This is a genomic window from Staphylococcus sp. HMSC034C12 (genome assembly GCF_001835895.1).
GTDB lineage: Bacteria > Bacillota > Bacilli > Staphylococcales > Staphylococcaceae > Staphylococcus > Staphylococcus hominis.
The window spans coordinates 1-57,671 of sequence record NZ_KV826305.1; the positions used below are offsets into that span (position 1 = coordinate 1).

General features: G+C 32.1%; 54 protein-coding genes, 2 pseudogenes and 1 riboswitch (1 of these 57 running past the window's edge). Of the genes and pseudogenes, 36 read left to right on the plus strand and 20 right to left on the minus strand.

The features are described from left to right. Window positions 1-207: 207 nt before the first annotated feature. Window positions 208-1,545, plus strand: a complete 1,338-nt coding sequence (locus tag HMPREF2629_RS00635; protein WP_054105905.1) for an aspartate aminotransferase family protein — start codon at window positions 208-210, stop codon at window positions 1,543-1,545. A gap of 128 nt (window positions 1,546-1,673) precedes the next feature. Here the strand turns inward: HMPREF2629_RS00635 and HMPREF2629_RS00640 are convergent, their stop codons facing one another. Continuing rightward, window positions 1,674-3,125 (minus strand): APC family permease, encoded by a 1,452-nt coding sequence (locus HMPREF2629_RS00640; RefSeq protein ID WP_049416411.1) that lies wholly within the window; start codon window positions 3,123-3,125, stop codon window positions 1,674-1,676. Window positions 3,126-3,864: 739 nt separating this feature from the next. Between HMPREF2629_RS00640 and alsS the strand changes: the two genes are divergently transcribed. The 4 genes from alsS (at window position 3,865) to HMPREF2629_RS00660 (ending at window position 8,295) form a co-directional block, all read left to right on the plus strand. Beyond that, on the plus strand, window positions 3,865-5,529 hold the full coding sequence (alsS, locus tag HMPREF2629_RS00645) for an acetolactate synthase AlsS (RefSeq protein WP_017175103.1): 1,665 nt from the start codon (window positions 3,865-3,867) through the stop codon (window positions 5,527-5,529). A gap of 28 nt (window positions 5,530-5,557) precedes the next feature. Next, window positions 5,558-6,262, plus strand: a complete 705-nt coding sequence (gene budA / locus HMPREF2629_RS00650) for an acetolactate decarboxylase (protein WP_002449310.1) — start codon at window positions 5,558-5,560, stop codon at window positions 6,260-6,262. Window positions 6,263-6,387: 125 nt separating this feature from the next. Continuing rightward, the gene (locus HMPREF2629_RS00655; protein ID WP_019835162.1) at window positions 6,388-7,320 is read left to right on the plus strand and encodes a zinc ribbon domain-containing protein; all 933 of its coding nucleotides are present in this window, start codon (window positions 6,388-6,390) and stop codon (window positions 7,318-7,320) included. A gap of 258 nt (window positions 7,321-7,578) precedes the next feature. Beyond that, window positions 7,579-8,295 (plus strand): epoxyqueuosine reductase QueH, encoded by a 717-nt coding sequence (locus HMPREF2629_RS00660; RefSeq protein ID WP_049420463.1) that lies wholly within the window; start codon window positions 7,579-7,581, stop codon window positions 8,293-8,295. 52 nt (window positions 8,296-8,347) lie between these two features. On the opposite strand, the gene HMPREF2629_RS00665 is transcribed toward HMPREF2629_RS00660, so the two are convergent. Further along, entirely contained in the window at window positions 8,348-8,623 is a 276-nt protein-coding gene (locus HMPREF2629_RS00665; RefSeq protein ID WP_017175100.1) for a hypothetical protein, read from the minus strand. Window positions 8,624-8,694: 71 nt separating this feature from the next. After that, a complete protein-coding gene (locus tag HMPREF2629_RS00670) occupies window positions 8,695-9,765 on the minus strand; it encodes a quinone-dependent dihydroorotate dehydrogenase (protein ID WP_017175099.1) in 1,071 nt (356 codons plus the stop codon). A 225-nt stretch (window positions 9,766-9,990) separates the two neighbouring features. Here HMPREF2629_RS00670 and HMPREF2629_RS00675 point away from each other — a divergent pair, with 225 nt between their 5' ends. Together HMPREF2629_RS00675 and HMPREF2629_RS00680 are read left to right on the plus strand one after the other, a co-directional pair. Then, window positions 9,991-10,845 carry a fructosamine kinase family protein gene (locus tag HMPREF2629_RS00675; RefSeq protein ID WP_054105904.1) on the plus strand — a complete coding sequence of 285 codons (855 nt, stop codon included), beginning with the start codon at window positions 9,991-9,993 and terminating at the stop codon, window positions 10,843-10,845. A 52-nt stretch (window positions 10,846-10,897) separates the two neighbouring features. Then, window positions 10,898-11,071 (plus strand): annotated as a pseudogene (locus HMPREF2629_RS00680) (VOC family protein); the annotation flags it as partial. A 91-nt stretch (window positions 11,072-11,162) separates the two neighbouring features. Here the strand turns inward: HMPREF2629_RS00680 and HMPREF2629_RS00685 are convergent. From HMPREF2629_RS00685 to HMPREF2629_RS00710, 6 genes are all read right to left on the minus strand, one after another. After that, entirely contained in the window at window positions 11,163-12,032 is an 870-nt protein-coding gene (locus HMPREF2629_RS00685; protein ID WP_049416418.1) for a DMT family transporter, read from the minus strand. Next, window positions 12,025-12,450: an NUDIX hydrolase gene (locus HMPREF2629_RS00690; protein ID WP_002449463.1), complete on the minus strand. Its 426-nt coding sequence runs from the start codon at window positions 12,448-12,450 to the stop codon at window positions 12,025-12,027. The genes HMPREF2629_RS00685 and HMPREF2629_RS00690 overlap by 8 nt, the downstream gene beginning before the upstream one ends. Further along, complete coding sequence (locus HMPREF2629_RS00695) at window positions 12,419-13,120, minus strand: class I SAM-dependent methyltransferase (RefSeq protein WP_054105903.1); 702 nt, start codon at window positions 13,118-13,120, stop codon at window positions 12,419-12,421. Before HMPREF2629_RS00695 ends, HMPREF2629_RS00690 begins: the two co-directional genes overlap by 32 nt. Before the next feature lie 381 nt (window positions 13,121-13,501). Next, window positions 13,502-13,738 carry a DUF896 domain-containing protein gene (locus HMPREF2629_RS00700; protein ID WP_054105902.1) on the minus strand — a complete coding sequence of 79 codons (237 nt, stop codon included), beginning with the start codon at window positions 13,736-13,738 and terminating at the stop codon, window positions 13,502-13,504. 12 nt (window positions 13,739-13,750) lie between these two features. Further along, window positions 13,751-14,695 carry an LLM class oxidoreductase gene (locus tag HMPREF2629_RS00705; RefSeq protein ID WP_054105901.1) on the minus strand — a complete coding sequence of 315 codons (945 nt, stop codon included), beginning with the start codon at window positions 14,693-14,695 and terminating at the stop codon, window positions 13,751-13,753. A 157-nt stretch (window positions 14,696-14,852) separates the two neighbouring features. Further along, on the minus strand, window positions 14,853-15,419 hold the full coding sequence (locus tag HMPREF2629_RS00710; protein WP_019835157.1) for a TetR/AcrR family transcriptional regulator: 567 nt from the start codon (window positions 15,417-15,419) through the stop codon (window positions 14,853-14,855). Window positions 15,420-15,708: 289 nt separating this feature from the next. Here HMPREF2629_RS00710 and HMPREF2629_RS00715 point away from each other — a divergent pair, with 289 nt between their 5' ends. The 6 genes and pseudogenes from HMPREF2629_RS00715 (at window position 15,709) to HMPREF2629_RS00740 (ending at window position 22,626) form a co-directional block, all read left to right on the plus strand. Beyond that, the gene (locus HMPREF2629_RS00715) at window positions 15,709-16,767 is read left to right on the plus strand and encodes a PTS sugar transporter subunit IIC (RefSeq protein ID WP_019835156.1); all 1,059 of its coding nucleotides are present in this window, start codon (window positions 15,709-15,711) and stop codon (window positions 16,765-16,767) included. A 110-nt stretch (window positions 16,768-16,877) separates the two neighbouring features. Beyond that, window positions 16,878-18,302, plus strand: a complete 1,425-nt coding sequence (locus HMPREF2629_RS00720) for a phosphate--AMP phosphotransferase (protein WP_049416426.1) — start codon at window positions 16,878-16,880, stop codon at window positions 18,300-18,302. Between the two features lie 426 nt (window positions 18,303-18,728). Continuing rightward, a complete protein-coding gene (locus HMPREF2629_RS00725; protein WP_054105900.1) occupies window positions 18,729-19,457 on the plus strand; it encodes an aggregation-promoting factor C-terminal-like domain-containing protein in 729 nt (242 codons plus the stop codon). A gap of 115 nt (window positions 19,458-19,572) precedes the next feature. Next, window positions 19,573-20,184 (plus strand): annotated as a pseudogene (locus tag HMPREF2629_RS00730) (phytoene desaturase family protein); the annotation flags it as partial. Window positions 20,185-20,247: 63 nt separating this feature from the next. Continuing rightward, window positions 20,248-20,362: riboswitch (SAM riboswitch) on the plus strand. Window positions 20,363-20,430: 68 nt separating this feature from the next. Next, entirely contained in the window at window positions 20,431-21,600 is a 1,170-nt protein-coding gene (locus HMPREF2629_RS00735) for an aminotransferase class I/II-fold pyridoxal phosphate-dependent enzyme (protein WP_017175090.1), read from the plus strand. A gap of 27 nt (window positions 21,601-21,627) precedes the next feature. Further along, window positions 21,628-22,626, plus strand: a complete 999-nt coding sequence (locus HMPREF2629_RS00740) for a D-lactate dehydrogenase (RefSeq protein ID WP_017175089.1) — start codon at window positions 21,628-21,630, stop codon at window positions 22,624-22,626. A 37-nt stretch (window positions 22,627-22,663) separates the two neighbouring features. On the opposite strand, the gene copZ is transcribed toward HMPREF2629_RS00740, so the two are convergent. The 3 genes from copZ to HMPREF2629_RS00755 all read right to left on the minus strand — a co-directional run bounded on the left by copZ (window position 22,664) and on the right by HMPREF2629_RS00755 (window position 25,690). Further along, window positions 22,664-22,873 carry a copper chaperone CopZ gene (copZ, locus tag HMPREF2629_RS00745; protein WP_049419633.1) on the minus strand — a complete coding sequence of 70 codons (210 nt, stop codon included), beginning with the start codon at window positions 22,871-22,873 and terminating at the stop codon, window positions 22,664-22,666. 88 nt (window positions 22,874-22,961) lie between these two features. Beyond that, window positions 22,962-25,349, minus strand: coding sequence for a heavy metal translocating P-type ATPase (locus tag HMPREF2629_RS00750; protein WP_049416435.1), 2,388 nt, complete (start codon window positions 25,347-25,349; stop codon window positions 22,962-22,964). Between the two features lie 134 nt (window positions 25,350-25,483). Next, window positions 25,484-25,690, minus strand: a complete 207-nt coding sequence (locus tag HMPREF2629_RS00755) for a hypothetical protein (protein WP_070813029.1) — start codon at window positions 25,688-25,690, stop codon at window positions 25,484-25,486. A 190-nt stretch (window positions 25,691-25,880) separates the two neighbouring features. Between HMPREF2629_RS00755 and HMPREF2629_RS00760 the strand changes: the two genes are divergently transcribed. The 3 genes from HMPREF2629_RS00760 to HMPREF2629_RS00770 all read left to right on the plus strand — a co-directional run bounded on the left by HMPREF2629_RS00760 (window position 25,881) and on the right by HMPREF2629_RS00770 (window position 30,173). Then, entirely contained in the window at window positions 25,881-26,750 is an 870-nt protein-coding gene (locus HMPREF2629_RS00760; RefSeq protein ID WP_019835151.1) for an SDR family oxidoreductase, read from the plus strand. A 95-nt stretch (window positions 26,751-26,845) separates the two neighbouring features. Next, window positions 26,846-27,439, plus strand: coding sequence for a sugar O-acetyltransferase (locus HMPREF2629_RS00765; protein WP_049416438.1), 594 nt, complete (start codon window positions 26,846-26,848; stop codon window positions 27,437-27,439). Window positions 27,440-27,665: 226 nt separating this feature from the next. Next, entirely contained in the window at window positions 27,666-30,173 is a 2,508-nt protein-coding gene (locus HMPREF2629_RS00770; protein ID WP_049416439.1) for a glycosyltransferase, read from the plus strand. Window positions 30,174-30,216: 43 nt separating this feature from the next. Here HMPREF2629_RS00770 and HMPREF2629_RS00775 read toward each other — a convergent pair whose 3' ends face one another. After that, entirely contained in the window at window positions 30,217-31,167 is a 951-nt protein-coding gene (locus HMPREF2629_RS00775) for an NAD-dependent epimerase/dehydratase family protein (protein ID WP_048681963.1), read from the minus strand. A gap of 270 nt (window positions 31,168-31,437) precedes the next feature. Between HMPREF2629_RS00775 and pruA the strand changes: the two genes are divergently transcribed. The 4 genes from pruA (at window position 31,438) to HMPREF2629_RS00795 (ending at window position 35,627) form a co-directional block, all read left to right on the plus strand. Next, a complete protein-coding gene (gene pruA / locus HMPREF2629_RS00780; RefSeq protein WP_070517349.1) occupies window positions 31,438-32,982 on the plus strand; it encodes an L-glutamate gamma-semialdehyde dehydrogenase in 1,545 nt (514 codons plus the stop codon). A gap of 218 nt (window positions 32,983-33,200) precedes the next feature. After that, on the plus strand, window positions 33,201-33,428 hold the full coding sequence (locus HMPREF2629_RS00785; RefSeq protein ID WP_061544241.1) for a FeoA family protein: 228 nt from the start codon (window positions 33,201-33,203) through the stop codon (window positions 33,426-33,428). Between the two features lie 4 nt (window positions 33,429-33,432). Next, the gene (feoB, locus tag HMPREF2629_RS00790; protein ID WP_070517346.1) at window positions 33,433-35,427 is read left to right on the plus strand and encodes a ferrous iron transport protein B; all 1,995 of its coding nucleotides are present in this window, start codon (window positions 33,433-33,435) and stop codon (window positions 35,425-35,427) included. 11 nt (window positions 35,428-35,438) lie between these two features. Continuing rightward, the gene (locus HMPREF2629_RS00795) at window positions 35,439-35,627 is read left to right on the plus strand and encodes a FeoB-associated Cys-rich membrane protein (RefSeq protein WP_070813030.1); all 189 of its coding nucleotides are present in this window, start codon (window positions 35,439-35,441) and stop codon (window positions 35,625-35,627) included. 68 nt (window positions 35,628-35,695) lie between these two features. Here HMPREF2629_RS00795 and HMPREF2629_RS00800 read toward each other — a convergent pair whose 3' ends face one another. Continuing rightward, window positions 35,696-36,244 carry a TetR/AcrR family transcriptional regulator gene (locus HMPREF2629_RS00800; protein ID WP_070813031.1) on the minus strand — a complete coding sequence of 183 codons (549 nt, stop codon included), beginning with the start codon at window positions 36,242-36,244 and terminating at the stop codon, window positions 35,696-35,698. 326 nt (window positions 36,245-36,570) lie between these two features. On the opposite strand from HMPREF2629_RS00800, the gene HMPREF2629_RS00805 reads away from it, so the two are divergent. Both HMPREF2629_RS00805 and HMPREF2629_RS00810 read left to right on the plus strand, forming a co-directional pair. Next, on the plus strand, window positions 36,571-37,035 hold the full coding sequence (locus tag HMPREF2629_RS00805) for a hypothetical protein (protein WP_017175077.1): 465 nt from the start codon (window positions 36,571-36,573) through the stop codon (window positions 37,033-37,035). A gap of 151 nt (window positions 37,036-37,186) precedes the next feature. Next, complete coding sequence (locus HMPREF2629_RS00810; RefSeq protein ID WP_070517342.1) at window positions 37,187-37,708, plus strand: methylated-DNA--[protein]-cysteine S-methyltransferase; 522 nt, start codon at window positions 37,187-37,189, stop codon at window positions 37,706-37,708. Between the two features lie 120 nt (window positions 37,709-37,828). Here HMPREF2629_RS00810 and HMPREF2629_RS00815 read toward each other — a convergent pair whose 3' ends face one another. Then, on the minus strand, window positions 37,829-38,995 hold the full coding sequence (locus HMPREF2629_RS00815; protein ID WP_070517339.1) for a hydroxymethylglutaryl-CoA synthase: 1,167 nt from the start codon (window positions 38,993-38,995) through the stop codon (window positions 37,829-37,831). A gap of 112 nt (window positions 38,996-39,107) precedes the next feature. Between HMPREF2629_RS00815 and HMPREF2629_RS00820 the strand changes: the two genes are divergently transcribed. Next, window positions 39,108-40,262 (plus strand): thiolase family protein, encoded by a 1,155-nt coding sequence (locus tag HMPREF2629_RS00820; RefSeq protein WP_070813032.1) that lies wholly within the window; start codon window positions 39,108-39,110, stop codon window positions 40,260-40,262. 1 nt (window position 40,263) lies between these two features. Next, window positions 40,264-41,541, plus strand: coding sequence for a hydroxymethylglutaryl-CoA reductase, degradative (locus HMPREF2629_RS00825; protein ID WP_070813033.1), 1,278 nt, complete (start codon window positions 40,264-40,266; stop codon window positions 41,539-41,541). Between the two features lie 73 nt (window positions 41,542-41,614). On the opposite strand, the gene HMPREF2629_RS00830 is transcribed toward HMPREF2629_RS00825, so the two are convergent. Continuing rightward, a complete protein-coding gene (locus HMPREF2629_RS00830; protein WP_048762252.1) occupies window positions 41,615-42,049 on the minus strand; it encodes a CHAP domain-containing protein in 435 nt (144 codons plus the stop codon). Window positions 42,050-42,265: 216 nt separating this feature from the next. Next, window positions 42,266-42,481, minus strand: coding sequence for a sterile alpha motif-like domain-containing protein (locus HMPREF2629_RS00835; protein WP_002454831.1), 216 nt, complete (start codon window positions 42,479-42,481; stop codon window positions 42,266-42,268). A gap of 224 nt (window positions 42,482-42,705) precedes the next feature. Here HMPREF2629_RS00835 and HMPREF2629_RS00840 point away from each other — a divergent pair, with 224 nt between their 5' ends. From HMPREF2629_RS00840 to ptsG, 5 genes are all read left to right on the plus strand, one after another. Continuing rightward, on the plus strand, window positions 42,706-43,590 hold the full coding sequence (locus HMPREF2629_RS00840) for a cidABC operon transcriptional activator CidR (protein ID WP_070813034.1): 885 nt from the start codon (window positions 42,706-42,708) through the stop codon (window positions 43,588-43,590). A gap of 203 nt (window positions 43,591-43,793) precedes the next feature. Continuing rightward, window positions 43,794-44,183, plus strand: a complete 390-nt coding sequence (locus HMPREF2629_RS00845; RefSeq protein ID WP_017175070.1) for a CidA/LrgA family protein — start codon at window positions 43,794-43,796, stop codon at window positions 44,181-44,183. A 2-nt stretch (window positions 44,184-44,185) separates the two neighbouring features. Then, the gene (locus HMPREF2629_RS00850; protein WP_002449420.1) at window positions 44,186-44,872 is read left to right on the plus strand and encodes an LrgB family protein; all 687 of its coding nucleotides are present in this window, start codon (window positions 44,186-44,188) and stop codon (window positions 44,870-44,872) included. 49 nt (window positions 44,873-44,921) lie between these two features. Continuing rightward, window positions 44,922-46,661, plus strand: coding sequence for a pyruvate oxidase (locus tag HMPREF2629_RS00855; protein WP_054105889.1), 1,740 nt, complete (start codon window positions 44,922-44,924; stop codon window positions 46,659-46,661). Window positions 46,662-46,932: 271 nt separating this feature from the next. Further along, the gene (gene ptsG, locus HMPREF2629_RS00860; protein ID WP_070443796.1) at window positions 46,933-48,960 is read left to right on the plus strand and encodes a glucose-specific PTS transporter subunit IIBC; all 2,028 of its coding nucleotides are present in this window, start codon (window positions 46,933-46,935) and stop codon (window positions 48,958-48,960) included. Window positions 48,961-49,136: 176 nt separating this feature from the next. Here ptsG and HMPREF2629_RS00865 read toward each other — a convergent pair whose 3' ends face one another. Beyond that, window positions 49,137-50,189, minus strand: a complete 1,053-nt coding sequence (locus HMPREF2629_RS00865) for a zinc-dependent alcohol dehydrogenase family protein (protein ID WP_070813035.1) — start codon at window positions 50,187-50,189, stop codon at window positions 49,137-49,139. A 206-nt stretch (window positions 50,190-50,395) separates the two neighbouring features. Between HMPREF2629_RS00865 and HMPREF2629_RS00870 the strand changes: the two genes are divergently transcribed. Next, entirely contained in the window at window positions 50,396-50,722 is a 327-nt protein-coding gene (locus HMPREF2629_RS00870) for a thioredoxin family protein (protein WP_017175066.1), read from the plus strand. Window positions 50,723-50,776: 54 nt separating this feature from the next. Here the strand turns inward: HMPREF2629_RS00870 and HMPREF2629_RS00875 are convergent, their stop codons facing one another. Then, complete coding sequence (locus tag HMPREF2629_RS00875) at window positions 50,777-51,739, minus strand: L-lactate dehydrogenase (RefSeq protein ID WP_017175065.1); 963 nt, start codon at window positions 51,737-51,739, stop codon at window positions 50,777-50,779. A 161-nt stretch (window positions 51,740-51,900) separates the two neighbouring features. Between HMPREF2629_RS00875 and HMPREF2629_RS00880 the strand changes: the two genes are divergently transcribed. Next, window positions 51,901-52,878 (plus strand): alpha/beta hydrolase fold domain-containing protein, encoded by a 978-nt coding sequence (locus HMPREF2629_RS00880; RefSeq protein ID WP_048682925.1) that lies wholly within the window; start codon window positions 51,901-51,903, stop codon window positions 52,876-52,878. A gap of 282 nt (window positions 52,879-53,160) precedes the next feature. On the opposite strand, the gene HMPREF2629_RS00885 is transcribed toward HMPREF2629_RS00880, so the two are convergent. Further along, entirely contained in the window at window positions 53,161-53,466 is a 306-nt protein-coding gene (locus tag HMPREF2629_RS00885; protein ID WP_048762467.1) for a hypothetical protein, read from the minus strand. Window positions 53,467-53,816: 350 nt separating this feature from the next. Here HMPREF2629_RS00885 and pgsB point away from each other — a divergent pair, with 350 nt between their 5' ends. The 5 genes in view from pgsB to HMPREF2629_RS00905 are tightly spaced (at most 23 nt apart) and all read left to right on the plus strand, a layout consistent with a single transcriptional unit that may run on beyond the window. Next, window positions 53,817-54,974, plus strand: coding sequence for a poly-gamma-glutamate synthase PgsB (pgsB, locus tag HMPREF2629_RS00890; RefSeq protein ID WP_017175062.1), 1,158 nt, complete (start codon window positions 53,817-53,819; stop codon window positions 54,972-54,974). Window position 54,975: 1 nt separating this feature from the next. Then, a complete protein-coding gene (gene pgsC, locus HMPREF2629_RS00895; protein WP_017175061.1) occupies window positions 54,976-55,428 on the plus strand; it encodes a poly-gamma-glutamate biosynthesis protein PgsC in 453 nt (150 codons plus the stop codon). Window positions 55,429-55,451: 23 nt separating this feature from the next. Then, window positions 55,452-56,522, plus strand: a complete 1,071-nt coding sequence (locus HMPREF2629_RS00900) for a CapA family protein (RefSeq protein ID WP_070443811.1) — start codon at window positions 55,452-55,454, stop codon at window positions 56,520-56,522. Continuing rightward, window positions 56,512-56,673, plus strand: a complete 162-nt coding sequence (locus tag HMPREF2629_RS11105; protein ID WP_176743884.1) for a hypothetical protein — start codon at window positions 56,512-56,514, stop codon at window positions 56,671-56,673. Before HMPREF2629_RS00900 ends, HMPREF2629_RS11105 begins: the two co-directional genes overlap by 11 nt. Before the next feature lies 1 nt (window position 56,674). Further along, window positions 56,675-57,671, plus strand: partial view of a gamma-glutamyltransferase gene (locus HMPREF2629_RS00905; RefSeq protein ID WP_070443814.1) — the 5' portion only. Its footprint extends 602 nt past the window's final position; only the first 997 of its 1,599 coding nucleotides appear in the window; it begins with the start codon at window positions 56,675-56,677; the stop codon falls past the right edge of the window.

Here is a 57,671-nt window from a genome sequence, read left to right on the forward strand (position 1 = left end):
CTAATTTGTTAGAAATTATGTCCCAGCCTCTTTTGTGATTTATTTTTATAATTGTTTAAAAGATAGAAACAATATATTTTAATTTTTCTGAAAATATTTACAAATCTGACAATTATTAGTAAGATATTGATTATTATCATAAGAATTGAAGTCAATAAAGAAAGTTAGATATAAGTTATTGACAACTTTGGGAGAGGATGAGTCAGCTTGAGTAAAGCAGAGGACATGATAAAAGAAGATAGTAAGTATTTTGCTACATCAGGACGTATAAAATATTATCCACTAGTGATTGATCATGGGTATGGGGCAACTTTAGTAGATATAGATGGAAAAGAATACATCGATTTGTTAGCTAGTGCAAGCTCACAAAATGTGGGTCATGCACCAAAACAGGTCACAGAGGCGATTAAAAAGCAAGCAGATAAATTTATTCATTATACCCCCGCATATATGTATCACGAGCCTTTAGTGAAACTGTCTAAAAAGTTATGCGATATTGCGCCAGGCGATTATGAAAAACGTGTCACATTTGGTTTGAGTGGTTCGGATGCGAATGATGGTATTATCAAATTTGCACGTGCTTATACAGGACGACCATATATTATCAGCTTTACAAATGCTTATCATGGCTCTACATTTGGAGCGTTATCAATGTCGGCTATCAGTTTAAATATGCGTAAACATTATGGCCCATTATTAAATGGATTTTATCATATTCCATTTCCAGATAAATACAGAGGGATGTTTGAACAATCTAAATCAAATACTGTTGAAGAATATTTAGCGCCATTAAAAGAGATGTTTGCTAAATATGTTCCAGCTGAGGAAGTAGCTTGTATCGTGTTAGAAACGATTCAAGGAGATGGCGGACTATTAGAACCAGTAGAGGGCTATTTTGAAGCACTTGAAACGTTATGTCGCGAATACGGCATTTTAATTGCCGTTGATGATATCCAACAAGGATTAGGTCGTACAGGTTCTTGGAGCTCTGTGGACCATTTTAACTTTACACCAGATCTCATTACATTTGGTAAATCATTAGCAGGTGGATTACCAATGTCAGCGATTGTGGGTCGAAAAGAAATTATTGAAAGTCTTGAAGCACCAGCACATCTATTTACGACAGGGGCAAATCCAGTAAGTTGTGAAGCGGCTCTTGCTACGATTGAAATGATAGAAAACGACGACTTACTAACAGCTAGTTCTGTAAAAGGAAACTACGTGCGTCAACGTATGAATCAATGGGTAGATCAATACGATTACGTAGGAGATGTGCGCGGTATTGGGTTATCGATTGGAATTGATATTGTTAAAGACAAACAGTCAAAAGAAAGAGCTGCTGAAGAAGCATTGAAAATTTGTAATTACTGTTTTGAACATGGTGTAGTGATTATTGCAGTTGCTGGGAACGTCTTACGTTTTCAACCACCACTCGTTATTACTTATGAACAGTTAGATAAAGCGTTAGATGTTATTGAAGAAGCGCTTCAAGCACTACAAGATGGTGATTTAAATCAATATAGTATAGAAGGACAAGGTTGGTAAAATATATTAAAAGAGCAAGAAAAGACGTGAAGTGAATGTCTTTTCTTGCTCTTTTTCAGTATACTCCCCTTAAAAAACAATTGAATGTTTCTTAAGGGGAGATGAGAAATATAAGTTAGTTCATTATCTTAATCTTTTGGTACGACATAATCATCTTCATCATTCTTTTTAGAATGTTTAATACCATAGAATACATAAATAACAATACCAACTAAGAACCAGATTAATGTATAAAGTTTAGCTTCAAAACTTAATCCCCAGAATACAAGCAAGACTAATAAAAAGGTAATGACAGGTAATACAGGGAAGAACGGTACTTTAAATGCTGGAACTGGTAAATCTTTGCCTTCACGTTTTCTTAAACTATACATTGCAATAGATACAAACATAAATGCAATTAATGTACCTGCTGAAATTAATTGAGCTAAGAAAGCAAATGGGAACATTGAACCAATTAAAACACCGATAACAGTCAGAATAACAAGCGCTCTATTAGGTAAATGTTTATCATTTAATTTGGCTAACCAAGAAGGTAATAATCCGTCACGACCAAATGAATAAAGTAAACGTGAACCAGCTAACATCATACCGATTAATGCTGTAAACATACCGATGACTGAAATAGCTTGAACTACTGCTGCTACTACACCATGTCCACTTTGACGAAGTGCCCAACCTACAGGTTCAGCATTCCCAGCATATTTTGAATAATGGAACATACCAACTAATACTAAAGCTACAGCTACGAATAAAACAATCGCAATGATTAATGATCCCAAAATACCACGTGGCATCGTTTTTTGCGGATTAATAGCTTCAGCTGAGTTGGCAGCAATTGAATCAAATCCTATGTATGCCAAGAAAATCATTGATACACCCGCATAAATACCTTGCCATCCACCAAAATCACCAGTTTCAGTGACTTTATGCTCAGGAATAAATGGAACATAGTTACTTGCTTGAATTGCTGTTAATCCAACAATAACGAATAAAACAATCGCTAGAACTTTTAAAATAACAAGAATATTTTCGATACGAGCAGCTTCACTCATACCACGAGATAATAATAATGCAGTTAAAATAATAACAATTGCTGCAACTAAGTCTATAATTCCTCCATTTGCACCAAAAGGGTTAGATAAAGACTTAGGTAACGCAATACCTAAAGGAGACACAAGTCCTCTTAAATTGGCTGAAAAACCAGAAGCTACAAAGGCAACGGCAATAAAGTATTCGGCAAGTAATGCCCAACCAGCTACCCATCCAAAGAATTCACCAAATAAAACGTTAATCCAAGAATATGCAGAACCAGCAAAAGGCATGGCTGCAGCCATTTCAGCATATGAAAATGCAACTAAACCAGCAACAATTGCAGCTAATAAGAAAGATAAAGCTACGGCTGGACCAGCATGCTCTGCTGCTACTACACCAGGTAGTGTGAAAATCGATGTTGATACAATAGTACCTACACCTAATGCAAGAAAATCTTTAACACGTAACGTACGTTTTAAATGTCCATCTTTACTTTGATAGATAGTGGGATCTTCTTTTCTAGTAAAATTTTTGAAAAAACTGGCCATAATTATGAACCTCCACTAATAAGTTTAAAATTTAATGAATTAGCTTGTTAGCTATATAACATTTATTATCATAGCATAAAAGAACGGTATTTTGTCTAAAATTTCTGAAAATTTCAAGTTTTCTTACTTTTAATCAAACAAGAATACATAACTAGAAAATTTAAATGATAGATTTGATTATATCAGATAAATCTAAAATAAAAACAACAAAAAAGAGTATATTTACTCCAAAAATATAAAAAGTAGTAATTATATCAATATTGGCACTATAATTATAGAAGACAAGTCAAGTCATTAGACCTTTTTAATTGTGTCATTTTACAATGGTTAAAGTATATTGACCTATTCCAATATGGAATGGTTACTATCGAAAATATGTATTTTATTAATGTTTCGATGCGTACTATAATAAGAAACGTAATAAAGTTACAACGTATTCAAATGTTCTAATAAGTATGTCTTACTATCATTCCCTTAAACATGACATATATAATAGAAAACTCCCATCTCATATTTGAATATGTCTAATTAACTGAGGTTACACTTCAACTTTAAAAATTGAAGTTATTTAAATATAAAGAAGCCGCAATTAACATGTGACTAAGTCTTTCCCTCTTTTTCCCTAAAAAAATAGACATGTGTGTGGCTTCTTTTTAATTGGGTATAAAAAAATAGAAAAGTAATTTTGAAATAAAAACTTTAAATTACAAATGTAAACTTGAAAGGATATGAATATAAAATGGCTAAAGAAAACTATTCTGCTGCAGATATGGTCATTGATACTTTAAAAAATAATAATGTGGATTATGTATTTGGTATTCCAGGTGCAAAAATCGACTATTTATTCGATGCATTAGAAGATGATGGTCCAGAACTTATCGTTACACGTCATGAACAAAATGCTGCAATGATGGCACAAGGCATTGGACGTTTAACAGGTAAACCTGGTGTTGCATTAGTAACAAGTGGTCCAGGGGTAAGTAACTTAACAACTGGATTATTAACAGCTACTTCAGAAGGTGACCCTGTATTAGCAATCGGTGGTCAAGTTAAACGAAATGATTTATTACGTCTTACTCACCAAGCTGTAGATAATGCTGCGTTACTAAAATCATCAACTAAATATAGTGCAGAGGTTCAAGATCCTGAATCATTATCTGAAGTTATGACAAATGCAATCCGCACTGCAACTTCTGGTAAAAATGGTGCAAGTTTCATTAGTATTCCACAAGACGTTATTTCATCTCAAGTGCAAAGTAAAGCAATCGACTTACCAGAAAAACCTCATTTAGGCGTACCAACAGATGAAGAAGTGAATGAAGTGCTTCAAGCAATTAAAGATGCTAAATTCCCTGTATTACTTGCAGGTATGAGAAGTTCTAGTGAAAAAGAAACAGAAGCAATTCGTAAATTTGTTGAAAAAACAAGCTTACCTGTTGTAGAAACTTTCCAAGGTGCTGGTGTAATTAGTCGTGAATTAGAAGACCATTTCTTTGGTCGTGTTGGTTTATTCCGTAACCAAGTGGGTGACGAATTACTAAGAAAAGCTGATTTAGTAGTTGCAATCGGTTATGATCCAATTGAATACGAAGCAAGTAACTGGAATAAAGAATTAGATACTGAAATTATCTCAATTGACGAAGTACATGCTGAAATTACAAATTACTTACGTCCTAAAAAAGAATTAGTAGGTAATATTGCAGGTACAATTCAAATGATGTCAGAAAAAGTGTCTGAACCAATTATTGATCAAAAACATTTAGATGACTTAGAAGAATTAAGAGCAAATATTATCGAAGCTACTGGTATTAAATATGAACATGAAGATGGTATTTTACATCCAGTAGAAATTATTAATACAATGCAAAAAACGTTAACTGATGATACAACTGTTACAGTAGACGTAGGTAGTCATTATATTTGGATGGCTCGTAAATTTAGAAGTTACAATCCAAGACACTTATTATTCAGTAACGGTATGCAAACTTTAGGTGTTGCGTTACCATGGGCTATAGCAGCTGCATTAGTACGTCCAAACACACAAGTTGTGTCAGTTGCTGGTGATGGTGGTTTCTTATTCTCAGGTCAAGATTTAGAAACTGCTGTACGTAAAAAATTAAATATCATTCAATTAATTTGGAATGATGGTAAATACAACATGGTTGAATTCCAAGAAGAAATGAAATATAAACGTGCAGCTGGCGTAGCATTTGGTCCAGTAGATTATGTTAAATATGCAGAGTCATTTGGTGCGAAAGGTATCCGAGTAACAAGCCCAGAAGAACTTGAAGCTGCAATTAAAGAAGGTTACGAAACAGAAGGACCTGTTTTAATTGATATTCCAGTAAATTATAAAGATAATATTAAATTATCAACAAATATGTTACCAGATTCTTTAAATTAATTTTCTAAAAATAGGAGTGAATATTAATATGGGTCATGTATTATATCAACATGGTACATTAGGTACATTGATGGCAGGTTTATTAGAAGGAACTGCCACAATCGATGAATTATTAAAACATGGTGATTCAGGACTAGCAACACTTACAGGTTCAGACGGTGAAGTTATCTTCATTAATGGAGAAGCTTACCATGCAAATGAAAAAAAAGAATTCGTTAAACTTAAAGGTGATGAATTAACACCTTTTGCAACAATTACTAAATTTGAAGCAGATGAATCTTATGAAACTTCTAATAAAGATTCTGAAACAGTATTAAATGAAGTAAAAGAACATATGTTAAGTGATAATTTATTCTCAGCAGTAAAAATCACTGGTAAATTTAAAAAAATGCATGTTCGTATGATGCCAAAACAAGAACCACCATATACAAGATTAATTGATTCAGCACGTAGACAACCTGAAGAAACTCAGGAAGATGTTAACGGTACAGTGATTGGCTTCTTTACACCTGAATTATTCCATGGTATTGGTTCTGGTGGTTTCCATATTCATTTCGCCAACGATGATCGTAATTTCGGCGGACACATTTTAGATTTTGAAGTAGATGATGTAAAAGTTGAAATTCAAAACTTTGAAACATTTGAACAACACTTCCCAATCGATAATAAAACATTCACTAATACTGAAATTGATTATGCAGATATCGATGCAGAAATTAGAGAAGCTGAATAATATATCATCATTAGAGTTCGAATCTTTTAAGATTCGAACTTTTTTATTTCATCAAAATAATATTTTAAGCAATTCAATTTAATGGTATAATGATTTCGAATTTTATGTTTATGGAGGTATATAGGATGCAATGTCCAAATTGTGGTCAGTCATATCAACAAGGAGATTTATTTTGTGGAGAATGTGGAACGAAATTAGATCAGATTACACCATCTACAACAACACCAGAATCATTAAACTTGGATAGTCATATAAACAAAAGTGTAAATCACTCTACTTCAAGTTCTGTTACTTCGCCAAATGCTATATCAAAAGAACAGCCTACAGTGAATCAATACAACAATATTGAGTCATCTCAAACGCAAGATGCACCTGATTATACATCTTATCAACAACGTTATGGTAATCCTGGTGCTTCAAGTCAAAAAGTTAAATCTGTTGTCGAAGAAAGTAAAAAATTCTTTAAACAAGTGTTTAAACGGCATGATACAATCATTGAGAGTCATCATTCATTTAGTTACTCATTATTAGCTTCATTAGTGATAGTGGGCTTATTAATTTTAGGATTTTTTATTCATTTTATGATTGAAGATAGTTTTGGTTATATCATTTCAGGAGTATTTACTATTGTTCTAAGAGTAATACTAGGCATCGCTATTGCTATAGCTATTCTTTTCTTTATTACTTATGGAGTGATACGTTTAACTGTACTTCAACCTTTTCAAATTAAAAAAGTTTTGTCAGACTTTATTTTAACGAATACATTATCAGTGCTTATACTTTTGTTAGGATTTATTTCACTATTTTTAAAACTTTATATTTTAAGTGGGGTATTAGGAGTATTTTCGATTATCTTATTATTCACATCATGTATATATTTAATTGCTAAATATAGTGTAAATAGAAAATTACGTATCCCTAGTTTTTACGGTGTTATCATATTTTTCGTTATTATTGGATTTGCATTACATTTATTTGGATCATCGTTAATTAGTCAATTCGATGATTTCGGAGTACTACGTAGATTATTTGGAAGAGGTTTTAGTGGCTTATTGTAAGCATTATGGAAGTAAACTTGTTCCAATTTAAAATGTATGTACTCAATGTGATACGCGTGTCATTAATGAATTTAAGTAATCACCATCTTTAAGAAATAATATAAAAAATACATAGGGCAATAAAAATTTTCAAAGAAATAGAAGATGAGGCTATTAAAAAAGTTCAAGATATAGTAAGTCGATAATATCTGATATATTTTTATTGTATAAGTCTCAAACTAAAAATAATATATAATATTTTATAAGGAGAATTGAGAAATGTTAAATGCTGAACCTATGATTAAGAAGATGAAAAATCAAAAAATCAATTATGATAGGGTGTTGAAAAAACTGATTAATCAATGGGAGCGTGAAGGCGTTCGCCCTAAAATTTTATTACATAGTTGTTGTGCACCTTGTAGCACATATACATTAGAATATCTATCTCAGTATGCAGATATTGCTATTTATTTTGCTAATCCTAACATTCATCCTAAAAATGAATACTTAAGACGTGCCAAAGTCCAAGCACAATTTGTAAAAGATTTTAATGAGAAGACTGGACATTCGGTAAAATATATTGAAGCTGATTATCAGCCATATGAATTTATGAAGATGGCGAAATCGCGTGGTCTTACTGAAGAACCTGAAGGTGGAAAACGTTGTACAGCGTGTTTTGAGATGCGTTTAGAGCTTGTCGCAGAAGCAGCAGTGAAGTATGGATATGATTATTTCGGTAGTGCATTAACATTATCTCCTAAAAAGAATGCTCAATTAATTAACGAACTCGGTATGGAAGTTCAACGATTATACAATACATATTATTTACCTAGTGATTTTAAGAAAAATAAAGGTTACGAACGGTCTATAGAAATGTGTAATGATTATAATATATTTAGACAATGTTATTGCGGATGTGTATTTGCAGCGATGGAACAAGGTATTGATTTTAAAAAAATTAATCGAGAAGCTAAAGCATTTTTAGAACAATTTTAAAAGGAGTAAGAGAGAATGAGTTAACCATTCTTTCTTACTCCTTCGCTTTTAGTTATAACGTACGATGGATAAAACGCACAATAGCTAAAATAGCAATAACAAGGGCAGATAGTAGTCCAGCAATTTTTATACCTTTCTTCTCTTTTTCAGGTTCAGGATCTTTATTTTCCATCATTTCTAATAGTTCACGTTCAATTTCAAGATCCAAAGCTGTTTTCTTTTCACCATTGTAACCGATACTATTATCGTATTCTTGAGAAGATTTGGCATCTTCAATGTTATTCTTATCTTTAGTTTGTGACTTTGTTTGTTTATCTTCTATAGTCATCAACATACCCTCCGATAGTACGTGCTACGTGTAATATTAGTATAGTACACTTTATCGTTTAGTGAAATATTTTAACGTCTAGCATCTAGTCCAATAATCTCACTAATATGACTATAATGGTTTGCTTTTAAATATTTAGCAATATCTCGATTAATCTTTTTAGTTAAACCAGGGCCTTCTATCACGAGGGATGAGTAGATTTGTACAAGTGACGCACCATTTCGCATCATTTGAATAGTATCTTGTGCACTAAAAATACCACCTGTACCAATGATTAAAAATTCGCCATTCGTTTGTTGATAAGCCCATTTTACAAGTTCTAAATTACGTTTAAATAAAGGTCGACCACTTAATCCTCCGTCTTCTACTTTATTTGGAGAAGATAATCCATCACGTTGACGTGTGGTATTGGCTAAAATCATACCATCAAAGGTTTCTGTAATTTGAGGTAAAATAGTTTTAAAACCTTCAAGTTCTAAATCTGAAGTTAGCTTTAAAAAGATTGGGACATTCACTTCGTGTTGTGCTTTATAATCTATTAAAGCATGACATAACATTGAAAATTCATCTTTATCATGGAAACTTTGTAAGTTTTCAGTATTAGGTGAGCTAATATTCACAGTGAAAAATGATACATCTGCTTTAAACGCATCGATGACTTTAATATAATCTTGATAACGCTCTTCGTAAGGTGTCGTTTTATTAACGCCCACATTTAAACCTACAGGAATAGTGTAAGCATGACGTCTTAAATTCCATAAAGCTTTATTCATCCCCATATTATTAAAGCCCATACGATTGATTAAGGCATCATCTTCAAGTAAGCGATACATACGCGGTTTAGGATTGCCATCTTGTGGTTTAGGTGTAATGCCACCAAGTTCAAGAGCACCGAAACCAGCATTTTCAAGTGCTTTAGGCACTTCACATGATTTATCAAAACCAGCAGCTAAACCAACTGGATTTTTAAATGTTATCCCTTTAATGTTTTGTGAAAGAGAGGGGTGTTCATATGTAAATAATTTATTTACAAAAGGTAGTAAAAAAGCGTTTTTCTGAGTGAATTTTAAGGCATCTACTGTTAATCCATGTGCCTTTTCAGGTTCGATTTTGAATAAAAGAGGTTTAATTAATTTGTACATAATAATGCTCCATTTCATTGTATTTGAGGCTTACGATCCTCATTTAATATCATTGAAAAAACATTCCTTTAATAGACTAGCACGTTCGATTAAAAATGAATAGTCAAATTTGAAAGTGTTTGAAAAATTGCCTAACTTTAAATCATTTTGGAATGACAAAGGTTAAAGCACATCCATTTAGGTAATAGAATAGTAGATAAAGAATTGGACTAAGGAGGATAATTAATGAAATCAGATTGGAAAAATCAATTACCTTTAGAGGGTATTCAAGATATTTCACCAGTAAGCGGTGGAGATGTAAATGAAGCATTTAAAATTACAACAAACGATGATATATATTTTTTATTAGTTCAAAGAAATCGTAAACCCTCTTTCTACGCTGCCGAAATGGCTGGACTAGAAGCATTTGAAAAAGCAGATATTACAGCACCAAGAGTGATTGAAAATGGCGAAATTAATGGCGATGCGTATCTATTACTCAGTTATTTAGAAGAAGGCGGTAAAGGAAGTCAAAAAGAATTAGGACAACTTGTAGCCAAAATGCATAGTCATCAACAGTCAGAAGGTAAGTTTGGATTCGAGTTACCTTATGAAGGGGCTGATGTCTCATTTGATAATACATGGTCAGAGTCTTGGAGTGAAATTTTTGTAGAACGGCGTATGGATCATTTAAGAGATGAACTATTACGTAAAAATTTATGGAATGAAGAAGATAATAAAGTATACGAACAAGCACGTTCTGTTATGATTAATGAATTAGAAAATCATAATAGCAAACCGTCTCTTTTACACGGTGATTTATGGGGCGGTAATTATATGTTTTTAAAAGATGGGCGTCCCGCTTTATTTGATCCAGCCCCGTTATATGGAGATAGAGAATTTGATCTAGGTATCACTACTGTCTTCGGTGGATTTACACAAGAGTTTTATAATGAATATGAAAAGCATTATCCTTTAGGAAAAGGAGCAGAAAAACGCTTAGAGTTCTATAGATTATATTTATTCATGGTGCATTTAGTTAAATTTGGTGGTATGTATGCAAGTAGTGTGAATCGTTCAATGGATCACATATTGGCCTAATAAAATACTTCGGGTTAAGTCGTCTTAATCCGAAGTTGTTTCTTTCGTCTTTAATGAAGTGATTATATCATTAGGTGTTAAAACTAATAATGAAGTGGATGAATTAATGCATAAAGTGGAAGCATTAGGTGGTAAGGTGATTGATGAACCTAAGACTTCTCAAGGTTATTACGGTGCAACATTTGCTGATCCAGATGGACATAAATATAATTTCTTAGTTTGTTAGTTCAATTAATTTTATAAAATACGCCAATTAATATACGCCCCAAAGTTAGAATGAGATCTAATGGTAGGGCGCATTTTTAATGAAAAAGTTATCATGAAGACGTTTTTTTATCTTTATATAGATTCATATAAATAATAGAAATAATGATTAAAATCGCGCCGGTTATGAATTTAGACGTTAATGGTAAAGGGAAAAACGGGAAAGAAAATATAAACACAAATATAGGATTGAGGGTTCTTATAATATTCGCTTCACGAAACGAAATGTATTTCAAACCTTCATAAAATAATAAAAGTCCTATTACGCCACTACACAAAGCAGAAAGTAAAATAGAGAACAAGCCTATGCTTATATGTATGGTATGTAAATGATTAGTCACAATTAATATGATACCTAGCAACAAAGTAGAAGTCGCTTGATTGTATAGTAAGATGGTTTTAGAATCAATGTCTTTGACGGTCTTTTTAGCTAACATATTCGTTAGCGCAAAAAAGAATGTATAAGATAGGGTGACAATCACACCTAATATACTGTTAAAATCACCTGAAAAATGAGTAATCAAGAATGAACCTATAACAGCAAAAATTATAGGAAGGGTATCGTTTTTGCACAACGTTTCATTTAGAAAGAGCACTGAAAGAAACAACGCAAATATAATATAAAATCTTCCTAATAATCCAACACTAACTGGATCTAACAAACTTAAACTTACATATTGGAGTAAAATACCTATTGTATTAGTAATACCTAAGAGCCATATAAATTTGTTATGATAGATTTTTATTTTACTTTTATCGAGTAATACAGTTATTAATAATATTAAAGTTGAAAACAAAGCATTAAAAAAACTTGCTTGAATAGGTGATAAATCAGTGAGTGAAAGTTTGTTTAATATTGGGGTTAAAGACATGATTGCTACGGAAATAATATTAAATAAATACCCTTTTTTAACCTTATTCATGGTATGCCCCTAAATATTTAAAAATTTCTTCATATAACCCATCTTGAAATGATAATAAATTTTTGTCTAATGGTTCTTTCGTAAGTATTCTTTCAGTAGTTTCTGAATATTTCGGTATATCTTTAAAATAGCTTACTTCAGCTTTTGTAATTGTAGTGGTATGGCCATTTGGTAGTATATAGTAACCTAAATAGTCTATATCACTTTCATTGATGACAGCGCCAGACTCTTCATAAGCCTCTCTGATAGCTGTCTCATTCATCGTTTCATTATGGTTTACCTTACCTCCTGTTAATTCCCATGCTCTTTTTTTATTTTTAACAAAAACAAGATGTCCTTGATAGGTTAAAACAATTAAAACAGAATCATATTTTGTAACTGTCTCATTAAATTGAAGTTTGATATGATTTATAATCATTTTTATCTACCTCCTTTATGAGGTAGATATAACTGTAGAATCCCAAATTTTTATTAAAAACATTTAATATTTGATCAATTGATGAAATCAGTTTAAAACTGATTGAGTCGTTCTTAAAAGTCTTTCGTGAGACTACTTTAAAACCATATTTATTAGCTATCTTTTCTAAATCATTTACGCTATATTCCGTTTGATAACCAAATTTCCAAACTTTTAATAAAATTTTTATTTTCTTATCTAAAATACCAAACGAATATTTATTTGGTGTCATTAATATAAGGTGTCCATTAGTTTTCAATACTCTATACATTTCCTTCATGACTTTATCAGGGTTTAGAAAATGTTCTATAACACCTAATGAAATAACTGTATCAAATGTATTTTGAGGGTAAGGTAAATTTTGAACATCTCCAATAACATACTTAAATTTGATTCCAGTTTTAATCATATACTCAGTTGCAATACTTTTTGCATTTTCAGAAATATCAATACCATGTCCTTCAATTTTATAATTCTCAATAAGTTTGAATAGGATGGCCCCATCCCCGCATCCAGCTTCTAATACTTTATCTCCTGGACTAAAATAATATTCATTATAAATAAATGTTTTTAATTTATCTTTTGCTCTTTCAATTCTTGATGGTGGGAAATTATATGATACTTTATTCATAGATGCACCTTCTTAGTTGTTTTATATATTTATTTTATATAATATCATAATTATTATCGTGATAAGTTATGATATTTGATTCTATACCTGAATATATCTTATAAATAAACATTTGTGGCTTGGACTATTCTACGATAGACTATGAAATATATTTGTTGAGTGGCATATAGAATCAGTCGCATAAACGAACATAAGTGAGCAATTACTTCATTAAGTAGTTTTAATTATTAAAATCAAAGAACTACTTTATATTTTCCCTAGGAAAGGGTTTCAACAAAATGAGCTGTGATTCAATTAAGAACTTTACTCAAAATATGGACATAAAAACTCTGCCCTCAAAGTCAGAACTTTGAAGGCAGTCTAAGTCTTGATAATAAAATTTTAGTTTTTTTGAATATTGCCGTATTCTTCTCTTAAGTCATACACTTTATCAGGTGTAACGTCTTGACCAAGTGGATCGACAACTTTCATAGTTGAGAACGTATGAAGGACTTGGCCTCTAATCATTCCTAAATATTCTTGTCTTAATTGATGTTGTTCTTGTTTTTCTTCAACACTCAAACTTTCCACTTTTTCTTTATTTGCTAATTGATTAATTCTTTCTAATAATTCTCTCATTAATTTTTCCTCCTAAATGGTATGAGCTGGAAAATGGGGTGTGATATATGTTCCAACTTCTTCTATAAGTGCTTCGATATCACGATCATCATTTGTAAATCTTAAGATAATATGATTTGTATTAATGGATTCATAAGCTTTTAATATTTGTAGTAAATTTTTACGTCCAGTACGGAAACCACCTTTAATCGGTTTTACGGTTTCATTTGGATTTTGGGATAAATCAATCATTAGAATATTCATAAACGGTTTGAATCGGTCGGTACCACTATGCCAAGCTTCAACTAATTTCTTTTGATCTTGAAAAGGTTGTGCGTAAAATAGCCAACCATCCATATGCTGTTGTAACCAGGACATGGATTGTCTTGAGTAGCCTGTACCAAACATCGGAATCGTATGATGTTTAGGCAATACTTGTAACCCAGAATCCTCATATAATTCAAAAATTGAATTTGAAATGTTGGGAGAATGTGATTGCCAAAGTGCTCTTAATGATTGAATGGTTGTTTGATAACGTTCTGTTAATGCACTTTCATCTACTTTAAATGCAGGGAATTCGAAAGAACGATCACCGGTAGCCATACCGAGTAATAAACGTTGATTGGAAATAAGATCAAGTGAGGCTGCTGATTTAGCTAAATGGATAGGATGACGTAGTGTTGCCACAATACTGCTGGTCCCAAGTGCAATTTTTGAGGTAAACGCACTTAAATACGTTAGGAAAACAAATGGGTCGTAATTTTCAGTTACAGATCCTAAATGAGGACTATATAGTGGATTATCTCTTACGAATAAACTTGTAAATCCTAATCGTTCAGCTTGTTGTGCAAACTTCACTTGTTCGTTAAAATCAATATGCTCTTTATTTTTACTATCAAATGGTATGGATAGACCTAATGTTAATTTATGATTTTTAAAGGTACGTTTAAAACCCTCATGATTTTCTATCTTGGACATATCATCCCTCCTAACTAAACTTTATATAAACAACACTTATTATCTAAACAACAAGTGTTGTTTATAATATAACCTAAATAATCATTTTATGCAAGTCGCATGCTTTTCTATAAAACAACACTTACAATCATTAAGACTGTAAGTGTTGTTTATAGAATTATAGATTTGTAATATGGTGAAGTAAAAATGGTAAGTTTTGATCAATAAATTGCTCAGCACTTAGTTCGCTTGTATCTAACCAATGTCTTGCCAGTCCACATAAACCAGCGGCTAAAAAGCTTGCGCTATTTTCAATAATACTAGAATCGTGCTCGGGATATTTATGTTGTAACATAAGGGTAAACATAGCTTCCAACTCGTTGTTAATGCATTTATGAGCATGGTTACAAAATGTCTCACGATTGAGTTTGCAAGCATTTTGTACATTTTCCAAATAATATGCTATCGAGACAAATAATTTAGAGATAATCTGACCATTGAGCGTTTCTGAAATAGACAACGTTTCTTTAATATCTTTAAGAACAGTCATTGATAATGAATAATCTAATATTTCATATTTATCATTAAAGTGTGCGTAAAATGTAGCCCGATTAACAGTAGCACGGTCAGTAATATTTTTTACTGTAATTTGGGTCATTTCTTTTTCTTGTGACACATTTAGAAATGCTTCTACGAGTAATTGTTTTGTACGTATGACTCTTGGATCCATTTTATTGCTTGGCACAAAGACATCCCTTTCATTTTAAAATGTGATTACTTTAAATTATTAAACGAACAAAGAAGGTTGTCAAAGAGTATGATTACTCTTTCTATTTTAAACTATTATAATAGAAGCAACTCGTTTTTTCTTTTTAAATTACATACATATTGTTGGTCAAAATTCTTAAAATATCCATAAAACCAGAAAAATTTAAGAAAATGATAAAATAAATATTCTGAAAATTTAGAAAATGTGTTATAGTATTTTTTATCATTACTTAATACAATAACAAAATATTATAGGAGGTATAAGAATGACAACAGAACTTAGAAAAATAAGCGTTGGAGATTTTATTTTTAGAGTACTTTCCGGAGTGGCTATTGGGATTGTGGTAGGTTTAGTACCGAATGCCATTTTAGGTGAAATCTTTAAAGCTCTTATGCATCACCATCCTATTTTTGCAACATTACTACATGTTGTTCAAGCATTACAATTTACTGTACCAGCATTAGTAGGTGCGTTAATTGCGATTAAATTTAATATGACTCCTCTTGCGATTGCAGTCGTATCAAGTGCAGCTTATGTAGGAAGTGGTGCTGCTCAATTTAAGAATGGGGCTTGGATTATTGCAGGTATTGGTGATCTAATCAATACGATGATTACTGCAGCAATTGCAGTTTTATTTATTCTACTTATTGAAAAACGTGTAGGAAGTATGGCATTGATTGTTTATCCAACAATTGTTGGAGGTCTCTCAGCTACAATTGGTGTGCTCATCCTACCATATGTACATACTATAAATATTGCGATTGGTAATATGATTAATAGTTTCACTGAATTACAACCTGTATTGATGTGTATGTTAATCTCAATGGTATTTAGTTTTATTATTATTTCCCCATTATCAACAGTAGCTATTGCTATTGCCATTGGTATTACAGGTTTGGCAGCCGGTTCAGCTTCAATTGGTATTTCAGCTACTGAAGCGGTTTTACTTATTGGCACAAGTCAAGTAAATCGTGTTGCAGTACCAATTTCTATTTTCTTTGGTGGCGTGAAAATGATGATGCCAAATATGGTGAAATATCCAATTATTATGCTACCTATTTTGATTACCGCAGCGGTTTCTGGTGTAGTTGGTAGTCTTATCGGTATTGCTGGAACAAAAGAGTCTGCTGGGTTTGGATTTATTGGTATGATTGGGCCGATTAGTGCATTTAAATTTTTACACGTCGATTCAGCTGTTATGAGTATCATACTAATTATTATTGGATTTTTTGTTGTACCTTTAGTAACAGCATTTATACTAGATGTTATTTTACGCAGAGTCTTAAAATTATTTACAAATGATATTTACAAATTTATGGGATAAACGCATTAGCCTGGGACATGATGAATTGTCTCAGGCATTTTTAAATTTAAACGATAAACGCCAATAATGTTACAATAAAATAGAAAAAAGATTAAAAGGATGAAGGGTTAATGGCGAAAAAAATTGAAGCTTTAGCATTAAAAACAGCAGAATTAACACGACGTACACATGAACTAGGCATTCCAGTGATGATATTATTTGAAGGTGTACCTGCATCTGGGAAGACGCGCTTATCTAATGAGTTATTATTAAATTTAGATGCGAAGTATACACAATTTATTGCGACACAGTCACCTAAACAGGATGATTTAAGATATCAATTTTTACAAAAATATTGGAATACCTTACCTAAAAAAGGTGATATAAATATTTATTTTAGAAGCTGGTATTCTCATTATCTAGATTATAGAGAAAATAAAATTAAACACGACAAATATAAAAACTATGATGTACTCAAACAACAAATTTCTTCTTTTGAAAATATGCTTAAACGAGATCACTATGAAATCATTAAGTTTTTCATAGAAATTAATGAAGAAAAACGTCAAGAACATATTCAACAAACCAAAGATAATCCATTGACGCGTTGGAAAGTTCAAGAATATAGTAATGTACTTTCAACAGATATTTATCTTAAAGACATGCGTCAATTTATAAAAAATGATAAAGCATGGGAAATCATTGATTATACCGAAAGAGAAAAAGCGATTGAAACAATGTATGAACATATTATCAAACGTCTTGAAACAGCGATTGAGAAGCATGAGCAAAAAGAAGAACAGCGAGACGGTAAATTTCATTCTAATTTTAAAACATACCTTTTTGATAGAAAGGTGGATAAAGTAAAAAAAGATGAATATAAACAGCTCATTGAGGAATTGCAAAATCGTATGAGAGAAATTCAATTCGCTTTATATGATAGAAAGATTCCACTTATTTTAGTATTTGAAGGTATGGATGCAGCTGGTAAAGGCGGAAATATTAAACGAATTAGAGAAAAATTAGATCCAACGGGTTATCGAGTGAATGGCATTAGTGCCCCTACAGATGTTGAATTAAAACATCATTATTTATGGAGATTTGCGAAAGAAATGCCAAGAACTGGGCACATCGAATTATTCGATAGAAGTTGGTATGGTCGTGTATTGGTAGAGCGTGTCGAAGGTTTTGCTACTGTCGATGAATGGCAACGTGCATATGATGAAATAAACGCATTTGAGAAAATGTGGACAGATGAAGGAGCGATTATTTTAAAGTTCTTCCTTACATTAGATAAAGAAGAACAATTAAAACGTTTTAAAGATCGTCAAGAAAATGTTAATAAACAATGGAAAATTACAGATGAAGACTGGAGAAATAGAGAAAAATGGGATTTATACGTGGAATCAAGTCACGATATGGTTGAGAAAACAAATACATCCTATGCGCCATGGCTTGTTGTCCCTGCTGATCATAAAAAAACCTCTCGTATTGAGATACTAAAATATATTATTCGTAATTGTGAAAAGGTACTTTGGGGAGTAAAGGATTATTAAAAATAAATAAGGAAACTTAATACGTACAAGCTCTTGTTTTTTTATCAAAAGTAAAGAATTTAAATAGCCAATTACACTTTAAAAATATTACAGTAATGTAACAAAACATTAATTTGTAATATTACTAATGATGTTAAAGTATTGTAATTTTTGTAAGAAAGTATTGTAAAACGTTAATTTATAATAAAAATAAACTCCATATTGATAGATTTTATATATTACAGGAAGTATTTAATATATTTCAATATTACAAAATGATGGATTAATTGTAATTTTTTGTAAAAAAAGCGTAATACTATTCTACGAATTTTGTGTTATAGTAGCTATTGTCAAAAGTTAAACAACAAATCAAAACAGAAATTAATCTTAAATAAAGAACGAAACATAACGAAAATATATATTTCAATTTTGGAGGAATTATTTATTATGAAAAAGACAGTAATCGCTTCGTCATTAGCAGTAACTTTAGGTTTAACAGGATATGCTTTAACAAACGATCACAGTGCACATGCATCAGAACAAACAACTAACTATTCTCATTTAGCTGACTTAGCTCAAAATAACCCATCTGAATTAAATGCTCACCCAGTACAAGCTGGTGCATATAACATTTCATTCGTAAAAGACGGTTTCAAATATAACTTTACTTCAAATGGTAACACTTGGTCTTGGAACTATACTTACACTGGTGGTGCTGACACAGCTCAATCAACTACTGACTACACTGAGTCTTATAATCAAGCTTCAACTCAATCAGTAAGTTCAAATAATCAAGCTAGCACTTCAAATGTAAAAGCTGTTTCAGCTCCAGTACAAAGAACGTCTAGCTACAATAACTACAGTGCTCGTACAACTTCATACTCAGCACCAAAAACAACTTCATACTCAACTGCTTCAACTGGTGGATCAGTTAAAGCTCAATTCTTAGCTAACGGTGGTACTGAAGCTGCTTGGAATGCTATCGTAATGCCTGAATCAGGTGGTAATCCAAATGCTGTTAACCCAATTGGTTACAGAGGTTTAGGTCAAACTAAAGAAGCATGGGGTACTGGTTCAGTAGCTACACAAACTCAAGGTATGGCTAACTATGCTAAATCACGTTATGGTTCATGGGACGCAGCAATTGCTTTCCGCCAAGGTCACGGTTGGTGGTAAGATTTAAGTAGATAACTGGATAGGACATCGAGTTATCAAAAAAGGAGGACGACAATGTCGTTCTCCTTTTTTATTTTTTAATATAATATTTTTAATTTCTTGCTTAATACATATAAAGATAGATAAAATGGATTATTCATGTTCTGCATTTTTAATTTATGCAGGAGTAAACAGAGATTTGAAAGATAAAGTTCATTTGCATAATGTGATTTTTGCTGAAAATTTTAGAGGGAATATTGACGATATCTTTGAAGGAAGATTGCCGAAAGACCCTTCTATATATCTTTATTTCCCCTCCGTTGAAGATGAGGAATTGGCTCCTGAAGGAAAAACAAGTATGTACATTTTAATGCCAGTACCTGAGCTTAAAACAGGTCAAATCGATTGGAACAATCCAGCCATAATTGAACAGGTTAAAAATGAAATTTACAAAAAAACAGAAACAATTGAATCACTTAAAGGATTACGTAACGATATCGTATCCGAAACTATTTTTACACCCTTAGATTTTGAAACACATTATAATGCTAAATTCGGTACAGCCTTTGGATTAATGCCTACTTTAGCACAAAGTAATTATTACCGTCCGCCTAACGTGTCCCGTGATTATAAAGATTTATATTTTGCAGGCGCAAGTACACATCCAGGCGCAGGCGTACCCATTGTATTAACAAGTGCTAAAATAACAGCAGAGGCTATGTTAGAAGATATAAAAAATATGAAATAGAATAAATAAATCTGAAAATTGACAATTATCAGTGTAATGTTAAAATAAGACTTAATACGTAAGAACTTATCGAGAGAAGTGAAGGGATTTGGCCCAATGAAACTTCAGCAACAGGCTTCATAAATATAAAGTACTGTGCTAACTCCAAGAGGATAATAAATAACCTCAAAGATAAGTGACATATATCTCATGAAGCTATATGCCACACAAAAGTGGTATATAGCTTTTTATTTAAGGAGGAATAACATGGTTATTTCAAAAAGATTAGCAGCCATTCCTGATAGCTATTTTGGAAAAACGATGGGACGTAAAGTAGAACATGGCCCTTTACCACTTATTAATATGGCAGTAGGCATTCCCGATGGTGAAACACCAGAAGGTATTATTGAGCATTTTTCTGAAGCGATTCGGATTCCTGAAAATCAAAAATATGGTGCCTTTCATGGTAAAGAATCATTTAAAGAGGCCATTGTTAATTTTTACCAACGTCAGTACAATGTGACATTAGATAAAGAAGATGAAGTATGTATTTTATATGGTACAAAAAATGGACTAGTAGCTTTACCTACATGTGTTGTTAATCCTGGAGAAAATGTGCTACTTCCGGATCCTGGATATACAGATTATTTAGCAGGAGTGATGCTCGCAGATGCCAATCCGGTTCCATTAAATTTAGATCCTCCAGATTATTTGCCAAATTGGGATAATGTAGATAAGAGAGTACTAGATAACACAACGCTTGTTTATTTAACATATCCCAATAATCCAACAGGATCAACGGCTACAAAAGAAGTATTTGATGAAGCAATTGAACGATTCAAAGGTACAAATACAAAAATTGTGCACGACTTTGCTTATAGTGCTTTTGGCTTTGATGCTAAAAATCCAAGCATACTTGCTTCAGAACACGGTAAAGATGTCGCTATTGAAATTTTCTCACTTTCAAAAGGATATAATATGTCAGGTTTCCGAGTGGGTTTTGCAGTAGGAAATAAAGACATGATTCAAGCATTAAAGAAATATCAAACGCATACAAATGCTGGAATGTTTGGTGCGTTACAAGATGCAGCGACGTATGCACTTAATCATTATGATGAATTTTTAGAAGAACAGAATGAAACATTTAAACGGCGTCGAGATAAGTTTGAAGCAAAATTAAGTGAAGCCCATCTACCATTTGTGCATTCTAAAGGCGGTATCTATTCATGGTTACGTACACCTCCAGGTTATGATAGTGAAACCTTTGAACAATATTTATTAAAAGAGAAATCTATTTTAGTTGCTCCAGGTATACCATTTGGTGAAAATGGAAAACATTACGTGCGTATCTCACTTGCATTAGATGATAAATGGTTAGAAGAAGCAGCTAGTAGGTTAATTGACCTAGCTGATATGTATAAAGCAAAGCATAGTTAAAAAATTATGAAGGAAGAGGATCAATATATGACCAAAATTAAAATTATGAGTGTAAGAGATGAAGATATACCATATATTAACGAGTGGGCGAAACAAAACAATGTTGATGTTGATTTAACCAAAGAAATGTTAACAGAGACAACAGTTGATACTGTAAAAGGATTTGATGGTCTATCGTTATCTCAACAACATCCAATTTCAGAAGAGATTTTTGCGAAATTGAAACAATATGGAATTAAGCAAATTGCACAACGTAGTGCAGGATTTGATACGTATGACTTAGATTTAGCTACTAAGTACGACATCATTATCTCAAATGTACCCTCGTATTCTCCAAGTTCAATTGCTGAATTTGCTGTTACACAAGCCATCAATATTGTAAGGTATCAAAAACGTATTCAACATAAAGTGCATAATTATGACTTTCGTTGGGAACCTTCTATATTATCACAATCTATCCGAGACTTAACTGTGGCAGTAATTGGTACTGGACGCATAGGTTCGATTGTGGCAGAAATTTTTGGAAAAGGTTATAACAGCAAGGTTGTTGCTTATGATCCATTTCCAAATAACGCTTTAGCAAAATTCGTTGATTATAAAGATACATTAGAAGAAGCAATTAAAGAAGCTGATATTGTTACCGTGCATATTCCAGCTACGAAATATAATCATCATTTGTTTAATGACGTTGTTTTTTCAAATTTTAAAAAAGGTGCCGTATTTGTGAATGCGGCAAGGGGATCAATTGTAGATACACAAGCTTTACTTTCTGTTATAGATAGTGGTCGAATTAAAGGGGCTGCATTAGATACATATGAATATGAAAGAGGATTATTCCCAGGTGATTATCGTGGAAAAGAGATAGATGATGTACTGTTAAAGCAACTTATCAAAAGAGAAGATATTATTTTAACACCACATATTGCTTTCTATACAGAAGCAGCTGTCAAAAATCTCATAGTAGATGCACTTGATGCAACTATGGATGTTTTAACTAGTGGTACGACTAAACTAAGGGTAAATTAAAATAAAAAAAGTTGGAGTATTACCTCCAACTTTTTTATTATTCTTTAACATCATAGCCTTGATCTTCAATAGCGTCATGTAAGTCTTTTGTTGAAACAAGTTCATCATTATAATCTACACGAACTTCGTTTTTATCAAGGTCTACTTCAGCAGTTCTGACACCATTAATTTTAGCTAATGCTGATTCGATTGTATTTTTACAATGTTCACAACTCATACCATCTACTTTAATGACTTTATTAATCATTGATTGTCACCTCCGAATATTTCATAATTACTATACCCATATTTTACGCTTTTTAAATTTTTATGAAAGTATAAAGTTTAAAATTCATTTATAATTTCATTCGTTTTAGACGTAATGCATTAGTTACAACGCTTACAGAACTTAATGCCATCGCTGCACCAGCAATCCATGGAGCGAGTAAGCCCATAGCAGCAATAGGAATACCAGCAGCATTATAACCGAACGCCCAAAAAAGATTCTGTTTAATATTTCGAATCGTTTTATGACTTGCGTGAATAGCTTTAGGTACTAAGGCAATGTCTCCACCTAAGATAGTAATATCAGCTGCTTCAATTGCGACTTCAGTACCTGTTCCCATGGCAATACCAATATCTGCTTGAACTAAAGCAGGTGCATCATTAATACCATCGCCAACCATCGCAACGTTTTCACCTTTATCTTGAAAATGAGCAACATGTTTAGCTTTATCTTCCGGAAGAACGTTGGCGATAACATGATCAATACCAACTTCATTTGCAATAGCTTGAGCTGTAGAGTGGTTATCACCTGTAATCATTACCGTACGTAAATCCATGTCTTTTAGTTCTTGAACTGCAACTTTGGCTTCAGATTTAACAGTGTCTGCTACAGCGATATAACCACGTAATATCTGATCATATGCAATCAACATGACAGTTTGTCCTTTTTGTTCAATTTGGGTAATTTCATCTAATAAAGATGCTGTATCAATATGATGATTTGACATTAATGATCGGTTGCCTATGAATAATGTCTTATTATTGATTGTAGCTTTAATACCATGACCTGGTAATGTTTCATAGTGCTCTATATTTGTTAAAGTAAGCTGTTTTGTTTTAGCGTACTTAACAATCGCGGTTGCCAAGGGATGTTCAGAATTATTTTCAGCAGAAGCTACATATTGTAATAAAGTATCATCACCTTTAAAGTAAGTCACTTCTGGTGTACCATGTGTCAATGTACCCGTTTTATCAAATACAACTGTATCAATTTGATGAGTACGTTCTACATATTCGCCACCTTTAAACAAGATACCTTCTTCTGCTGCACGTCCTGTACCAACCATTATAGAAGTTGGCGTTGCAAGTCCTAATGCGCATGGACAAGCAATGACTAATACAGAGATCATGGCAACGAGTGCATCTTCAAATTGACCAGGATGAACGAAGATAATCCATATGATAAAAGTGAGTACGGCAATACCAATAACAATAGGTACGAAATAGCCAGAAATTATATCTGCTAAACGTTGAATAGGTGCCTTTGAACTTTGCGCTTCTTCAACTACTTTAATAATATTAGATAAAGCAGTATCTTGACCTACTTTTGTTGCTTGAACGGTAATGACACCATTTTTATTTAGTGTTGCACCAATCACTTCATTATCAACGGTTTTATCTATAGGCATGGATTCTCCAGTTAGCATAGATTCATCTACTGTTGTTGTCCCTTTAATGACTTTCGCATCTACTGGGATTTTTTCTCCTGGTTTAACAAGTAATGTGTCTCCAACTTGAACAGTTTGAAGCGGAACCATTGTTTCTGTTCCATCATCTTTAATAAGACGTGCTTCTTTGGCTTGTAAATTTAATAATTGATTTAAAGCATGTGTTGTTTGTGATTTTGCACGTGCTTCTAAATACTTGCCAAATAAAATTAAAGTGATTAAAACAGCACTGGTTTCAAAATAAAGGTGGGGCTGTGTGTTTGAATCTAATAACCATTTACTCATTTCGTAAATACTATAGAAATAAGCTGCACTAGTACCAAGTGCTACAAGAACATCCATATTGGCACCACCATTACGTAAATTCTTGTATGCGCCAACATAAAATTGCCATCCTATAATAAATTGAATGGGAGTGGCTAAGATAAATTGAAACCAAGGGTTCATAAATATTTCAGGTAACGGTATATTAAATAAATGAACAAGCATAGTTAAAAGTAATGGAAAAGCTAATATTGCTGAAATAATGAGTTTATTACGTTTTCTTTTTAATTCTTGAACTTTACGAGAAGCTTGTTCTTTTTTTGATTGTTTAGGTTTAGCATCATAGCCGAGATGTTGTATTCGTCCAATGAGCGTATCAACATCAGTTTGACCTGGATAATAATCGATCGTTGCTTGTTCTGTGGTTAGATTGACTGTTGCTTGCTTAACGCCTGTTGTTTTATTTAATACTTTTTCAATACGATTAGAACAAGCGGCACACGTCATACCTATAACGTCTAGTTCACTTTTATCTGTTTCAACGTCATATCCTAATTTTTGGATCGTTTCAATAAAATCGCTTACTTCATATTGATCATTAGGATAATCAATGGTTGCTTTTTCAGTTGCCAGATTCACTTGAGCATGAACGCCATCTATTTTATTCAATCGTTTTTCAATACGATTAGAACAAGCGGCACATGTCATACCAATGATATTCAAGGTAATTTGATGATTTTGAGTCATATTTTCGTCCTCCTACCATCTTCAATATACCCCCTTAGGGTATATTAGTCAATGACCTTGCTTAATAAAAAAAGAACAACGTTACTCTAAATAAAATGAGTATATTGTTCTTTTATTCATGATAGCTATGAATATTAAAAGAAATCAGATGATTTAAAATGACTTAAATCTAAATCTTTAAAATTATTGAAATTTGGGTGAGTGATAGATTGTATAAGTTCACCACTTTTAGCTTCATTATAGTATTGGTTAGCTTCATTCATTAAATCATGATCTTGAACTGTTTTTACAAGCCCTAAAATGATAAGAATAGTAATGATACCCTTTAGAATGCCTTTCATATTGTAACACTCCTTTTTTATCTCTATATGAGTCATTTTTAGATTAATTATATTATAAAGATTCTATGTTAAAATTTCATGCATCTGTAGTATGGACTTTATATCATTCAAAAGTAGTAAGTGTAATCATTTTGTTTTAAAAATTAAAGAAATGGGAACGGTTAAGTAAATAAAGAAGGAGTGAAGATGTATGGACTTATTAGATTTTCATAAAAAAATTAAAGGTTATACACAAGAAAAACAACCAGGTTCTGAAAAAGACATGGATCCTAGACCTATTGCTGAAATGGAAGAATACAAAGCAGGCGGTAAACTAAAAGGAAAAGTCGCATTAATTACTGGTGGTGACTCCGGTATTGGTCGTTCAGTAGCGATTTTATATGCCAAAGAAGGCGCTGATGTAGCTATTGGTTATTATAATGAACATGAAGATGCTGAAGATACTGTCAATCGTTTAAAAGAAATCGGCGTTAAAGCAAAAGCATATTCTCATGATTTAAAAGATGCTGATCAATCAAAAGAACTTATTGAAAATGTTGTTAACGATTTTGGTGGTCTCAATATATTAGTAAATAATGGCGGCGTGCAATTTCCTAATGAAGACTTTTTAGATATTAAACCAGAACATTTCAATGAAACATTTAAAACAAATATTTTTGGGATGTTTTTCTTAACACAAGCTGCAGTACCTCATTTAAGTAAAGGTGATGCAATTGTTAATACAACAAGTGTAACGGCTTATCGTGGTTCTGGTCATCTTATTGATTACTCAGCAACGAAAGGTGCTATTGTGTCGTTCACACGTTCTATTGCAACATCATTGATGGAAAAAGGAATTCGTGTTAATGGTGTAGCGCCAGGTCCAATTTATACTCCATTAATTCCATCAACATTTGATGAAGATAAGGTAGAAAATCAAGGTGGAGATACACCAATGGGTCGACGTGGTCAACCTGCTGAACTTGCGCCAGCTTATGTATTCTTAGCAAGTTATGCAGATAGTTCTTATATTACAGGTCAAATTATCCATGTTAATGGTGGCGACTATATTACGTCTTAGTATGTAGTACTTACGAAGATAATAAAGTATTCTGTCTACGTATAACCGTAGGGAGAATACTTTTTATATTTATAGAAAGAAAAGAGGAAAAGACAATGACTGAAAAAGAAAAAATGTTAGCACACGAATGGTATGATGCAAATTTTGATGAGGAATTAAGAATGGACAGACAGCGTGCTAAAGACTTATGCTTTGAATATAATCATACGCGACCTAGTGATAGAGAAAAACGACAAGCGATTTTAAAAGAATTACTTGGCTATGAAGCGAAACAACTTTCAATCAGCAGTCCATTTGACACAGATTATGGTTGGAATATAAAAGTTGGAGAAAACGTGTTTATCAATAGCAATAGTTATTTAATGGATGGTGGTGGCATTACGATTGGCGATAACGTCTTTATAGGACCATCATGTGGACTATATACAGCACATCATCCACTTAATTATCAAGATCGTAATAAAGGATGGGAATTGGCAAAACCTATTCATATAGGAAGTAATATTTGGTTTGGTGCGAGTGTGACAGTTACGCCAGGCGTTTCAATTGGTGATGGCTCAGTTATTGCAGCAGGTAGTGTTGTAACAAACGATATTCCACCGAATAGTTTAGCTGCTGGAGTGCCAGCAAAAGTGATAAGAACGATTGACCAAAATGAAACAATAAATATGCCTAATCACTTTGAATAATATAGTAACCAACCTTTAAGTAGGAACACGTATACTTAAAGGTTGATTTTTTATATAAAATAACAATGTGTATTGAAATTAAATATTTATTATATAATATAATTAAATGATATAATTGTAGAGTGCTGAATATGTGTATTACTATATGTGCATCATTGAAATCGTTCAATTCATTTTAATGAAACAACTTAAGAGAAATAAAAGCAACTTAGAAAGGATAATGAATATGACACTTAAGACATGTCTTACAAATCAATTAAGACGTAAATCGAATTTTTTATTTACGCCAATACGAAGAAAAAATAAATCTGCTTATACAAGTAAAGTAATGACTTACGCTAAATATTATAAAAAGAATAATGTTAAGGAATATCAGATATTATATCAAGTGAGAGATGGAAAAAGTATCACAGATAGTCCATATGCAATATTTAAAAGTTTAATTCAGCAACCTCGTTATCGTAAATATAAACACATATGGGTAGTAGATCATAACGAAACATTGCTATTTTATAAAGCAAGATTTAAGCACTATAAAAATGTAGAGTTTGTTATTAAAGAATCAAGAGAATATTTGAAAGCATTAACGGAGAGTAAGTATTTAATTAATAATTCTACTTTTCCATCCTATTTCATTAAAAAGCCAAAGCAAATCTATATCAATACATGGCATGGGACACCTTTAAAATATATGGGATTAGACATTGAAAATAGTCTATATGGTTCTCAAAATATTATTAAAAACTTTTTAAGCAGCGATTACTTAATTAGTCCTAATCACCATACGACGACGATTTTTAAACGAGCCTTTAGACTTGAAAATATTTATGGTGGAGAATTTTTGGAAATTGGATATCCTAGAATCGATTTAACTTTAAATTCAAATCGAAAAGACATGATTAGCGAGTTGAATCATTATCTTCATATTAGTAAAGAACAAAGTATTTTATTGTATTGTCCAACTTGGAGAGGCGAGGATGTCAATGCACCAGAGGCAAGTTTAAATCATATCGTTGAAGAAGTTGAAAAACTTAAACATCATCTAGATTATCAAGTATTAGTCAAAGTACATCCTTATTTATATAAAGACGCGCTTAAAATAAAACGTTTAAAACCTTATTTAATTCCTGATTATTTTGATACCAATGAAATATTAGCGATCGTTGATTTAATGATTACAGATTATTCAAGTATCTTCTTTGACTATTTAGTAACCAATAAACCGATTGTCTTCTATACTCCAGATTTGGATGAATATCAATCATCACGAGGTATGTATATTGCTAATCGTGACCTACCTGGTCCTGTCGCTCATCATATTGAAGATGTGATTACAGCGATTAAGCAAAAAGTATATGATGAAGATTCAGTGAAGAAAAAATATCAATATTTTAAAAATCAATATACCTATCTAGATGATGGAACTGTTACTGAAACACTTATTAACATACTATTTGAGGGTAAACGTAAGCGTCCTAAACGTAAGATCTGTGCTAAGAAAAGAGTGTTAATTTATCCTGGAGGTATGAAAAATAATGGTATTACAACGTCTATCATTAATTTATTAGAAAATGTCGATTATGAAACATATGACATTACATTGTTTACTAATAAAAGTAAAAATCTTGAAGTTTTAAATAACTTAAATAGTATTAATAAGAACGTTAGAATTATTTTGAGAGTACCTCCATTAGCAGCATCATTGAAAGAAACGTATAGGATCGATTTCGTAAGACAGAGAGGATTAAAAAGTACGTTAGAGCATTTGATATATCCGAAGAAAGTATACGAAAGAGAAATGCGAAAAGTATTAGGTCATAGCCAATTCGACTATGCGATTGATTTTAGTGGGTATTCTATGTTTTGGGCTAATTTAATTTTAGCAACAAAAGTAAAACGTAAATTGATTTATTTACATAGTGATATTAAAGCAGATATGAAAAGAAAAGTTAACGGTGTTAAAATACATTATCAAAATTTAAAAGGTGTACTCTCGCTGTATAGTCAATTTGATCAATTAGTATGTGTATCCGATGCTTCTAAAGATCAAAATAAACAGAAGATGAATGATAAATCATTGAATAAGAAATTTGTCACTTCCAGAAATACGATTAATTTGAATAAAATCAATCAATTAAAATTAGATGACTCTGAAAAATTTGAAAAACAACACCAATCCGTACTCGTACGCATCAATAATGGAGATATAAGTTCAGTACCATTTAAGGAAGACGATTTCAAAATTGTAACTGCAGGACGATTATCACCTGAAAAAGGCTTCGACTTACTTATTGATGCATTTAGTAAAGTACATGTCAGTCATCCGCATACAAAGTTATATATTATGGGGGAAGGTCCTATCCGTGTTCAATTAGAACAACAAATAAAAAGGTTGAAATTAGAAAAACATGTCTTTTTATTAGGTCAAAGGAAGAATCCATACTATATCATGAAACAAGCAGACGTCTTCTGCTTAACGTCTCATTATGAAGGACAATCAATGGTATTACTTGAAGCATTAACTTTAAAAGTTAATATTATCGCGTCAGATATTATAGCAAACCGCTATGTACTCGGTAATGGTAAATATGGTACTCTTGTGAGTCATGATGTTGATGATATCACCGTCGCATTAGAACAGTGTATTCAAAAACAACCATCTCAATATGAAGTGTTTAACGCACAAGAATATAATCAATTAGCACTTAAAGAATTTTATAAACTACTCAAATAGTAAAAAACGGTTAGCATATTAATAAAAGCTAACCGTTTTTCTATTAAATAGTGATGTTGTTATGTTTATTATAAGTCAAATAAGCTGTAATACCTTCTTCAATACTATATTTAGGTTTGTAACCTAATGATTTAAGTGGGGTAATGTCAGCACAAGAATGTTTAATATCTCCAAGACGTGGAGCTTCAAATTGATAAGGTATATGATAATCAAAGCCATTTTCAAACGATTTAAAAACAGCTTTCAAATTTGTTTGTGTTCCTGTGCCTACATTATAGATAAAACCATCCGTTAGAGTAGTATTAAGAACAATTGATATAGCATTGATTAAATCATCGATATAAACAAAATCACGTGTTTGTTCACCATCTCCATAAAATGTAAAGGTTGAATGATTTAAAAACTTAGTATTCATAATAGAAATGACTCCTGAATAATCAGATGTTGGATTTTGTCTAGGACCGTAAATATTAAAGAACCTTAGACAAGTACAAGGAATTTGATATAAATGATTATAAATCTTAGCATATTGTTCTCCAGCGTACTTTTGAATAGCATATGGAGATAATGGAAATGGTTTAGATTGTTCTACGGATTTAGGTAAATCGGGTAGATGACCATAAATAGCTGCAGAAGAAGCAAATATGACTTTTTTAATATTTGGATTATATGTTCGAATTGCTTCTAATATATTGACAGTAGCATCTATATTAATACGATTGGATAATTCTGGCTTTTCGATAGTTTCTACTACACTCACCATAGCAGCTAAATGAATGACAAAATCAAATTGTTCTTTTTGTATTAACTGTGTTACAAATTCAAAATCGGTGATGTCTTTAATATAAATATGTTCATTGTTCACAAAAGGTATATTCTTTAAAAAACCGGAACTTAAATTGTCAATAACATGTACTTCTGTGTCATGTTTCATAAAATATTCTGCTACATGGGAGCCAATAAAGCCTGCTCCACCAGTGATAAGTGCTTTCATATATATACTTCCTTTTCTAGATGTCGGTTAATTGTGTTGTGATTATTATACTTTATTTTATTTAAATTATAAATTATTTATATAATAGAGTGTATTGATAGGGCTACATTAGTATTTGAATAAAAGGTCAAACAAACAATTTTGTAAGCGGTTGCAAATGAAGGAGTAAGCATAGTAAAATGAAGTTAATGATAGAAAATATCATGATTAAGAAACAAAGGGTTAGAGAATGAATTTAAATACTTAAAAACATATAGGGGGTAATGAAGTATGGTAGTACCTTTCAAAAATGAACCTGGTATTGATTTTTCTGTACAAGAAAATGTTGAAAGATTTCAAAAAACGTTAGAAAAAGTAAAACATAGCTTAGGCCAAACGCTTCCTATTGTCATTGATGGTGAACATATCATTAAGGATGATACATTCGATTCAATTAATCCAGCGAATACATCTGAATTAGTAGCTAAAGTGTCAAAAGCGACAAAAGACGATGTAGATAACGCATTTGAATCTTCAAACAAGGCTTATGACGCATGGCGTAAATGGTCACACAAAGATCGTGCTGAATTAATGCTTCGTGTCGCAGCAATAATTCGTCGTCGTAAAGAAGAAATTTCAGCAGTCATGGTATATGAAGCGGGGAAACCTTGGGATGAAGCAGTTGGAGATGCGGCTGAAGGTATTGATTTTATAGAATATTATGCTCGTTCAATGATGGAACTTGCAGATGGTAAACCGGTCTTAGATCGTGAAGGTGAACATAATCAATATTTCTATAAACCGATTGGTACAGGTGTAACCATTCCACCTTGGAACTTCCCATTTGCAATTATGGCAGGTACAACATTAGCACCAGTGGTTGCAGGTAATACGGTGTTATTGAAACCTGCTGAAGACACAGTGCTTACTGCATATAAACTGATTGAAATTTTAGAAGAAGCAGGCTTACCTAAAGGTGTGGTAAACTTTGTGCCTGGTGATCCTAAAGACATTGGTGACTATTTAGTTGATTCTGTGCATACACATTTTGTGACATTCACAGGGTCTCGTGCAACAGGAACGCGCATTTACGAGCGTAGTGCAGTTGTGCAAGAAGGTCAAACTTTCTTAAAACGTGTGATTGCTGAAATGGGTGGTAAAGATGCGATTGTAGTAGATGAAGGTGTAGATACAGACTTAGCCGCACAATCTATTGTAACGTCAGCGTTCGGATTCTCCGGTCAAAAGTGTTCAGCATGTTCACGTGCCATTGTGCATAGTGCTGTTTATGATGAAGTCTTAGAAAAAGCAATTGAGTTAACAAAAGATTTAACAGTAGGTAATACTGTCAATAATACATTTATGGGTCCTGTTATTAATAAAAAACAATTCGATAAAATTAAAAAATATATTGAAATTGGTAGTAAAGAAGGAAAAATTGAAATTGGTGGAGAAGTGGATGATTCAACAGGTTACTTTATCCATCCAACAATCATTTCAGGATTAACATCTTCTGATCAAGTGATGCAAGAAGAAATCTTTGGCCCTGTAGTTGGCTTCACCAAATTCGATAACTTTAATGAAGCCATTGATATTGCAAATGATACAGATTATGGTCTCACAGGCGCGGTCATTACAAACAATCGTGAACATTGGATTCAAGCTGTAAATGAATTTGATGTAGGTAACTTATATCTAAATCGTGGATGTACTGCAGCTGTTGTAGGTTACCATCCATTTGGTGGTTTCAAAATGTCAGGTACAGACGCAAAAACAGGTAGTCCTGACTATTTATTAAACTTCTTAGAACAAAAAGTCGTATCAGAGATGTTCTAACATAACTAAGTGGTAGGTGCTATGGAAAGTCGAATTCGTTCGATTTTCCATAGCTTTTTTTATAGTCCCAAAAAGAAAATAAATACGCTAAACAATGTATGAATCATATCTAAAATTTATGAAAAATGAATAAATAAATGATTGTAAAAGCAACTGAAAAATGTTATCATTTAAGTGTTGAGAATGATTATTAATTACAAATAGAAAGTGTGACTGGAATGATAAATGTAAACACTGCATCAAAAGATAAAAAGTATGTAGTTAAACAAATTGATATTCAAAATAAAAATATGCTATATCGTTTAGGCGCCTTTGGCTTAAATGTAGGTAGTAAAATCAGTATTAAACAAAAGTGCTTGTTAAATGGACCAAGCGTTGTTGAAATTAATGGCCAATATGTAAGCATTCGTCAACGTGATGCACGTTTAATTATGTTAGAGGAGTAAGCCTATGCACGAAAGCTTCTGTATATTAGGTAATCCAAATGTAGGAAAGACATCATTGTTTAATGCACTAACCGGTTCGTATGAATACATTGGAAACTGGAGTGGCGTTACAGTTGAAAAGAAAGTTGGACAATTAAAGAAAGATATTGGCAATTTAATCGATTTACCGGGTATTTATGATTTATCACCTATTTCTAAAGATGAAACAGTCGTCACAGACTATCTGATGACAAATACATTTACAGGTATGATTAACATTATTGATGCCAGTCAATTAAAGAGAAACCTTCAACTTACAATACAATTAATGGAATTAAATGAACCTATTATCATTGGATTAAATATGGTAGATGTGGCAACGCAAAGAGGTATTAAAATTAAATATGAAGGTCTAATGAGAAAACTGAAAGTACCTGTATTTCCCATTGTTGCTCGTAAAGGAAAAGGTACGGAGGAATTGCTAAATGAATTGTCTTTTTTAAATCCAAAAGAAAAACGTAACTTCAAAATCAGTTATGGTAAAGAAACTGAAGATGCGATTAAGCAAATGACTTCTATCATTCAAGCGCATACAGAATATCCTTCAAAACGTTTACGCTTTATAGCAATTCAGTATTTATTAGACAATCCGGAAATCGAGCGAGAACTACCTTCAGTCATTTCCGAACAAATTGAACTTATTAAAGAGAAGTTAAGTCAACACTTAGATATATCAATACGACAACATATTGAAATAATTCGAAATCAATACATTGATCGTCTATTAGATGGTGTCGTTGAATATCCGAATGAAGAACAGCAATTTTTAACTGAAAAACTCGATAAAATAATAATGAATAGATACTTAGGTATTCCAATATTTCTAGTCATTATGTGGCTGATTTTTCAAACGACCTTTACTTGGATAGGAACACCATTATCAGATCAGCTAGATGCTTTCTTTAGCGGACCGCTCACAGACTGGTTAAAGGCAGGCATGCATTATATACATGTTGCGCCATTTCTACAGAATTTGATTACAGATGGTATTGTAGCTGGAGTAGGTTCAGTCTTAGTATTTGTGCCACAAATTATTGTATTATTCTTCTTTATTTCACTTTTAGAAGATTCAGGATATATGGCACGAATTGCAGTTTTAATGGATAGAACAATGGAATCAATAGGATTAAGTGGTAAATCATTTATTCCAATGATTATTGGATTTGGTTGTAATGTACCTAGTATTATGGCAACACGGAGTATTGAAAATGAAAAAGAAAGACTCATCACTATTTTAATTGCACCTTTCATGTCATGTTCGGCGCGATTGCCAGTATATGCTATTTTTGTAGGAGTATTTTTTGAAAAGTATCAATCTCTTGTAGTGCTAAGTTTATATGTATTAGGAATTGTAGTGGCATTAATTGTAAGTACATTACTTAACAAGTTTATTCTTAAAAGTGAGAATTCCGTATTTATTGTAGAACTACCTACATATAGAGTTCCATCAGTTAAAACGTTATGGAGAAGTACTTGGGAAAAAGCAAAAGGATTTGTTAAAAAAGCAGGTACATTTATTTTTGGTGGTTCTGTAGTCATTTGGGCATTGAGTTACATTGGTCCTCATGGAGTGAATGTACAGATTGATGAAAGCTTCATGCACAGTATTGGAGAATTCTTTGGACATCTAATTGCGCCATTAGGATTTGGTAGTTGGCAAGCAGGCGCTACGTTAATTCCAGGATTCTTAGCTAAAGAAGTCATTGTAAGTTCTATGGCTATCTTATATTCTTCTAGTGAGGGTGGTTTAGTCAATGTCATTCAACAACAGTTCACACCTTTATCTGCCTATGCCTTTATGATTTTTATATTATTATATGTGCCATGTATTTCAACTGTTGCAACAATTCGTAAAGAAACAACATCATGGAAATGGACACTTACAGCATTAATTTATCCAATTTTTACAGCGTATATATTAACATTTGCATTTTATCAAATAACAAAACTATTTATATAAGGATGATGACAATGACTTTATTAATAAACGTAATCATTTTTGTTGCTATTTTTGGTTACGCTGCGTATACATTATATAAATTCTTTAATCGCTCTACTCAAGGAAAATGTGGTGGTTGTGATACAGATTGTAGTTGTGATGTTAATGCATCTAGCGAGTTAAATGAATTAAAATTAAATCATATAAAAAACAATAATTAATAATAAATAAAACCCGTCGAATTAAGACGGGTTTTATTTATTAAAACGATATAACGATTGTTTGATCATTAATTAATCGTTTTAATATTAACTAATTTATGAAAAACGTCATCCATTTCTTTAGGTGTAAGTGTTGTCTCCTCATTTTTTTGCCACTTTAAAAAACCACCTATAATTGAACCAAAAACATAAAAAACTAAGCTTTTAGGAATGGTTTCTTCAAGTGCTATCCGATCCATATTTTCATAAAAATCATTTTTGATAATATCTATAAGAAACTGATTTCTAACTTTGTTGTATTCATTATCCTCTTCTTGCATGTATTCGATTCTAGACAATGTTTCACGATTTAATGAATTAGACAAAACTTGAAACGGACGATTAATACGTTCCTTAATATCAATTGCAAAGTAATTTTTCCCAATGACTTCAAGTAAATAGACGAGTAGTTCATATTTATCATAAAAGTGTTTATAAAATGTAGTACGATGAATACCAGCATTTTCGCAAATTTTATGAACTGTAATAGAAGAGAAGGGTTCTATTTCTAGTAAACCATATAAACTACTCGTTAACGCTTTCTTAGTCTTTATCACTCTTAAATCTTTATCATTCATGTCTTTCTCCCCTAACATGTAAACTATAAAATATTTATATAGAGATACATAATATATGATTATAGAATAGAAATATCTATAAATAAATAGAGAATAACTAATAAATTATAATTTAATAAAAGAAATGATTTTTTATATTTAACGTTAAATAATTTACAATATAGAAAAGTTTTAACTAGGATGAATAGGGTATACAAAATTTAAAGAAATTAATTAGAATTATAAATAAAAATTAAAAAATTATAGAAAAATAGTATTCTTTATAGAATGATTCAATGTTAATTCGATAAAATATAGAAATACTCTATACTGGAGGATGGTATAATATGAAAGGTAGTAAAAGATTAGATCAAATTAAAGAAGATAATAAAAAGCAACTTAAAAAATTATTTAAGTATGACAAAAATAATGCTTTATCATTTAGTAAACAAGATCGTGAAAAAGTTCAAGATAAATTTGGTGTATATGTTATTTTTGATAAAAAAACACCAATATTTGTAGGTCAAACTGGAGGATATTCAACAGGTTATCAACCTATTACTAAGGACTTATTTAACAAAATGGGACAATATAACTTAAAATCTGGTGTAGGCACAACAAAATTTAAAAAAGGCTTAGCTCAACAAAAAGGTGTGAGCGAAGACGACATTAAATCAATCACAGCTGAAGATTATGGATTAAAATTCCAATATGTAAATGTGAAAGATGAGCCAGCGTTTATCAATATATTAGAAATTTTAGCATTAGAATATGCTAAAGATAAAGGCTATGAATTATATAACTTCAATTAAGAATTATTGTGTTATTAAAATAAACTTAGTATTAAAAAGTTATAAACAAATATGTCAGAATGGATTAATGGAAGCGAGAAGAGGAATTCAAATGAATTCAGTCTCGCTTCTTATTTTTTATTACAATACAATAGAGTAAGGAGGAAGCTATATGTCTTATTCAATGCTTTATCAATCTCCAGTAGGTAATTTAGAAATCATTACAGACGGAGAAGTAGTGATGCAATTAGAATATTTATATCAATACACACATTTACGTTTTCCTACAAATCATGCATTATATATTTTTAAAAAAGTAAAACGATGGCTTGATGACTATTTCTTAGGAAATAATCCAGAGATTGATTTTCCTTTACAACCTCATGGTACACCTTTTCAACAAGAAGTATGGGCTTATCTTAATACGATTCCATATGGAGAGCTTACTACTTACGGAACGATTGCCAAACATATCGGTCAATTATTAAACAAACCAAAAATGTCTGCACAAGCTGTAGGTGGAGCGGTAGGAAAAAATCCAATTTCTATTATTATTCCTTGTCATCGCGTTGTAGGAAAAGATGGTAGTTTAACAGGATATGGTGGAACAATTGATAATAAAATTAAATTGTTAGAAATTGAAAATGTGAATATGAGTCAATTATATCGACCATTATACACAACTAAACCATAAATAAAAGGCGCCTAAGACATAATTCGTTGTCTTAGGCGTTTATAATGTGTTGGGGAGATTGGATGACGAATTCATTTTGAGTTCGTCGTCCCATCTTTTTTAATATCTGAGTGATATACATTATTCAGGAGAATGATAATATCTAATATCATCTTCAATGTTTTCTAAATAAAAGATATTTTTATCATTTTCTACGTTTTCAATCTCATGATCGAAAGATAAATCATCAAAACGTCTGAAGAATGATTCGTATTCTTTTACAGATACTTCTTGACGTTCATTTAATAAAGCTTGATGTGCTTTTTTATCTAAGTGTTGTTCAAAACCTTCCACTACTGTGGCGCTAAAGAATTCTCCTACAGATCCAGAACCATAACTAAATAATCCAATTGTTTGACCAGGAGTTAAAGTTCTGTTTTCAAGTAATGAAATTAAGCTTAAATAAAGTGATCCAGTATATATATTACCTACATAGCGATTATAGTATACAGCATCTTCATACCCAGACGTTAATCGAGATTGAGTCGTTTCATCAGTATCATTAATGATAGAATCTAATGCTTTTTTGCCCATTTTAGTAAAAGGCACGTGGAAACATAATGATTCAAAATCGGATAATGATTTATCTTCACGACGTGCATACTCTTTCCAACTTTCTTGGAATGATTCAATATATGCGTCTTTTGATAACGCGCCTGCAACAAGTGGATATTTATGGCCAGTCGGTCTCCAGAAATCATACACATCTGCTGTATAAGCAACAGCATCATCGTTTAATTGTAAAATACGAGGCTGATGTGAAATTAACATTGCCACTGCACCAGCACCTTGTGTAGGTTCACCGCCTGACTCGATACCATAACGTGCTGTATCACTTGCAATGACCAATACTTTTTCGTTAGGACGGTTTGCAAGATAATCTTTAGCAAGTTGAATTGCAGGTGTAGCTGCATAGCAAGCTTCTTTCATTTCAAAACAACGTGCAAAAGGTTGGATATTTAATAAATGATGAATTTGAACTGCTGCAGCTTTAGCGTTGTCGATAGCAGATTCAGTAGCAACGATAACCATTCCAATATGTTTTTTATCATCTTCTGTTATAATATCTTTAGCAGCATTGGCTCCCATTGATACAATATCTTGAGATACTGGACTTACTGCCATTTGTGTTTGTCCAATCCCAATTAAAAATTTGTTTGGATCAACTTGACGAGCTTCTGCAAGCTTCGCCATGTCTACATAGTATTTAGGGACATAAAAATTGATTTTATCGATACCTATATTCACAGGCATGTCATCCTTTCGAATAGTCTAATTTTAACAATACAATACTCTGTATTTTACCAAAATAAATTACTAAAATACAATTATATATATACTACAGGCAAGGAGATAAAGAATGAAACAAATCGCTATTGTAAGTGCTAAAAGAACGCCAATTGGCAGATATAAAGGGAAATTGAGAAATTATTCAGCTGTTGAACTAGGTACAACAGCTTTAAAAGGAGCTATTGAATCAATTGATATCGATCCATCTCTTATTGAACAAGTTATTTTCGGAAATGTCTTACAAAGTGGTATAGGACAAAACTCTGCACGACAAATTGCTATTAAATCAGGTATTCCTGATACAACTCCAGCGATGACGATTAATGAAGTATGTGGTTCAGGACTTAAAGCAATTATTTTAGGGAAGCAACTTATTCAATTAGGAGAAGCTAAAGTCGTTGCTGTTGGTGGTGTTGAAAGTATGACTAATGCACCTAAACTTATTTTAAAAGACAGAGAAGACCCTGTAGAAAGTTTTATGCATGATGGATTAACGGATGCTTTCCATTATGTTCCGATGGGTGTCACAGCAGAAAATATAGCTGAAAAATATCATGTAACACGTGAAATGCAAGACGAGTTTGCTAACCATTCTCATGCTAAAGCTGCAAAAGCCGTTGAAGAAGGTAAATTTGATAACGAAATTATAAAAATGACAGACGCTGAAGGTAATGAGATGACTTCTGATGAAGGTATAAGATCAAATAGTAGTGTTGAAAAATTATCTACTTTGAAAACAATATTTAAAGAGAATGGAACAGTCACTGGTGGTAATGCTTCGAGTATTAATGATGGATCATCTGCCCTTATTTTAATGGAAGCAACATTTGCAAAAGAACATGGATTTGAAATTCTTGGCATAGTAGGAGATTACGCTGAAGTAGGTTGCGATCCACAATACATGGGTTATGCACCTTTTTATGCAGTAGAAAAATTATTAGAAAAAACACATCAAAACATTAATGATATTGATATTATAGAAATGACTGAAGCATTTGCAGCTCAAAGTATACCTGTTAAGGATCATTTAAAAATTCCTGATAGCATTTTAAATATTTATGGTGGTGCCATTGCATTAGGACATCCTATTGGTGCAAGTGGTGCACGTCTTGTTACAACACTTGTGAATGCTTTAGAACAAGAACATCAACATACAGGTATCGCAACAGCTTGTATTGGCGGAGGACTAGGTATTGCTTTAATGATTGAAAAGGGAGTACATTAATATGAAAAGTTTAGATAAAAACTTTCGTCATTTATCAAGAGAAGATAAATTAAAACAATTAGTAGACTACGGGTGGTTAGATAAAACGAATTATCAAACATTATTAAGCAATCCAGTTATTGATGAGGAAGTGGCAAACAGTCTCATCGAAAATGTCATTGGCCAAGGTACATTACCAGTTGGATTATTACCTAAAATTATTGTAGATGAGAAAGAATATGTGGTACCTATGATGGTTGAAGAGCCATCAGTTGTTGCTGCTGCGAGTTATGGATCGAAACTTGTTAACCAAACTGGAGGATTTAAAACGATAAAAAGTGAACGCTTGATGATCGGACAAATCGTATTTGATGATGTTAAAGATACAGAAGACTTAACACAACGTATTCAAAAACAAGAAAACCAAATTAAACGTATTGCAGATGAAGCCTATCCTTCTATCATCCATCGTGGAGGTGGTTATCGTGGTATTGACATAGATGCATTTCCTAATGAACAGTTATTGTCTCTTAAAGTATTTGTTGATACTAAAGATGCGATGGGTGCAAATATGCTTAATACCATTTTAGAAGCAGTGACAGTCTATCTAAAAAATGAGTTAACAGATCAAGAGATATTAATGAGTATCTTATCTAATCATGCAACGTCTTCTGTTGTCAGGGTAGAAGGTGAGATTGATATCAATGATTTAAATCGCGGCGATTATTCTGGTGAAGAAGTAGCTAAGAGAATGGAACGTGCGTCAGTGCTTGCACAAGTCGATATTCATCGGGCAGCAACACATAACAAAGGAGTAATGAATGGAATTCATGCCGTTGTTCTAGCTACAGGTAATGATACACGAGGTGCTGAAGCAAGTGCGCATGCTTATGCAGCACGTGATGGTCAGTATAGAGGCATTGCTACGTGGAAATATGATGAAGCCCGAGGACGTCTTGTGGGCACAATTGAAGTACCGATGACTTTAGCCATTGTTGGCGGAGGAACGAAAGTATTACCAGTTGCGAAAGCGTCTTTAGACTTACTCAACGTTGAGTCTGCTAGAGAATTAGGACATGTAGTAGCTGCAGTAGGTTTAGCACAGAACTTTTCAGCTTGTAGAGCCCTTGTTTCAGAAGGTATTCAAAAAGGACATATGAGTTTGCAATATAAATCATTAGCGATTGTTGTAGGCGCTAAAGGTGAAGAAATTTCAAAAGTTGCTGAGCAACTCAAACAAGAACCTAAAGCAAATACTGAAGCGGCTGAACGCATTTTAAAATCAATGCGCCAATCTTAAAAATAAGCCATGAGAATTTAGAAATGGAAGAGATTCCATCACTAAACTTTCATGGCTTATTATTTTGTGTCAATTAATAAATGTAATTGTAATTACGCGCAGCAGATGCACTAATATAACGCGTACTGTATGCTAGTGGGCGGTTATAATTATATTCTGAAACAAGAATCTTTCCATTACTGTAAACACGTTCAACGATGGCAACATGACCGTAATATCCTGCAGTTGATTGCATAATAGCATAGCGTTTAGGCTTATGTCCTGTTCTATAACCAGCACGTTGAGCTCTATAGTACCAGTTTTTTGCATTGCCCCATTGATTTGAAACAGGTTTACCTAATTGAACACGGCGTTTATATGCCCACCAAGTACATTGATATTTATTATAATAGTTATAACCAGCTGCTTTAGAAGTATGTGTATGTTCAACATTTTGATATGTATAAGTTCCAGTAAAAATAATTGTCGTAGCTAATATTAGACGTAAAATGAATGTTTTAATTTTCATTAAGTTCTCCTCAAAAATTAAATAATTTAAAATCTAAAATAATAATAATATTTAAAAAGTTGTAATACAATATAAGAAATGAATTATACAAATAACTGTAATACTTCTGAAATATACGTAATATATTACAGCTAAATTTATGCATAAAAAAGACGCCACGAGGGCGCCTTAGTGAGATGATACTTCCATGTAATGTATAACTACATTTTGTTGAAATCATACATCTGTGAATTGGTTAAAAACAGCTAATGCTCTTTTAACACTAGTCACCGGTATGTTTTCAAGACACGGATTTGTTCGAAAATATAGCAATATTTCGTTTTGGCTCTTCACGTCTTTAGGAAAAGTGTTATCTTGATTAATCCAATTTACCAATTCACCTAATGGTGTGTCATCGCCGATAAAATTTTGCATAAATTCGTAAAAGCTCAATTCATCACCTCATATTCGCTTGAGCCGATTTTGATTATAACATTTTTTGCAATTTGAAAATATAGTTTTGTTTATATGAAAAATAATTTATTTATAAATATTATTTTTCCATAAAGTATACATATTTGAGTAAGTTATCGAATGAATTCAAAATCTAATGAATTTACATTTTTCTTACAAAAATAATGTATAATAAAAAAAGAATTTTTTAAGAAGGTGAGCAATTGGATATCAAGCATATGAAATATTTTATGGAAGTTGTGAATCAAGGTGGTATGACGAATGCTTCTAAATCTTTATATATTGCTCAACCAACTATAAGTAAAGCAATAAAAGATATTGAAAATGAATTAGACATGCCTTTATTCGATCGACAAAAACGTTATTTAGTTCTTACAGATGCAGGAAAAGTGTTTTATAAAAAATGTGAAGAGATTTTAGCATTATATGATAATATTCCAAATGAAATTAATGGCTTGCTTGGTTTAGAAACAGGCCATATTAATATTGGAATGTCGGCAGTGATGGATATGCAACAGTTTATTAATATTTTAGCGGAGTTTCATAAATTATATCCAAACGTTACCTATAGTCTTAATGAAAGTGGCGGTAAATCGATTGAAAATCGTTTGATTAACGATCAAATTGATATTGGCATTACGACCATTCCTATAGACGAGAATACATTTGATTATGTATCTTTATATAGTGAAGATTTAAGGCTTATAGTGAGTGAAGAACATCAGTTAGCTAAGCGTTCATCTGTGACTATGGCTGATTTGAAAAATGAAGACTTTATATTATTCAATGAGGACTTTTATCTTAACGATAAAATTATAGCTGCTGCAAAAAATGCTGGTTTTATCCCAAATACAGTATCCAATGTATCACAATGGAATTTCATTGAATATTTAGTAATAGCACGATTAGGCGTCAGTATTTTACCAGAACATATTGCCAAGATGTTAAAAGATAAGATTAAAAGTATAAAAATTGAAGATTCAGGTATGAGCTGGGAACTTGGGGCAATTTGGAAAAAAAATAAACTTTTAAGTTATGCAACGTCTAAATGGATACAATTTATGACTGAAAGATTAGAAAACAAATAAACAGTTCATTTTTTACAAATAGTGAAAAACCTTAACCTAGGTTTTTTCACTATTTTTTTATTTTTAAAACGGTTCCATAGAAAATAACTATAAGTTATATATAAAATCAATATTTTTATAATCTATCAATATAGATTACAATCTTGAATATAGACTAAAAAATCGCTGTAACAAATTCGACAAATTTATGGAGGTCAGTCGTTTTGAAAAAAGCATTAAATATTATAGAGATTATTCTTCAAATCGTATTGGTGGTAGCGATTAGTATTATAGGTTCACTGCTACAAAAATGGCTACATATACCATTAGCAGGAAGTATTATCGGTATGATATTATTTTATATTTTATTACATTTTCAAATTATTCGCGTTGAATGGGTTTCTAAAGGAGCCGACTTCTTATTAACCACAATGGTCTTCTTCTTTATTCCTTCAGTTGTAGGAATTATGGATATTGTTTCTAATATCACTACAAGTTATATTATTTTCTTCCTCTTGATTATTATTGGTACAAGCTGTGTGGCACTTGTTTCTGGATTTATTGCTGAAACAATGTCTAAGAAAAAACCTCATACTAAGAAAGGAAATCATTAAAAATGGATATATTAAAAGGCGTTTTAATGATATTATTAACTGTTGTAATGTATAAACTTGCTCAAATATTACAACGTAAATATAATAACCCATTATTGAATCCAGCATTAATCGGTTCACTTGGAATAATTATTGTTTTACTTTTAACACGTCAAAACTATCACGATTACATGATTGGCGGTCAATGGATTAACCATCTATTAAATGCCACTGTTGTATGTCTTGCTTATCCACTTTATAAAAATAAAGATAAGATTGTAGAAAATATTGGGGTCATTTTTTCAAGCGTCATGGCTGGCGTGATATTGAATTTTGTGTTAGTGTTTAGTTCGTTAAAGTTATTAGGTTACTCAGAAGAAACAATCGTAACTATACTACCTAGATCAATTACAGCTGCTGTAGGAATTGAAGTCTCTCAAGAACTTGGAGGTACAGATACGATTACAGTACTGTTTATCATTACTACTGGATTGATAGGTAGTATGATGGGTTCAATGCTACTTAAGGTTGGTCAATTTAAAACATCAATCGCGAGAGGTTTAACATATGGAAATGCATCACATGCTTTTGGAACTGCAAAAGCGTTAGAACACGACATCGAATCTGGCGCATTTAGCTCAATTGGAATGATTTTAACAGCAGTTATTAGTTCAATTCTTATTCCAATTATGATTAAGTTGTTTTACTAAAGGGAATACAGAAACAAATTGTATATTTAGGAAAGGGGCTATTTAATCAATGGCGAAGATTAAAGCAAATGAAGCATTAGTTAAAGCATTACAAGCTTGGGATATTGATCACTTATGGGGTATTCCAGGTGACTCAGTTGATGCAGTAGTAGATAATTTAAGAACAGTTAGAGATACTTTCAAATTTTATCATGTACGTCATGAAGAAGTTGCAAGCTTATCAGCTGCAGCATATACAAAGTTAACAGGTAAAATCGGTGTAGCTTTAAGTATTGGTGGACCTGGGGTTGTTCACTTATTAAATGGTATGTATGACGCTAAAATGGACCGTGTACCTCAACTTATTATTACAGGTCAAACGAATAGTACATTATTAGGTACAAAATTCTTCCAAGAAACTAACATTTCTAAAATGGTTGACGACGTAGCAGTATTCCATCATCAAGTTCAAAAAGGTGATGACTTATTTGAAATTACAAACGAAGCGATTCGTACTGCATATGAAAAAAATGGTGTAGCAGTTATTATTTGTCCAAATGACCTATTAACTCAAAAAATTAAAGACACTACACATCGTCCAGTAGATACGTCTAGACCAGTGTTACCAACACCATCTTATCGTAGCATTAAAAAAGCTGCCAAATTAATTAACAAAAGTAAAAAACCAGTTATGCTTGTTGGTGTAGGTGCAAAAAATGCTTCAACTGAATTACAAGACTTCATTGAAGCAGCTAAAATCCCTGTAATTCATACATTACCAGCTAAAACTGTTTTACCTGATTCACATCCATACAGTGTGGGTAACTTAGGTAAAATTGGTACAAAAACGTCTTACCAAACTATTCAAGATGCTGATTTATTAATTATGGCTGGTACTAACTTCCCTTATGCAAATTACTTACCTAAGAAAAATATTAAAGCGATTCAAATCGACACAAATCCAAACGTAATCGGTGAACGTTTCGATATTAATGTTGGTATTGTTGGCGACGTTAAATTAGCATTCCATCAATTAACTGAAGCAATCAAACCAGTACCTCGTCGTTCATTCTTAGACAAGACGTTAAAACGTAAAGCTGTATGGGATAAATGGATGGAAAAAGACATGAATAATACAAGTGCTCCAATTCGTCCAGAACGCTTAATGAAAGCTATCAATGATTACAGTAAAGATGACGCTGTATACTCAATCGATGTTGGTACTTCAACTGTTTGGGGTACACGTTACTTAGACTTAAATGTTAATAATAAATTTATTATCTCAGCATGGTTAGGTACAATGGGTTGCGGTCTTCCAGGTGCCCTTGCTTCTAATATTGCTTACCCAGGTCGTCAAGCAATTGCAATTACTGGTGACGGTGCATTCCAAATGGTAATGCAAGACTTCGCAACTGCTGTTCAATACGATTTACCAATGACAGTCTTCGTATTAAATAACAAACAATTATCATTCATCAAATATGAACAACAAGCTGCTGGTGAATTAGAATATGCCATTGACTTCTCTGATATGGATCATGCTAAATTCGCTGAAGCTGCTGGTGGTAAAGGTTATGTATTAAAAGACCCTAACCGTATTGATGAAATTGTTGAAGCAGCATTAAATGAAAATGTACCAACTGTTGTTGATGTACATGTTGATCCAAATGCTGCGCCATTACCAGGTCAAATCGTTAACGAAGAAGCATATGGTTATGGTAAATGGGCTTACAGATCTATCACAGAAGATAAAGAATTTGACTTTGATAAAGTACCACCAATCTCTGTAGCTGCTAAACGTTTCTTATAAGAAATAGATTCGACACACTGGCGAAAGTAATGCTTTTGTCAGTGTTTTTTTTATAAATAATTAAATTATAAAAAATGTAAAATATTAGTAAAAAAGATATTGAAAACGCTTTATATTATAGGTATAATTAAATTGTTAAAAAAGAACTGCGTGTTACTATTTAATTAGGCATGAGCAGATAAGCTATCATTATTTTTGTCATAAATGATGGGCTTATTTGGTCATGCTTTTTTAATGCGTAAAAAAGATATATTGAAAGGATTGAATCAAAATGTTTAAAAAGCTATTTGGACAATTGCAACGTATTGGTAAAGCATTGATGTTACCTGTGGCAATTTTGCCTGCAGCTGGATTATTACTAGCAATTGGAACAGCTTTTCAAGGTGAAGCATTACAGCATTATCTTCCATTTATTAAAAATGGAGTAATTCAAAATATTGCTAACATGATGACAGGTGCTGGTGGTATTATTTTTGATAACTTACCTATCATTTTTGCACTCGGTGTAGCAATAGGACTAGCAGGTGGAGATGGTGTAGCAGCCATTGCAGCTTTTGTCGGATTTATTATTATGAATAAAACAATGGGAGCATTCTTAAATGTTACGCCAGCACAATTGGAAGACCCATCTAAAGGATTCGCAAATGTTTTAGGCATACCTACACTTCAAACTGGAGTGTTTGGTGGGATTATTATAGGGGCTCTAGCAGCTTGGTGTTATAACAAATTTTATAATATTTCCTTACCATCGTATTTAGGGTTCTTTGCGGGTAAACGTTTTGTGCCGATTATGATGGCAACGACATCGTTTATTTTAGCTTTCCCAATGGCTTGGATTTGGCCATTCATTCAAAATGGATTAAATGCATTTAGTACAGGTTTGTTAGAATCTAATACTGGATTGGCAGTATTCTTATTTGGATTTATTAAACGATTACTTATTCCATTTGGTTTACATCATATTTTCCATGCGCCATTCTGGTTTGAATTTGGTTCTTGGAAAAATGCAGCTGGAGAAATTATTCGAGGAGATCAACGTATTTTTATTGAGCAAATACGTGAAGGTGTTCATTTAACTTCAGGTAAATTCATGCAAGGTGAATTTCCTGTTATGATGTTTGGATTACCAGCAGCAGCATTAGCAATTTATCAAACAGCTAAACCTGAGAATAAAAAGGTAGTTGGAGGTTTGATGTTATCAGCAGCTTTAACATCATTCTTAACTGGTATTACTGAACCGTTAGAATTTTCATTCTTATTCGTAGCACCATTATTATTCTTTATTCATGCAGTACTTGATGGATTATCATTTTTAACACTTTATCTACTACATTTACATCTAGGATATACATTCTCTGGAGGATTCATAGATTTTGTTTTATTAGGTATTCTTCCAAATAAAACACCATGGTGGTTAGTGATTCCAGTAGGATTAGTTTACGCTGTTATTTATTATGTTGTATTTAGATTCTTAATTGTTAAATTCAACTTTAAAACGCCAGGTCGTGAAGATAAACAAGCCTCTGTAGCTAATACATCTGCAAGTAAATTACCTTTTGATGTGTTAGATGCAATGGGCGGTAAAGAAAATATCAAGCATTTAGATGCTTGTATTACACGTTTACGTGTTGAAGTCAATGATAAGTCTAAAGTAGACGTTGAAGGACTAAAAGCTCTTGGTGCTTCAGGGGTGCTTGAAGTAGGAAATAATATGCAAGCGATTTTTGGTCCTAAATCAGATCAAATTAAACATGATATGGCACGCATTATGAATGGAGACATCACAAAACCTAGTGAAACCACTGTGACTGAAGATACATCAGATGAGCCAGTACAGTTGGAAGAGGTAATAGAAACTGATATCTATGCACCAGGTACGGGTCATATTATTCCATTATCTGAAGTACCAGATAAAGTATTCTCAGAAAAAATGATGGGTGACGGTATCGGATTTGTTCCTGAAAAAGGCGAAATTGTAGCACCATTTGATGGTACAGTTAAAACGATTTTCCCAACGAAACATGCCATCGGTTTAGAATCTGATACAGGAATTGAAGTATTAATCCATATTGGTATCGATACAGTGAAATTGAATGGTGAAGGCTTCGAAAGTTTAGTCGATGTCAATGAACCTGTCACACAAGGTCAACCATTAATGAAAATTAATTTAGCATACTTAAAAGAACATGCGCCAAGTGTTGTCACACCAGTGATTATTACAAATCAAGATGATAAAACATTAACATTCGATGATGTTGATTCAGTAGATCCTGGTAAGCGTATTATGACAATTAAATAATAAAACAAGCCTGGGACATGATATGTGTCTCAGGCTTGTTTAATATGTTGGCAGTCGATGACTGAATTGAAAAGGTGTGTTGTTTCAAGTTTTTCAATTCTAGTTCTCTTTGCCATGGCGGGGCGACGAATGCAAAAAGAATGCTGTCCCTTTTATTTTTTATTTAATACACAACATTATTCAGTTATATCATTCTCAATTAATAATTTGATTGCTTTATGATCCGTAGCATTTCTAAATAAGTCATAAGCATTTTCAATTTCGCTTAATTTACTATAATGTGTCACGATTTGTTCAGGTTGAATGATTTTAGATTTGAGTGCTTCCAACAATTCTTCAGTGGTATTAGCAGAAACTAAACCAGTTGTAACGTTGATATTTTTAATCCATAATTTTTCGATATCAAACTGAACGGGTAAGCCGTGAACACCAACATTAGCAATTGTTCCATCGACGCCAATCAATTTTTGACATAAATCAAATGTTGCTGGAATACCAACTGCTTCAATAGCAACATCGACGCCACGATGGTTGATATCTTTGATCTGTTTAATTGCTTCATTCACATTACTAGAATTAATTGTATGAGTCGCGCCAAATTTTTTGGCTGTAGCTAAACGATGATCATCTAAATCAATCATAATTATTTTTGAAGGTGAGTAGAATTGAGCAGTTAATAAAGAAGCTAATCCAACTGGTCCAGCACCTACAATAGCAACAGTGCTACCAGGTTTTACTTTTCCTTTTAATACACCAATTTCATAACCAGTCGGTAAAATATCTGAAAGCATCACGAGGGCTTCATCAGGTAAAGAAGTAGGAGCATGATATAAAGAATTATCTGCAAAAGGGACTTTCACATATTCTGCTTGAGTACCATCAACAAGATGACCTAATATCCATCCACCGCCATTTTCACAATGAGCATAGATACCTTTTTTACAGTAATAACATTTGCCACAAGATGAGATACAAGACACAATGACTTTATCGCCGACTTTGAAGTTATTGACATTCGAACCAACAGATTCAACAATACCGATACCTTCGTGACCTAATGTGGTATATTGAGGAACTTCAGGTGTGTCCCCTTTAATAATATGTAAATCAGTACCACAAATTGTTGTTTTGACCATTCTAATAATAGCGTCAGTACTTTCCGTAATAACTGGTTTTTCTTTATCGACGAGCTTAGCTACGCCAGGTTTTTCATAGATGTAAGCTTTCATGTTGATTCCTCCAATATAAATTGTGAATTATTTCACAAAAATTATAACATTAATTTAATAAGATGTATTCTATTTTGAAGAGAAAATCATTGAACTATTGTTGAACGTATTTAACAAGAGGATTTAGATGAAAAAATAAGTGTAACATCGTAAAATAAATATGTATAAGAGAACGAGACCGTTAAATTAAATAAGTAGGTGGAAATATGACTAAAAATATTGAAAGTATTGAACAATTTCATCAATTTATTCAAACGCATCGATTAGTAGTGATTCATGTTATGCGGAATCATTGTTCAGTATGTCATGCGGTATTGCCACAAATTGAAGATATCGTCAATGATTATTCTAAAGTCCATTTTGCTGTTATCAATCAATCTAATGTAGAAGCTATTGCGGGAGAACTATCTATATTTACTGTTCCAGTGGATTTAATATTTTTGGACGGAAAAGAAATGCATCGACAAGCGCGTTTTATTGATATGCAAGATTTTGAGCACCAATTAAGTTTAATGCATGAGAGTTTAAAATAAGTTAAGAAAGCCTAAACACGATAAATGAATTGTTGTGTTTAGGCTTTTTTATTACTATTTATTTAAAATTGATTCAATGAGAGCATCAGCACGTTGTTGATGCTCTAAAATAATATGACTTGATTGTTTGAAACGAGTAAGTTCATCTTCTTCCAATTTCAGTTCAATGACACGATCAGCACCATTACCGTTAATCACTGTTGGCGTTCCAATATAAAGGTCATTTAGTCCATATTCACCTTCAAGATAACTTGAAACATTCATAATCACATTTTTATTAAATAAAATAGCTTCTACAATACGTACTAAACTTAATGATATACCAAAGTTTGTAGTACCTTTTCGAACGTAAATATCATATCCCACTTGAGTGGTTTGCGAAGCGATAGATTGTTTGAACGTGGTTTGGTCTACTCCTTTATTCAGTAAATCAAGGACAGGTTCACCGGCAATTTGAGCATGAGACCAAACAGCTACTTGAGAATCGCCGTGTTCGCCAATAACAGGCGCATAGACATTTTGTGGTGCCACATCAAACGTGCGACTTAAGAAAAATTCGAAGCGAGCTGTATCTAATGAAGTTCCTGATCCAATAATTTTATTCTTAGGAAATTGAGACACACGTTTTATAACATAACTCATAATATCGACTGGATTAGATGGAAGTACAAAATAACCATCGAAACCATGAGCAATGACTTTTTGAATCATAGGCACAAAGATATTCACATTATCTTCTAATAATTTTAAACGTGTGTCACCTTTATCTAATTTTGCACTTGCACAGATCACGACGATATCAGCATCACTACAATCACTATACGAACCAAGATGTACATCTACAAACTTATCACCAAAAGGTGTAGCATGATTTAAATCCCATACATCTGCTTTTGCTTTATCTTCATCAATATCAATAATAGCTAGTTCATCGACTAGTCCTTTAGCTACAACTGCATGTGCAAACGCAGAACCTACGAATCCACTACCAATCAGCACAATTTTATTTCTTTTCATTCAGCATAACCTACTTTCTAAAATAGAATAAAAATTCTGATAATTATATTTAGAATAGCACTTATCACTACTTTTTTAAATATTTAAAAGTTGAATAAGCGATTTACTAAAATATAACGACTCTGAGGTATATAATAATATAGAGTATAGGAGGTCAAAAGATGAAAAAACGATTATTAACCGTAGCGACATCTGCAATTCTTGGAACTTTAGCTTACATTAAAGTAAAAGAAAAACGCAGTTATCAAAGCTTTATTACTGAAAAATATATTCGTATGTCTGGAATGAAAAAAACATTTGAAAATACGAATGATGCTAAAAAAGCATTAGAGGAAGTTAAACCTTTAACAGCTGGTAAATATGATGGGACGGATTATGAATTTAAACATCGTGCGCATACTAGAAGTATTAATGGATCTGTCACATATATTGTTAATGATAAAAGAGAACCTCATCAAGATGTTGTGCTTTACATTCATGGTGGTGCTTGGTTCCAAGATCCATTAGATAATCATTTTGATTTTATTGATCAACTTGCAGGAGAATTGGATGCACGAGTGATTATGCCTGTTTATCCTAAAGTACCTCACAGAGACTATCGAACAACATTTGAATTACTAAAAAATATTTATCAAAAAGAAATATTGGAAGTTGAAAATCCGCAACATATGACGATAATGGGAGATTCAGCAGGCGGTCAAATCGCTTTATCATTTGCACAATATCTTAAAAAAGAAACACAATTACCACAACCAGGACATATTGTGATGCTGTCTCCAGTTCTTGATGCAACATTTAGTAATCCTGAAGCTAAAAAATATGAAAAAGTAGATCCTATGCTAGGAATTGAAGGAAGTAAATATTTCATTCAATTATGGTCTGGTGATACGCCAATAGAAGACTATAAAATATCGCCAATTAATGGAGATTTAGAGGGTCTTGGTCGTATATCTATTTTTATAGGCACAAAAGAAACGCTATATCCAGATGCATTAAAGCTCTCTAAAATGTTAAATGATAAAGGGATTGAACATGATTTTACACCTGGTTATAACTTATTCCATATTTATCCTATTTTCCCATTACCAGAACGTCAAAAGTTCTTTACACAACTGAAAAATATAATGGGAAAAGATTAAATACTAGTTTGAACATTGGTGTTATTTTTAAAAGCACTCGAATAAAGAATAAAACATCTATGATAGCACATATGACTAGGCTGTTTTTTTAAAAAGATAATAATAAAATAATGAGTAAAATGAATATCATTCTAAGAATTTGAAATGCATTGAAAATCGAATGTTTAGGTTGTAAAATTTTAGCAAAATTCAATAAAAACATGTCACTTAATTAATAGTCTAGCAGTAAGTAACATATTAATTCGCATTTTATATAAACATAAAAACAGATACTAACTTGTATTATTCTCTAGAGTTAGTATCTGTTTCTTTATATTCAGTATTAATAGTATCGTTATGTGAAGATAGGGCATCTTCTTTTTCTATTTCAGTAAAATTTGAAGTCGAATGTGGTGATTTGTTTTTATTGATTGTCTCGTGAGAAGATTGAGAACTGTTGTTGATATAACGATGATCAGTATCTAATACAGAATTACTCATGTCATTTCCTTGTAGACTGCCAATCAAAATAAAGATGAGATAACTAGAACAAGCCAGTAAAACTAAAGAAAGATAAATGCCAACTGCAATTTTAACAGGTTTAGCCATAGATTTATCCATTTATGTCCTCCTAGAGTCATAGCAATGTTTACTTATAAACTAACATGAGAGTTTTAAGTAAATGTAAATAAGAAGTAAATATTTATCGATTTACTATTAATAAATGTAAGGTAATTAAATTTGTCGATATTAATTTGAAATAATCAATAATTTATTCGAGAAAATATTGATATTCTATTAACTTTTTTATAATTTTATACTATTTTTAACTGAATATTTACATTTTTAAAACTGACTAAATATTAAGATGATAGCATACCCTTATTAAAGTGTTTAACGCATTCATTAAGATAATATTAAATGAAAGAAAAAATATGTTTAAAGAGAGGGACTTCAGTTTGATTCTCATTATCATTTGTATCGCTTTGATATTATTTCTAGGAATTAGAGAGAAAAAGCGACATACACACCGTTTAAATAAGATTCCTCTACGAATAAATATTAATGGTATTCGTGGTAAATCAACTATTACAAGAATGATTTATAGTATTTTGCGAGAAGATCAATATCATGTCATTGGTAAAACAACAGGCACTGATGCCAGAATGTTGTATTGGTTTACAGAGAAAGAATATCCTGTCCTTAGAAAACCGCAAGGCGCCAACATAGGAGAACAAAGAGACATTGTGCAAAAAGTAGTTAAGCAAAAAGGCAATGCGCTTGTTAATGAATGTATGGCAGTGAATCCAGATTATCAAATTGTCTTTCAAGAAGATTTAGTAAAAGCGAATATTGGTGTCATTGTCAATGTTATGGAAGACCATATGGACGTATTAGGGCCGACACTTCAAGATATTGCTCAAGCATTTACTGCAACGATTCCCCGAAATGGAAAATTAGTAGTCATGAAGGATGAGTTTACAGACTTTTTTGCTAAGGAAGCTAAAAAACGTAAAACTGAACTTATTGTTGTAGATAAAAATGATATACCTGAATCATACTTAAGGAAATTTAATTATTTAGTATTTCCTGATAATGTAGCCATCGCTTTAGGTGTAGCGCAAGCTGTAGGAGTTGAAAAGGACGTTGCACTGCGCGGCATGTTAAATGCACCTCCCGATCCTGGAGCGGTTGAAATTAAATATTTTAATGCAAATAACACAAAAAATGTATTTGTTAATGCGTTTGCTGCTAATGAGCCTCAGTCTACGAAAGCGATATTAAATAAAGTAGAATCATACGATTATCCTTATACAAAAAAAGTAGTGATTCTTAACTGTCGTTCTGACAGGGTGGATCGAACGCGACAGTTCGTTGAGAATTTTATTGAGGACGTCGAATTCGATACCTTAATTTGTACAGGAAAAAGCACGCAAATGGTTACAGATTTAATGCAACATCTACCTGAAAAAACATACATAAACCTTGAAAATCATGATTTTTCAGATATAGAAAAAGCGATTCTTAGTGAATCACATCAGGCACTCATATTTTGTGTTGGAAATATTCATGGTCCAGGTGGAAAAATAGCAGAATTTATAGAAGGGATAGAATAAAATGATAGGTTCGGAGTTATACTTTTCCCTATTTGTTGGTATTGTATTAAGTTTAATTTTTGCAGAAAAATTTGGGATTAATCCCGCAGGTCTTGTTGTACCTGGTTATTTAGCACTTATTTTTGATCAACCCATTATGTTACTATCTGTGTTGGTCATTAGTTGTCTCACTTATTTTATTGTTACGTTTGGTATTAGTAGATGGGTCATTCTTTATGGTAGACGTAAATTTGCAGCGATGATTTTAACTGGTATGGTTCTAAAATTTGTTTTTGATTTAATTTATCCACTCACTCCATTTGAAGTTGTAGAGGTTTCAGGTATCGGAGTTGTTATTCCAGGTATTATTGCTAATACCATTCAAAAACAAGGTGTTGTAATTACATTAGCTACGACAATGTTATTAACATGTATTACTTATGTCATCTTATTCTTATATAGCTTTATTAATTAATCGCGAGCGAGGAGCGCATAATAATGAAAAAGAAAAAACGATTATCAGCGAGCGAATGGTTACTTAAGCAATCGAAACGACATAAACGAAGAAACTTTTTGTATACGTTTATTGTCTTAGTTATCACAGTAGTACTTCTAATCTTTGCTATTCGAGCTGTTAAAGTTGAACCTGTAGAGGCGATGCCACATTCGGGTAATAGTATTAGAAATACATATTTAGGAAATATCACTTTGAATAATGACATCAGAAAAGTCAATTTAAATGATGTTTTTAAAAGTTTAAGACAGCCATTACAACAAAGTGATTTTTCCACAGCTTCTTTATATGTGAACCAATTTTCTAAAAATCCTAAAGAAAATATAAACAAAAACATAGAAAATATTATGTTTTTAAAAAAACAAAATATTAAAAGTATCAATTTAATTAATAGCACTATAGATAATGTACAAGCTCAAGATTTATCTAAAAAAGTTGAAGCACAAACTGATTATAATTTTTTAACTGGAAATGGTTCGAATCCAATTAATAGTAAAACAGTGCAACAAAAAGTTAAAAATAAAAAAGTCGCTAATGTTTCATTCACAGATATTGAATCATATTATGAAAACCCTTTAAAAAATACGACATCTATTAGCTTAGATCCAAAAATTTTTGTGCCATTAATTAAAAACTTAAAGGAAAACAATGATCTTGTAGTTGTGAACGTAGATTGGGGGATTCCTAACGAACGTAATGTAACAGATCGCCAAAAAGCTTATGCTCATGCATTAGTTGATGCAGGTGCAGATGTAATCATTGGACATAATACAGTTATACAAAGTATTGAAAAATATAAGCATGCTAGTATTTTTTATAGTTTAGGAAATTTAACCTCTGCTGATTTTCTATCAAAAAACCAAAAAAGCATAGTGGTTCAACATGATTGGGATGGTCAGCATCATCAATTTCAAATTACACCTGTTCGCTCTGCAGATGGAAAATTAACAAAAGATCATATGAATAGTATGGAGTCACAACGTTATTACAATAATATTAAAGATAAAACAATTCATCTGAAAGAAAAGAATGGGGGGTATTCTTTTGAATATTAAACAACATTGGTTACCTATTGTTACAGCACTCATTATTATTGCTATTTTATTAATGGTTACATTTGCTAGAGCAAATGAAGGTCTCGATAGTTACGAAAAAAGAGAATTAAATAAAGCCACGGAGCAATATTTATCTAAAGGGGCCAAGTAGTATGAATATCTATAATAAAGTGACACTATCAGTCATTTTAGTGATTACAATTTTAATCTCATTTACATTTTATTATTTTAATAAAGAAGATAAACCTGATAAAGATGATCTATATGAAAACAAGATTGCTAACCGTAAATCAGCAACCTCTGATGAGCAAAAAACGTATGGTGTTGCTTCAAACAATGCTATCGCTACACGTATAGGTAATAAAATTATTGAAGATGGTGGTAATGCAGTTGACGCAGCTGAAGGTGTTGCTTACGCGCTTGCAGTAACAGAACCTCATTCATCTGGATTAGGTGGTGGCGGTGCTACACTTACCTACGATGGTAAAAATGGTGAAGAACCTCGCATGTATGAATATAAAACAACATCTTCATTTAATTACAAAAAGGGAGATGAAATAGGGACACCCGGTTTTGTACGTGGTTTACATGATATGCATGAAAAAGAAGGTAAAATGGATGAGAAAAAAATCTTAAACTATGTCATTCCATTAGCTGAAGAAGGCTTTGAAGTAGATTCAGAGTTAGAGCGTAGCTTGAAATTATTTGGTTCAGACATTGATCGAAACTCTTCCTTCTTTAAAGGCAAGCGTACAGTTCGTGAAGGTGCAATTGTAAAACAACCTGCTTTAGCAAATACTTTAAAGAAAATTCGAGATAAAGGACCGGATTATTTTTATAATCATATTGGAAAAAGTATATCTAAACAATTAAAAAATCAACTCACTGAAGAGGACTTTAAACAAGTAAAAACAGAAGAAAAGAAACCTATTAGTACAAAATATTTAAACAATACTGTTTATGCTGCATCTAACCCATTAGGTGGGATATTAATGGAACAAGGTCTGAAGATTGATGAAAGCGTAAATTCTGCAAATGATCGTACAGATTATATTAAAGGGATTGTCAAATCTCGTGATATTATGTATCGAAATAGAGATATTGTTAACGGTAAAGAATCTAGTAGCAATACCTACTTATCTCAAGATT

Excerpts from the sequence above, each read along its gene's own strand:
- HMPREF2629_RS00690 (WP_002449463.1), bottom strand. The coding sequence starts at position 12,450 with ATGATTATAAATCATATCAAACTTCAATTTAATGAGACAGTTACAAAA.
- HMPREF2629_RS00720 (WP_049416426.1), top strand. The coding sequence starts at position 16,878 with ATGGCGAAAAAAATTGAAGCTTTAGCATTAAAAACAGCAGAATTAACA.
- HMPREF2629_RS00755 (WP_070813029.1), bottom strand. The coding sequence starts at position 25,690 with ATGAAAGGCATTCTAAAGGGTATCATTACTATTCTTATCATTTTAGGG.
- HMPREF2629_RS00675 (WP_054105904.1), top strand. The coding sequence starts at position 9,991 with ATGAAATCAGATTGGAAAAATCAATTACCTTTAGAGGGTATTCAAGAT.
- HMPREF2629_RS00695 (WP_054105903.1), bottom strand. The coding sequence starts at position 13,120 with ATGAATAAAGTATCATATAATTTCCCACCATCAAGAATTGAAAGAGCA.
- HMPREF2629_RS00885 (WP_048762467.1), bottom strand. The coding sequence starts at position 53,466 with ATGGCTAAACCTGTTAAAATTGCAGTTGGCATTTATCTTTCTTTAGTT.
- HMPREF2629_RS00685 (WP_049416418.1), bottom strand. The coding sequence starts at position 12,032 with ATGAATAAGGTTAAAAAAGGGTATTTATTTAATATTATTTCCGTAGCA.
- HMPREF2629_RS00750 (WP_049416435.1), bottom strand. The coding sequence starts at position 25,349 with ATGACTCAAAATCATCAAATTACCTTGAATATCATTGGTATGACATGT.
- HMPREF2629_RS00660 (WP_049420463.1), top strand. The coding sequence starts at position 7,579 with ATGTTAAATGCTGAACCTATGATTAAGAAGATGAAAAATCAAAAAATC.
- HMPREF2629_RS00640 (WP_049416411.1), bottom strand. The coding sequence starts at position 3,125 with ATGGCCAGTTTTTTCAAAAATTTTACTAGAAAAGAAGATCCCACTATC.
- HMPREF2629_RS00700 (WP_054105902.1), bottom strand. The coding sequence starts at position 13,738 with ATGAGAGAATTATTAGAAAGAATTAATCAATTAGCAAATAAAGAAAAA.
- HMPREF2629_RS00765 (WP_049416438.1), top strand. The coding sequence starts at position 26,846 with ATGACTGAAAAAGAAAAAATGTTAGCACACGAATGGTATGATGCAAAT.
- HMPREF2629_RS00855 (WP_054105889.1), top strand. The coding sequence starts at position 44,922 with ATGGCGAAGATTAAAGCAAATGAAGCATTAGTTAAAGCATTACAAGCT.
- HMPREF2629_RS00875 (WP_017175065.1), bottom strand. The coding sequence starts at position 51,739 with ATGAAAAGAAATAAAATTGTGCTGATTGGTAGTGGATTCGTAGGTTCT.
- HMPREF2629_RS00705 (WP_054105901.1), bottom strand. The coding sequence starts at position 14,695 with ATGTCCAAGATAGAAAATCATGAGGGTTTTAAACGTACCTTTAAAAAT.
- HMPREF2629_RS00655 (WP_019835162.1), top strand. The coding sequence starts at position 6,388 with ATGCAATGTCCAAATTGTGGTCAGTCATATCAACAAGGAGATTTATTT.
- pgsC (WP_017175061.1), top strand. The coding sequence starts at position 54,976 with ATGATAGGTTCGGAGTTATACTTTTCCCTATTTGTTGGTATTGTATTA.
- HMPREF2629_RS00670 (WP_017175099.1), bottom strand. The coding sequence starts at position 9,765 with ATGTACAAATTAATTAAACCTCTTTTATTCAAAATCGAACCTGAAAAG.
- HMPREF2629_RS00870 (WP_017175066.1), top strand. The coding sequence starts at position 50,396 with ATGACTAAAAATATTGAAAGTATTGAACAATTTCATCAATTTATTCAA.
- HMPREF2629_RS00820 (WP_070813032.1), top strand. The coding sequence starts at position 39,108 with ATGAAACAAATCGCTATTGTAAGTGCTAAAAGAACGCCAATTGGCAGA.
- ptsG (WP_070443796.1), top strand. The coding sequence starts at position 46,933 with ATGTTTAAAAAGCTATTTGGACAATTGCAACGTATTGGTAAAGCATTG.
- HMPREF2629_RS00795 (WP_070813030.1), top strand. The coding sequence starts at position 35,439 with ATGACTTTATTAATAAACGTAATCATTTTTGTTGCTATTTTTGGTTAC.
- HMPREF2629_RS00830 (WP_048762252.1), bottom strand. The coding sequence starts at position 42,049 with ATGAAAATTAAAACATTCATTTTACGTCTAATATTAGCTACGACAATT.
- HMPREF2629_RS00810 (WP_070517342.1), top strand. The coding sequence starts at position 37,187 with ATGTCTTATTCAATGCTTTATCAATCTCCAGTAGGTAATTTAGAAATC.
- HMPREF2629_RS00740 (WP_017175089.1), top strand. The coding sequence starts at position 21,628 with ATGACCAAAATTAAAATTATGAGTGTAAGAGATGAAGATATACCATAT.
- HMPREF2629_RS00865 (WP_070813035.1), bottom strand. The coding sequence starts at position 50,189 with ATGAAAGCTTACATCTATGAAAAACCTGGCGTAGCTAAGCTCGTCGAT.
- HMPREF2629_RS00715 (WP_019835156.1), top strand. The coding sequence starts at position 15,709 with ATGACAACAGAACTTAGAAAAATAAGCGTTGGAGATTTTATTTTTAGA.
- HMPREF2629_RS00880 (WP_048682925.1), top strand. The coding sequence starts at position 51,901 with ATGAAAAAACGATTATTAACCGTAGCGACATCTGCAATTCTTGGAACT.
- HMPREF2629_RS00770 (WP_049416439.1), top strand. The coding sequence starts at position 27,666 with ATGACACTTAAGACATGTCTTACAAATCAATTAAGACGTAAATCGAAT.
- HMPREF2629_RS00725 (WP_054105900.1), top strand. The coding sequence starts at position 18,729 with ATGAAAAAGACAGTAATCGCTTCGTCATTAGCAGTAACTTTAGGTTTA.
- alsS (WP_017175103.1), top strand. The coding sequence starts at position 3,865 with ATGGCTAAAGAAAACTATTCTGCTGCAGATATGGTCATTGATACTTTA.
- HMPREF2629_RS00665 (WP_017175100.1), bottom strand. The coding sequence starts at position 8,623 with ATGACTATAGAAGATAAACAAACAAAGTCACAAACTAAAGATAAGAAT.
- HMPREF2629_RS00775 (WP_048681963.1), bottom strand. The coding sequence starts at position 31,167 with ATGAAAGCACTTATCACTGGTGGAGCAGGCTTTATTGGCTCCCATGTA.
- HMPREF2629_RS00850 (WP_002449420.1), top strand. The coding sequence starts at position 44,186 with ATGGATATATTAAAAGGCGTTTTAATGATATTATTAACTGTTGTAATG.
- HMPREF2629_RS00785 (WP_061544241.1), top strand. The coding sequence starts at position 33,201 with ATGATAAATGTAAACACTGCATCAAAAGATAAAAAGTATGTAGTTAAA.
- HMPREF2629_RS00825 (WP_070813033.1), top strand. The coding sequence starts at position 40,264 with ATGAAAAGTTTAGATAAAAACTTTCGTCATTTATCAAGAGAAGATAAA.
- HMPREF2629_RS00900 (WP_070443811.1), top strand. The coding sequence starts at position 55,452 with ATGAAAAAGAAAAAACGATTATCAGCGAGCGAATGGTTACTTAAGCAA.
- HMPREF2629_RS00800 (WP_070813031.1), bottom strand. The coding sequence starts at position 36,244 with ATGAATGATAAAGATTTAAGAGTGATAAAGACTAAGAAAGCGTTAACG.
- HMPREF2629_RS00805 (WP_017175077.1), top strand. The coding sequence starts at position 36,571 with ATGAAAGGTAGTAAAAGATTAGATCAAATTAAAGAAGATAATAAAAAG.
- feoB (WP_070517346.1), top strand. The coding sequence starts at position 33,433 with ATGCACGAAAGCTTCTGTATATTAGGTAATCCAAATGTAGGAAAGACA.
- budA (WP_002449310.1), top strand. The coding sequence starts at position 5,558 with ATGGGTCATGTATTATATCAACATGGTACATTAGGTACATTGATGGCA.
- HMPREF2629_RS00735 (WP_017175090.1), top strand. The coding sequence starts at position 20,431 with ATGGTTATTTCAAAAAGATTAGCAGCCATTCCTGATAGCTATTTTGGA.
- HMPREF2629_RS00760 (WP_019835151.1), top strand. The coding sequence starts at position 25,881 with ATGGACTTATTAGATTTTCATAAAAAAATTAAAGGTTATACACAAGAA.
- copZ (WP_049419633.1), bottom strand. The coding sequence starts at position 22,873 with ATGATTAATAAAGTCATTAAAGTAGATGGTATGAGTTGTGAACATTGT.
- pruA (WP_070517349.1), top strand. The coding sequence starts at position 31,438 with ATGGTAGTACCTTTCAAAAATGAACCTGGTATTGATTTTTCTGTACAA.